At 72.0% G+C, this 55,441-nt stretch carries 51 protein-coding genes and 1 pseudogene (1 of these 52 running past the window's edge); 28 read left to right on the top strand and 24 right to left on the bottom strand.

Features of this window, described 5'->3' with window-relative positions:
• Nucleotides 1-29: 29 nt before the first annotated feature.
• Nucleotides 30-704, bottom strand: a complete 675-nt coding sequence (locus tag C4T42_RS08360; RefSeq protein ID WP_020092510.1) for a transglutaminase-like cysteine peptidase — start codon at nucleotides 702-704, stop codon at nucleotides 30-32.
• Between the two features lie 250 nt (nucleotides 705-954).
• Here C4T42_RS08360 and C4T42_RS08355 point away from each other — a divergent pair, with 250 nt between their 5' ends.
• From C4T42_RS08355 to C4T42_RS08335, 5 genes are all read left to right on the top strand, one after another.
• Nucleotides 955-1,524, top strand: a complete 570-nt coding sequence (locus C4T42_RS08355) for a c-type cytochrome, methanol metabolism-related (RefSeq protein ID WP_026604819.1) — start codon at nucleotides 955-957, stop codon at nucleotides 1,522-1,524.
• Between the two features lie 140 nt (nucleotides 1,525-1,664).
• Nucleotides 1,665-2,885, top strand: coding sequence for an FIST N-terminal domain-containing protein (locus tag C4T42_RS08350; protein WP_026604820.1), 1,221 nt, complete (start codon nucleotides 1,665-1,667; stop codon nucleotides 2,883-2,885).
• On the top strand, nucleotides 2,882-4,228 hold the full coding sequence (locus C4T42_RS08345) for a hybrid sensor histidine kinase/response regulator (RefSeq protein WP_042669683.1): 1,347 nt from the start codon (nucleotides 2,882-2,884) through the stop codon (nucleotides 4,226-4,228). The genes C4T42_RS08350 and C4T42_RS08345 overlap by 4 nt, the downstream gene beginning before the upstream one ends.
• 221 nt (nucleotides 4,229-4,449) lie before the next feature.
• Nucleotides 4,450-5,877, top strand: coding sequence for an MFS transporter (locus C4T42_RS08340; protein WP_083916050.1), 1,428 nt, complete (start codon nucleotides 4,450-4,452; stop codon nucleotides 5,875-5,877).
• 68 nt (nucleotides 5,878-5,945) lie between these two features.
• The gene (locus tag C4T42_RS08335; protein WP_103984979.1) at nucleotides 5,946-6,743 is read left to right on the top strand and encodes an SDR family NAD(P)-dependent oxidoreductase; all 798 of its coding nucleotides are present in this window, start codon (nucleotides 5,946-5,948) and stop codon (nucleotides 6,741-6,743) included.
• Between the two features lie 341 nt (nucleotides 6,744-7,084).
• Here the strand turns inward: C4T42_RS08335 and C4T42_RS08330 are convergent, their stop codons facing one another.
• Nucleotides 7,085-7,444, bottom strand: a complete 360-nt coding sequence (locus tag C4T42_RS08330) for an SWIB/MDM2 domain-containing protein (protein WP_012320460.1) — start codon at nucleotides 7,442-7,444, stop codon at nucleotides 7,085-7,087.
• Between the two features lie 243 nt (nucleotides 7,445-7,687).
• Here C4T42_RS08330 and C4T42_RS32715 point away from each other — a divergent pair, with 243 nt between their 5' ends.
• From C4T42_RS32715 to C4T42_RS08320, 3 genes and pseudogenes are all read left to right on the top strand, one after another.
• A complete protein-coding gene (locus tag C4T42_RS32715) occupies nucleotides 7,688-7,810 on the top strand; it encodes a hypothetical protein (RefSeq protein ID WP_020092516.1) in 123 nt (40 codons plus the stop codon).
• A gap of 49 nt (nucleotides 7,811-7,859) precedes the next feature.
• Nucleotides 7,860-8,345, top strand: a complete 486-nt coding sequence (locus C4T42_RS08325; RefSeq protein WP_042669689.1) for a DUF2721 domain-containing protein — start codon at nucleotides 7,860-7,862, stop codon at nucleotides 8,343-8,345.
• 118 nt (nucleotides 8,346-8,463) lie between these two features.
• Nucleotides 8,464-8,817 (top strand): annotated as a pseudogene (locus C4T42_RS08320) (PRC-barrel domain-containing protein); the annotation flags it as partial.
• Nucleotides 8,818-8,923: 106 nt separating this feature from the next.
• On the opposite strand, the gene C4T42_RS08315 reads toward C4T42_RS08320, so the two are convergent.
• The gene (locus tag C4T42_RS08315) at nucleotides 8,924-9,331 is read right to left on the bottom strand and encodes a hypothetical protein (RefSeq protein WP_026604823.1); all 408 of its coding nucleotides are present in this window, start codon (nucleotides 9,329-9,331) and stop codon (nucleotides 8,924-8,926) included.
• Nucleotides 9,332-9,670: 339 nt separating this feature from the next.
• On the opposite strand from C4T42_RS08315, the gene C4T42_RS08310 reads away from it, so the two are divergent.
• The 7 genes from C4T42_RS08310 to C4T42_RS08280 all read left to right on the top strand — a co-directional run bounded on the left by C4T42_RS08310 (nucleotide 9,671) and on the right by C4T42_RS08280 (nucleotide 18,252).
• Entirely contained in the window at nucleotides 9,671-10,462 is a 792-nt protein-coding gene (locus C4T42_RS08310; protein WP_042669686.1) for a PRC-barrel domain-containing protein, read from the top strand.
• On the top strand, nucleotides 10,459-11,835 hold the full coding sequence (locus tag C4T42_RS08305; RefSeq protein WP_042669687.1) for an MFS transporter: 1,377 nt from the start codon (nucleotides 10,459-10,461) through the stop codon (nucleotides 11,833-11,835). Before C4T42_RS08310 ends, C4T42_RS08305 begins: the two co-directional genes overlap by 4 nt.
• Nucleotides 11,836-12,039: 204 nt before the next feature.
• Nucleotides 12,040-13,809 carry an ABC transporter ATP-binding protein gene (locus tag C4T42_RS08300; protein WP_026604824.1) on the top strand — a complete coding sequence of 590 codons (1,770 nt, stop codon included), beginning with the start codon at nucleotides 12,040-12,042 and terminating at the stop codon, nucleotides 13,807-13,809.
• Nucleotides 13,810-14,117: 308 nt separating this feature from the next.
• Nucleotides 14,118-15,047 (top strand): glutaminase, encoded by a 930-nt coding sequence (locus C4T42_RS08295; RefSeq protein ID WP_020092523.1) that lies wholly within the window; start codon nucleotides 14,118-14,120, stop codon nucleotides 15,045-15,047.
• 101 nt (nucleotides 15,048-15,148) lie between these two features.
• Nucleotides 15,149-16,558, top strand: a complete 1,410-nt coding sequence (locus tag C4T42_RS08290; RefSeq protein WP_020092524.1) for an MFS transporter — start codon at nucleotides 15,149-15,151, stop codon at nucleotides 16,556-16,558.
• Nucleotides 16,559-16,610: 52 nt separating this feature from the next.
• Complete coding sequence (locus tag C4T42_RS08285) at nucleotides 16,611-17,186, top strand: Uma2 family endonuclease (protein ID WP_026604825.1); 576 nt, start codon at nucleotides 16,611-16,613, stop codon at nucleotides 17,184-17,186.
• Between the two features lie 52 nt (nucleotides 17,187-17,238).
• Entirely contained in the window at nucleotides 17,239-18,252 is a 1,014-nt protein-coding gene (locus tag C4T42_RS08280) for an adenosine kinase (RefSeq protein ID WP_020092526.1), read from the top strand.
• Between the two features lie 54 nt (nucleotides 18,253-18,306).
• Here C4T42_RS08280 and C4T42_RS08275 read toward each other — a convergent pair whose 3' ends face one another.
• Nucleotides 18,307-19,932 carry a methyl-accepting chemotaxis protein gene (locus C4T42_RS08275; protein ID WP_244603188.1) on the bottom strand — a complete coding sequence of 542 codons (1,626 nt, stop codon included), beginning with the start codon at nucleotides 19,930-19,932 and terminating at the stop codon, nucleotides 18,307-18,309.
• Here C4T42_RS08275 and C4T42_RS32350 point away from each other — a divergent pair.
• Nucleotides 19,841-20,107, top strand: a complete 267-nt coding sequence (locus C4T42_RS32350) for a hypothetical protein (RefSeq protein ID WP_244435138.1) — start codon at nucleotides 19,841-19,843, stop codon at nucleotides 20,105-20,107. The two genes, C4T42_RS08275 and C4T42_RS32350, sit on opposite strands and share 92 nt — an antisense overlap.
• Nucleotides 20,108-20,178: 71 nt before the next feature.
• Here the strand turns inward: C4T42_RS32350 and C4T42_RS08270 are convergent, their stop codons facing one another.
• The 8 genes from C4T42_RS08270 to C4T42_RS08235 form a co-directional block, all read right to left on the bottom strand.
• Complete coding sequence (locus tag C4T42_RS08270) at nucleotides 20,179-21,150, bottom strand: NADPH:quinone oxidoreductase family protein (protein WP_020092528.1); 972 nt, start codon at nucleotides 21,148-21,150, stop codon at nucleotides 20,179-20,181.
• Nucleotides 21,151-21,205: 55 nt separating this feature from the next.
• A complete protein-coding gene (locus tag C4T42_RS08265) occupies nucleotides 21,206-23,293 on the bottom strand; it encodes a PAS domain-containing sensor histidine kinase (protein WP_020092529.1) in 2,088 nt (695 codons plus the stop codon).
• 220 nt (nucleotides 23,294-23,513) lie between these two features.
• Nucleotides 23,514-26,672 (bottom strand): DNA polymerase I, encoded by a 3,159-nt coding sequence (gene polA / locus C4T42_RS08260; RefSeq protein ID WP_103984978.1) that lies wholly within the window; start codon nucleotides 26,670-26,672, stop codon nucleotides 23,514-23,516.
• Between the two features lie 22 nt (nucleotides 26,673-26,694).
• Nucleotides 26,695-27,054: a HepT-like ribonuclease domain-containing protein gene (locus C4T42_RS08255; RefSeq protein WP_026604827.1), complete on the bottom strand. Its 360-nt coding sequence runs from the start codon at nucleotides 27,052-27,054 to the stop codon at nucleotides 26,695-26,697.
• Nucleotides 27,035-27,331 (bottom strand): nucleotidyltransferase, encoded by a 297-nt coding sequence (locus C4T42_RS08250; protein ID WP_020092532.1) that lies wholly within the window; start codon nucleotides 27,329-27,331, stop codon nucleotides 27,035-27,037. Before C4T42_RS08250 ends, C4T42_RS08255 begins: the two co-directional genes overlap by 20 nt.
• A 60-nt stretch (nucleotides 27,332-27,391) precedes the next feature.
• On the bottom strand, nucleotides 27,392-28,873 hold the full coding sequence (locus C4T42_RS08245; protein WP_026604828.1) for a UdgX family uracil-DNA binding protein: 1,482 nt from the start codon (nucleotides 28,871-28,873) through the stop codon (nucleotides 27,392-27,394).
• Nucleotides 28,873-30,084, bottom strand: coding sequence for a putative DNA modification/repair radical SAM protein (locus C4T42_RS08240; RefSeq protein ID WP_020092534.1), 1,212 nt, complete (start codon nucleotides 30,082-30,084; stop codon nucleotides 28,873-28,875). Before C4T42_RS08240 ends, C4T42_RS08245 begins: the two co-directional genes overlap by 1 nt.
• Before the next feature lie 76 nt (nucleotides 30,085-30,160).
• The gene (locus C4T42_RS08235) at nucleotides 30,161-30,706 is read right to left on the bottom strand and encodes a RecX family transcriptional regulator (protein ID WP_020092535.1); all 546 of its coding nucleotides are present in this window, start codon (nucleotides 30,704-30,706) and stop codon (nucleotides 30,161-30,163) included.
• Between the two features lie 224 nt (nucleotides 30,707-30,930).
• Here C4T42_RS08235 and C4T42_RS08230 point away from each other — a divergent pair, with 224 nt between their 5' ends.
• The 3 genes from C4T42_RS08230 (at nucleotide 30,931) to grpE (ending at nucleotide 35,911) form a co-directional block, all read left to right on the top strand.
• Nucleotides 30,931-32,349 carry a TAXI family TRAP transporter solute-binding subunit gene (locus C4T42_RS08230; RefSeq protein ID WP_020092536.1) on the top strand — a complete coding sequence of 473 codons (1,419 nt, stop codon included), beginning with the start codon at nucleotides 30,931-30,933 and terminating at the stop codon, nucleotides 32,347-32,349.
• A 51-nt stretch (nucleotides 32,350-32,400) separates the two neighbouring features.
• A complete protein-coding gene (locus C4T42_RS08225; protein ID WP_020092537.1) occupies nucleotides 32,401-35,193 on the top strand; it encodes a [protein-PII] uridylyltransferase in 2,793 nt (930 codons plus the stop codon).
• A 103-nt stretch (nucleotides 35,194-35,296) separates the two neighbouring features.
• A complete protein-coding gene (gene grpE / locus C4T42_RS08220) occupies nucleotides 35,297-35,911 on the top strand; it encodes a nucleotide exchange factor GrpE (RefSeq protein WP_026604829.1) in 615 nt (204 codons plus the stop codon).
• A gap of 18 nt (nucleotides 35,912-35,929) precedes the next feature.
• Here grpE and C4T42_RS08215 read toward each other — a convergent pair whose 3' ends face one another.
• The 3 genes from C4T42_RS08215 to C4T42_RS32710 all read right to left on the bottom strand — a co-directional run bounded on the left by C4T42_RS08215 (nucleotide 35,930) and on the right by C4T42_RS32710 (nucleotide 37,388).
• Nucleotides 35,930-36,301, bottom strand: a complete 372-nt coding sequence (locus C4T42_RS08215; RefSeq protein ID WP_020092539.1) for a hypothetical protein — start codon at nucleotides 36,299-36,301, stop codon at nucleotides 35,930-35,932.
• 185 nt (nucleotides 36,302-36,486) lie between these two features.
• The gene (locus C4T42_RS08210; RefSeq protein ID WP_020092540.1) at nucleotides 36,487-37,224 is read right to left on the bottom strand and encodes an outer membrane beta-barrel protein; all 738 of its coding nucleotides are present in this window, start codon (nucleotides 37,222-37,224) and stop codon (nucleotides 36,487-36,489) included.
• Between the two features lie 35 nt (nucleotides 37,225-37,259).
• Nucleotides 37,260-37,388, bottom strand: a complete 129-nt coding sequence (locus tag C4T42_RS32710) for a hypothetical protein (RefSeq protein ID WP_020092541.1) — start codon at nucleotides 37,386-37,388, stop codon at nucleotides 37,260-37,262.
• 474 nt (nucleotides 37,389-37,862) lie between these two features.
• Here C4T42_RS32710 and C4T42_RS08200 point away from each other — a divergent pair, with 474 nt between their 5' ends.
• Both C4T42_RS08200 and C4T42_RS31905 read left to right on the top strand, forming a co-directional pair.
• Nucleotides 37,863-38,708, top strand: coding sequence for a DUF6502 family protein (locus C4T42_RS08200; RefSeq protein ID WP_020092542.1), 846 nt, complete (start codon nucleotides 37,863-37,865; stop codon nucleotides 38,706-38,708).
• Nucleotides 38,709-38,719: 11 nt separating this feature from the next.
• On the top strand, nucleotides 38,720-40,054 hold the full coding sequence (locus C4T42_RS31905) for a DUF5666 domain-containing protein (RefSeq protein ID WP_020092543.1): 1,335 nt from the start codon (nucleotides 38,720-38,722) through the stop codon (nucleotides 40,052-40,054).
• Nucleotides 40,055-40,249: 195 nt separating this feature from the next.
• Here the strand turns inward: C4T42_RS31905 and ada are convergent, their stop codons facing one another.
• The gene (ada, locus tag C4T42_RS08190) at nucleotides 40,250-41,314 is read right to left on the bottom strand and encodes a bifunctional DNA-binding transcriptional regulator/O6-methylguanine-DNA methyltransferase Ada (RefSeq protein ID WP_020092544.1); all 1,065 of its coding nucleotides are present in this window, start codon (nucleotides 41,312-41,314) and stop codon (nucleotides 40,250-40,252) included.
• Between the two features lie 178 nt (nucleotides 41,315-41,492).
• On the opposite strand from ada, the gene C4T42_RS08185 reads away from it, so the two are divergent.
• A complete protein-coding gene (locus tag C4T42_RS08185) occupies nucleotides 41,493-42,479 on the top strand; it encodes a hypothetical protein (RefSeq protein ID WP_020092545.1) in 987 nt (328 codons plus the stop codon).
• 147 nt (nucleotides 42,480-42,626) lie between these two features.
• Here C4T42_RS08185 and C4T42_RS08180 read toward each other — a convergent pair whose 3' ends face one another.
• Complete coding sequence (locus tag C4T42_RS08180) at nucleotides 42,627-43,373, bottom strand: YebC/PmpR family DNA-binding transcriptional regulator (RefSeq protein ID WP_020092546.1); 747 nt, start codon at nucleotides 43,371-43,373, stop codon at nucleotides 42,627-42,629.
• Nucleotides 43,374-43,602: 229 nt separating this feature from the next.
• Here C4T42_RS08180 and C4T42_RS08175 point away from each other — a divergent pair, with 229 nt between their 5' ends.
• Both C4T42_RS08175 and C4T42_RS08170 read left to right on the top strand, forming a co-directional pair.
• Entirely contained in the window at nucleotides 43,603-44,643 is a 1,041-nt protein-coding gene (locus C4T42_RS08175; protein ID WP_103984977.1) for an SDR family oxidoreductase, read from the top strand.
• 34 nt (nucleotides 44,644-44,677) lie between these two features.
• Entirely contained in the window at nucleotides 44,678-45,652 is a 975-nt protein-coding gene (locus C4T42_RS08170) for an MBL fold metallo-hydrolase (RefSeq protein ID WP_020092548.1), read from the top strand.
• On the opposite strand, the gene C4T42_RS08165 is transcribed toward C4T42_RS08170, so the two are convergent.
• From C4T42_RS08165 to C4T42_RS08150, 4 genes are read right to left on the bottom strand one after another with little or no spacing between them, the layout of a single operon-like run.
• Nucleotides 45,613-46,401 (bottom strand): HAD-IA family hydrolase, encoded by a 789-nt coding sequence (locus tag C4T42_RS08165; RefSeq protein WP_020092549.1) that lies wholly within the window; start codon nucleotides 46,399-46,401, stop codon nucleotides 45,613-45,615. The two genes, C4T42_RS08170 and C4T42_RS08165, sit on opposite strands and share 40 nt — an antisense overlap.
• Nucleotides 46,395-47,081 carry a ribulose-phosphate 3-epimerase gene (gene rpe / locus C4T42_RS08160; RefSeq protein WP_020092550.1) on the bottom strand — a complete coding sequence of 229 codons (687 nt, stop codon included), beginning with the start codon at nucleotides 47,079-47,081 and terminating at the stop codon, nucleotides 46,395-46,397. The genes C4T42_RS08165 and rpe overlap by 7 nt, the downstream gene beginning before the upstream one ends.
• A 20-nt stretch (nucleotides 47,082-47,101) precedes the next feature.
• Nucleotides 47,102-47,962, bottom strand: coding sequence for a phosphoribulokinase (locus C4T42_RS08155; protein ID WP_012320495.1), 861 nt, complete (start codon nucleotides 47,960-47,962; stop codon nucleotides 47,102-47,104).
• A gap of 23 nt (nucleotides 47,963-47,985) precedes the next feature.
• Nucleotides 47,986-49,041 carry a class 1 fructose-bisphosphatase gene (locus C4T42_RS08150; RefSeq protein WP_020092551.1) on the bottom strand — a complete coding sequence of 352 codons (1,056 nt, stop codon included), beginning with the start codon at nucleotides 49,039-49,041 and terminating at the stop codon, nucleotides 47,986-47,988.
• A gap of 182 nt (nucleotides 49,042-49,223) precedes the next feature.
• Between C4T42_RS08150 and C4T42_RS08145 the strand changes: the two genes are divergently transcribed.
• Both C4T42_RS08145 and C4T42_RS08140 read left to right on the top strand, forming a co-directional pair.
• A complete protein-coding gene (locus C4T42_RS08145; protein ID WP_026604832.1) occupies nucleotides 49,224-50,171 on the top strand; it encodes a LysR family transcriptional regulator in 948 nt (315 codons plus the stop codon).
• Entirely contained in the window at nucleotides 50,168-51,412 is a 1,245-nt protein-coding gene (locus tag C4T42_RS08140; protein ID WP_103984976.1) for an FAD-dependent oxidoreductase, read from the top strand. Before C4T42_RS08145 ends, C4T42_RS08140 begins: the two co-directional genes overlap by 4 nt.
• A 336-nt stretch (nucleotides 51,413-51,748) precedes the next feature.
• Here the strand turns inward: C4T42_RS08140 and C4T42_RS08135 are convergent, their stop codons facing one another.
• The 3 genes from C4T42_RS08135 to C4T42_RS08125 all read right to left on the bottom strand — a co-directional run bounded on the left by C4T42_RS08135 (nucleotide 51,749) and on the right by C4T42_RS08125 (nucleotide 54,736).
• Nucleotides 51,749-52,990, bottom strand: a complete 1,242-nt coding sequence (locus C4T42_RS08135; RefSeq protein WP_181049151.1) for an MFS transporter — start codon at nucleotides 52,988-52,990, stop codon at nucleotides 51,749-51,751.
• 81 nt (nucleotides 52,991-53,071) lie between these two features.
• Nucleotides 53,072-53,986, bottom strand: coding sequence for an amino acid ABC transporter substrate-binding protein (locus C4T42_RS08130; RefSeq protein WP_042669492.1), 915 nt, complete (start codon nucleotides 53,984-53,986; stop codon nucleotides 53,072-53,074).
• Nucleotides 53,987-54,103: 117 nt separating this feature from the next.
• Nucleotides 54,104-54,736, bottom strand: a complete 633-nt coding sequence (locus C4T42_RS08125) for a glutathione S-transferase family protein (RefSeq protein WP_103984975.1) — start codon at nucleotides 54,734-54,736, stop codon at nucleotides 54,104-54,106.
• A gap of 195 nt (nucleotides 54,737-54,931) precedes the next feature.
• Here C4T42_RS08125 and C4T42_RS08120 point away from each other — a divergent pair, with 195 nt between their 5' ends.
• Together C4T42_RS08120 and C4T42_RS08115 are read left to right on the top strand one after the other, a co-directional pair.
• On the top strand, nucleotides 54,932-55,312 hold the full coding sequence (locus C4T42_RS08120) for a response regulator (RefSeq protein WP_020092557.1): 381 nt from the start codon (nucleotides 54,932-54,934) through the stop codon (nucleotides 55,310-55,312).
• Nucleotides 55,313-55,399: 87 nt separating this feature from the next.
• On the top strand, nucleotides 55,400-55,441 hold the start of the coding sequence (locus C4T42_RS08115) for an AI-2E family transporter (protein WP_042674354.1). Its footprint extends 1,932 nt past the window's final position; 42 of the gene's 1,974 nt are visible here — the first part of the coding sequence; its start codon is at nucleotides 55,400-55,402; its stop codon lies beyond the right edge, outside the window.

Here is a 55,441-nt window from a genome sequence, read left to right as displayed (position 1 = left end):
GAGGTTCCACTGCTCGCCGCGTGGCTTGTTCACCGGTTTGCGGTGGTGACCGGGGAGGTGACGCCGCCGAGGGAGACCCAGGCGACGGCGTCCTGGCTCTCGCGCTTGATGAACACGTAGCCGGTCTTGTGCCAAGGCAGGATCGCGCTGGTCTTGTTGTCGAGCACCAGGTCGCCCCGGTCGGTGATCAGGGTCAGCACGGCGTGGCCCTCGCCCTTCTCGTCGATCACCACGGTCATGCGCATCGCCCGCCGCGGCAGGCCGGCCTCGGCCAGCATGTGGCGCTTGAGCAGCTGGAAGTCCTCGCAGTCGCCGATGCCGTCCTCGGCCAGGTCCCAGCGGTCGGCCACGTGCAGGTGGTCCTGGTCGGTCATCGGCTCGATCGCCTTGTTGACCCGCCGGTTCACCGACACGATCGTCGCCCAGGTCGCCGGCGTCAGGCTGATCCGGGCCGGCTCGCCCCGGTCCAGCGCGCACTCCGCCGCGTAGGTCTGGCAGAACGTCACCCACGCCGCGATCGGCTTGGCATCGCCCTGCACCCGGGCGCCGGCCTCGGTGGGCAGGCTCGCCAGCGTCTGCGCCTGGGCCGGGGCGGCGAGCCCCGCGACGGCGAGGACAGCCAGGGCCGCCCGGCGGCTCCGGGAGAGCCGACGCGAGGCGGGTCCCTTGACCAGGCCCTGCATCATGGAAACCGCGAACCGCATCGCCGGGACCCAACCGTTAAGCTCTCGTTAACGAAAGCTCTCACGCCGGCGGGCCGGCGGCAATCCGCCGATTAACAAAAGGTTAATGCTGTGCGCAACGCGGATAAGCGCACTCTCGGCCGGTCATCGTGACGCTCACCGGCCGTGCGCGAAAACGTGAAGGCGCCTCAAGGTGTTCTCCGACGAGATCCGCCGTTATCCCGGCACCGCGCCACCAAGAAGAAGCCTGTGGGCGGCAGGAGGAAGACGTATGCGTTGCGTTGCAGACAGAGTGGCCGGCCTCGTCCTGGCCGGGCTCGCAGCGGGAACCCTGGGGATGCTGCCGGCCTCCGCCGCGGCTCCGACCACCGCCCCGCCCGCGACCGACCTGAAGAGCGAGGGGCCGACGCAGCCGGCCAAGGTCCAGGACGGTCAGTACACCGACAAGAACGGTAACCCGACCTACCACGTCACGGACGGCGGCAAGATGGTCGACTGGTACACCATGTCCGGCTACGTCCGATACAGCGCGAACTGCATGGCCTGCCACGGCCCCGACGGGCTGGGATCGACCTACGCGCCGTCGCTGGTCGACGCCCTCAAGGGCATGGACTACGCGCAGTTCGCCGGCATCGTCGTGGGCGGCAAGAGGGACGTGAACGCCTCGCAGGAGTTGGTGATGCCCGCCTTCGGCGAGAACAAGAACGTCACCTGCTACCTGCCGGACATTTACACCTATCTCCGCGCCCGCTCCGACGGGGCGCTCGGCCGCAACCGGCCGTCCGAGCACGAACCCAAGCCCGCGGCCTTCGAGAAGGCCGAGGATGCCTGCATGAAGTGAGCCCTCCCGGTCCGGCTTCCCGCGCGAACCGGACCGGGTCGACACGCCCCGTTGCACCGCTCGATTGCGCACGACATACTCCGCCCAAGACGCTGAAGAGCGGGCGCCAAGCCTGCCGAGGGGGTCGCAGGGGGTGGAACGTGGCTCAAGGATCGGGAGTGCGCCGCCATCTGTGCGGCATCTGGACGGCCTGGACGGACGCGGCCGGGGCCGCCGACGCGGCCGCGGAGGTGGCGCTCGCGGTCGGTGACACCGCCCTGTCGCAGGTCGTCGCGTTCTTCTCCGCCGATTACGATGCCGAGATCCTGGCCCGTGCCCTGGAGACCCGGTTCCCCGGCGTGCCGGTGGCCGGCTGCTCGATGTCGGGCGGCATCGCCCCGGCCGGCGGCCTCGACCGCGGGCTCGTCGTCATCGCGTTCCCGGCCGAGCGGTTCCGGATCGTCTCGACCGTCCTCGACGCCATCGACCACCTCGACGTGGAGCGGACCGCCTCGGCGGTCCGGGCGCTGCGCCGGACCCTGGACCCGCTGGACCGGTGCCGCGATGTCGACGCGGCCGGCACGGGCCACCGCTTCGCCCTGTCGCTGATCGACGGGCTCGCCAACGCCGAGGAGACCGTGGTCTCGGCGATCGCCTGGGCGCTCGACGGCATCCCGATCGTCGGCGGCTCGGCCGGCGACGACCTGCGCTTCCGGGACGCCGTCATGCTCCACGGCGGGAAGATCCACCGCAAGGCGGCGGTCCTGGTGCTCGTCGAGACCGACTTCTCGGTGGAGATCTTCAAGAGCGACAATTTCGAGCCGACGCGGACCAAGTTCGTGGTCACCGCCTCGGACGGCGAGCGCCGCACCGTGCACGAGCTCAACGCCGAGCCGGCGGCCCGGGAATACGCGATGGCGATCGGCCTCGACCCCGAGGGCCTGTCGCCGATGAGCTTCGCCGCCTACCCGCTCGCCGTGAAGGTCGGCGGCGAGTATTTCTGCCGCTCGATCCGGCGGATGAACGAGGACGGCTCGCTCAGCTTCTTCTGCGCGGTGGATGAGGGCGTGGTGCTGACCCTCGCCGAGCCGCGCGACATCGTCGCCTCGACCCGGGCGGAGCTGGCGCGCCTCGACGCCGTGCTCGGCGGCGTCGACCTCATCATCGGCTTCGAGTGCGTGCTCCGCCGCCTCGACGCCGAGAGCCGGCAGGTCCGCCACGGGATCGCCGACCTCTACCGCCGCTACAACGTCGTCGGCTTCGAGACCTTCGGCGAGCAGTACCGGGCGATGCACCTGAACCAGACCTTCACGGGCATCGCCATCGGCAAGACCCTCGCCGCGGGCGCGCCGGCCGCGGCCCCCGCCCCGGCCGCGTCGTGACCCTGCACCCGAACGGCCTCGAGACCGACGCGTCCCTGCACCGGCGGATCGAGAAGCTCGAGCGGATCAACGCCGCGCTGATGTCCCATGTGGAGCGCTCCATGGACCAGCGGGGCAGCGCCTACTCGCTGTTCCAGACGGCGATCATGCTCGAGGGCCGGGTCCGCACCCGCACCGAGGAGCTGACCGGGCTGATGCACCGGCTGGAGCGCTCCAACGAGGCGCTGGCCGCGGCCAAGGAGGAGGCCGAGACCGCCAACCGCTCGAAGACGCGGTTCCTGGCGGCGGCGAGCCACGACCTGCTGCAGCCGGTCAACGCCGCCCGCCTCTCGATCTCGGCGCTCGCCGACCTCGACGTGCCGCCGGAGGCGCGCACCATCGCCGGACAGGTGGAGCGGGGCCTGCAGACCATCGAGGACCTGATCAAGACGCTGCTCGACATCTCGAAGCTCGATGCCGGGATTGTCCGGCCGCAGGTCCAGCCCGTCTTCCTGCCCGACCTGCTGGCGGGGATCGCGGAGAGCTTCGAACCCTTCGCGCAGCGCAAGGGCCTGCGCCTGTCGGTGCACTGCCCGGACCTGACCATCACCAGCGACGTGGTGCTCCTGCAGCGGATCCTCCAGAACCTCGTCTCCAACGCCGTCCGCTACACCCGCACCGGCGGGATCGTCCTGGCGGCCCGGCGCCGGTCCGGCGGCGTCCGGATCGAAGTGACCGACACGGGCTGCGGCATCGCCGCCGAGGAATGCGAGCTCGTCTTCGACGAGTTCTTCCGGGGCGGCGACCGGCCGAGCAGCGGCGAGGAGCCGGGCCTCGGCCTCGGCCTGTCGATTGTCCGCCGCATGGCCCTCGCCCTCGATCATCCCCTGCGGCTGCGCTCCCGGGTCGGCCACGGCACCCGGGTGTCGCTGACGCTGCCCCTGAGCGCGGTCCCGGCCGCCGCGGCGCCGCCCGCCCCGGTGGCGACCCGGCTCTCGGGAGCCCACGTCCTCGTCGTGGAGAACGACGCCTCCACGGCCGACGCCCTCGCGCGCCTGCTCCAGAACTGGGATGCAAGGGTCTCGACCTTCCGCGACCTCGCGGGGGTGAAGGCCGCCGTCGCGGCGGGCGCCGGGGCGCCGGACATCCTGGTGCTCGACTACCATCTCGACGACGGCGCCTGCGGCCTCGACGTGGCCGCCTATCTCCGGGCGCTGCGGACCGACCCGCTTCCGGTCATCGTCACCACCGCCGACCATACCGGCGCGGTCGAGGAGCGCGTCACCGCCGCCGGCGCGGAGCTCGTGCACAAGCCGATCAAGCCGGCCCAGCTCCGCTCCCTGCTCACCTACATGCTGGCCTGAACCCGATCGGGCGCCGCGACGCGCCGGCTCGCGCCCTGTCAGAGCCGCGGGCGTCCGCGGCGAACAGAGCCGTCCGCGCCGTGACATAGGACACACGGCCCCCCTCGACGGGCCTCCCCGCCTGCGCGACAGGGAGCAGCATCCGCGGCGCGTCCCGTGCCCGGATGTCCCCCCGCCATCGACGTCACGGACCCGCCGGGACGCCGCAGGAGCGCGCACCCATGGCGCAGGTCCCGCACGGTCCGACAGGCAGCCCGCCGGGTCATCCTCAGGGCACCGCGCAGGGGCCCGTCCAGGACGGCCTGCCGCCGCGCGAGCGCGTCCTCGCCATGGCGGCGATCGGGCTCGCCATGACCATGGCGGTCCTCGACGGGGCCATCGTCAACGTGGCGCTGCCCGTCATGGCCAAGGACCTCGCGGTCCGGCCGGCCGACGCGATCTTCGTGGTCAACGCCTACCAGGTCGCCGTCACGGCGAGCCTCCTGCCGTTCGCGGCCCTCGGCGACATCTTCGGCTTCCGGAAAGTCTACCTGCCGGGGCTCGCGCTGTTCGTCGCCGCGTCGCTCGCCTGCGCGGTCGCGCCGAACCTGCCGATGCTGATCGCGGCGCGCATCGTCCAGGGCCTCGGTGGCGCGGCGATCATGAGCGTGAATATCGGCTTCGTGCGCTTCATCTACCCGCACCGGATGATCGGCCAGGGGGTCGCCAACGTCGCGCTGGTGGTGGCGGTGGCCTCGGCCGCCGGCCCGACCGTGGCGGCGGCGATCCTGTCGGTGGCGACCTGGCCCTGGCTGTTCCTCGTGAACATCCCCGTGGGCCTGCTGGCCCTGGCGGTGGCGTCCCGGACCCTGCCGGTCACACCGGCGAGCGGCCGCCCCTTCGACCTCGCGAGCGCGGTGCTCAACGCGCTGACCTTCGGCCTGCTGATCATCGGGATCGACGGTCTCGGCGATCCGGAGGCGCGCAGCGTCGCGATCGTCGAGCTCGCCGCCGCCCTGGTCATCGGCGCGGTGTTCGTGCGGCGCCAGATCCGGCTGCCCGCCCCGCTCCTGCCGGTCGACCTGCTGCGGATCCCCGCCTTCGCCCTGTCGATGGCGACGTCCGTCGCCTCGTTCTGCGCCCAGATGGTCTCCTACGTGGCGCTGCCCTTCTACTTCCAGGACGTGCTCCACCTTTCCAGCACCCAGACCGGCTTCCTGCTCACCCCCTGGCCGATCGCGGTCGCCGCGATGGCGCCGATCTCCGGCCGCCTCGCGGACCGCTACCCGCCCGGCATCCTCGGCGGCGTCGGGCTGGCCATGATGGCCGCCGGGCTCGTCAGCGTGACGCTCCTGCCCGAGGCCCCCGCCACCCTCGACATCGTCTGGAGGCTCACCCTGTGCGGCCTCGGCTTCGGCCTGTTCCAGTCGCCCAACAACAAGGTCATCGTCACCTCGGCGCCGCGCGAGCGGGCCGGCGGGGCGAGCGGGATGCAGTCGACGGCGCGGCTCACCGGGCAGTCGCTCGGCGCGGCCCTGGTGGCGGTGATCTTCGGCCTGACGCACGGGCTCGGGGCCGAGCGGGCCGTCACCATCTCGCTCTCCTGCGCGGTGGCGCTCTCGGTGATCGGCGGCTGCGCCAGCGTCCTGCGGCGGAGTCGGAGCGGCTAGACCGACCCCGTATGCCACCGCGGGCGCGGGACCGCGTTGACGCGACGAGTCACGTGCAGGAGCGTCCCATGGATCTCGATCTCTCCGGCCGGAAGGCCCTGGTCACCGGCTCGACCGGCGGCATCGGCTACGCCATCGCCAAGGAACTCCTCGATCTCGGCGCCGAGGTCGGCATCAACGGCCGCACGCCCGAGCGCGTCGAGACCGCGCTGGCGAAGCTGCGGGGCGAAGCGCAAGCCGGCCGCGCCTTCGCGGCACCGGGGGATGTCGCGACCGCGGACGGCGTGTCCGCGCTCGTCCAGGGGCTGCCGGTCGTGGATATCCTGGTCAACAACACCGGGATCTTCGAGCCGAAGCCGTTCTTCGAGATCCCGGATGCCGACTGGCAGCGCTTCTTCGACGTCAACGTGATGAGCGGCGTGCGCCTGTCCCGGGCCTACACGCCCGGCATGGCGGAGCGCGGCTGGGGCCGGGTGATCTTCATCTCCAGCGAGTCCGGGATCAACACGCCGACCGAGATGGTCCATTACGGGATGACCAAGACCGCGCAGCTCGCGATTTCCCGCGGGCTCGCCCAGACGGTGGCCGGCAGCGGCGTGACGGTCAACAGCGTCCTGCCCGGCCCAACCCTGTCGGAGGGCGTCGCGGAGTTCATGACGCAGATGGCCGGCGGCGCGGCCGACGCCGACCTCGAGGCCATGGGCCGCCAGTTCGTCGCGGAGCACCGGCCTTCCTCGCTGATCCGGCGCCTCGCGCGGGTGGAGGAGGTGGCGAACCTCGTCGCCTATCTCTGCAGCCCGGCCGCGAGCGCCACCACCGGCGCAGCTCTGCGGGTCGACGGCGGTGTCCTGCAGGGCCTCGCCTAGGATCAGGCAGGGCCCGCCCCCGAGATCAGGACCGGTCCGGGCATCACCCGCCGGTCTCGGAAGCGGTGGCCCGGTCGACCAACCCGCGGGCGCGGGACCGCGATGCCCGGCGAGAGCGCGCGAGGAAGCCCGCGATCCAGACCCGTGGATCCGCACCTGTGGACGCGCCCCGCTCCGCGGATCGCCCGAGCCCGCCGGAGCGACCGGCGGCTCTGGATACCGGGCTTTCGCCCGCGGCGCGCCGCGCCATGTCGGCCGGTCGGCCGGCCCGACTGGAGCGTCGCGGAGGCACCTAGAGCCGTCGGCCCAGACGAGACGCCGGACTTGGCTCTAGGTCGTGATCAGGCCTTCAGGTGGGCGGCGAGATGCTTGTTCATCTCGAACATGGAGCACTTGTCCTTGCCGAAGACCTTCTTGAGCTTGTCGTCGGCAACGATCTCGCGCTTGTTCTGCGGGTTCTGAAGATTGTTCTTCTTGATGTAGTCCCAAACCTTGCTGACCACCTCGCCGCGGGGCAGCGGGCTGGTGCCGACGATGGCGCCGAGCTCGGCCGACGGCTTCAGCGGCTGCTGCAGAGCGTTGGGCTTGGTGCCGGCCGACTTGGCGGCAGCCGGCTTAGCAGCCTTCGCCGGGGCGGCCTTCTCCGCAGTCTTGGTGGTCTTGGCCGCCTTCGGCGCAGCCTTCTCGGTCTTTGTGGCCATAAACTTCCTCCGGTTCTCGGGCCGCAGGCCGGGGCATGATCGCCCCACGGCCGAGCCAGCATAGCAGCAACTAAGCGGTGCCGCCGCCGTTCCAAGGGGAAATTGCCTTTGCAGCCCCCTCATCCACAAGGCACGCACGAGAATCCCCTGTGGGATCGCCCGATCGACGCCGTGGTGAAGATTATTCGGTCCGATGCCGGGCGCGAAACCTGCTCTTAACAATCCTGCGCGCGAAGTACAGACATGTTCGCCCCGGCCCTCACGCTCGCGCTCCTGCTCGCCACCGGACTGGTCACCGGTCTCGGGTTGGTGATCCGCGCGGAGACGACGGCCTCCGGCACCGCGCCGGGGCGCGGACTGATCTGAGCGACCCGGGATTGCCGCGCGGGTCCGCCGGGTGCATCAGCCCGACCGCATGACCGACCCGATCACCCTCGCGAGCCTGGAAGGGACTGCCCACGTCGTCCAGGTGGCGCTCAGCCCCGTCTTCCTGCTGTCGGGCATCGCGACGCTCCTCAACGTCTTCGGGGCCCGCCTCGCGCGCGTGGCGGACCAGGCCGACCACGTCTCCGGATTGCTGGCGGGGGCCGGCGACGCCGAGCGCGTCCGCCTCGGTCAGCGCCTGGACCGCCTTCACCGGCGCTCCCTCGCGCTCGACGCCGCAGTGTTCCTGGCCGCGCTCGGCGGCGTGGCGACCTGCGGCTCGGTGCTGACGCTGTTCGTGGGCGCGCTGCGCGACAGCACGGTCGCGACCCTGCTGTTCGGCCTGTTCGGCGCGGCGATCCTGTGCACGCTGTGCGCCCTCGTGGCCTTCGGCTTCGAGATGCTGCTGGCGAACCGCTCGGTCCGCGACCGGATCAACCAGCGGCGGGCGAGCGCCGGCATGCCGCCCGACCGTTGAGCGCTCGGTGCGGGTCCGGACCCCGCGCCCCGCCGGCGGAACCGGTCCCGACCGGCGCGCTTAGTGAGCCGAGGGACCGCCGCGCGGGCACGACCCCGCGCGCGAACCGGGAGAGATCATGCCGACGGACCTGCCCAACGAGCGCACCCTGAGAAAGCCCGGCACGCTGGAGCTCGACCCCGCCGCCGGCGAAGGCGTCGCCATCGACGAGACGCCGCGTCTGATCGCGTCCAACAGGGTCGAGGGCACCGCCGTCTACGACCGCAGCGGCCGCCACCTCGGCGCTATCCACAATTTCATGGTGGACAAGATCTCCGGACAGGTCGCCTACGCGGTTCTGGCCTTCGGAGGCTTCCTCGGGCTCGGCGAGACCCACCACCCGCTGCCCTGGAAGGCGCTGAGCTACAGCACTGAACTCGGCGGCTACGTGGTCGATCTCGAGCCCGGCGTGCTCGCGGAGGCGCCGAGCCAGGCGGCCGGTTAGGCCTGGCTCGTCGACCCGGGCTGTCGGGCTCGGATCATCCCGCGTCGCGGCGCGCGGACGCTTCGCTGCGGAGCGGGCCCCGGGACGTGCCGGCTCAGAACTTCCCGCCGAGGCCGACGCTGCCACCCGGCGACAGCATCGGGCCCATCGAGCCGCTGCCGCCGCTGCCGCCGACGGCCGCGTTGCCGCCGTCGAGATCCTCGCGCCGGATGCGGCGCTCGCCGCTGTCGGCCGTCCGCGTGGCGCCGCCGGCGGTCTTGGGAATCGCGAGCTGCCTCGTCGGCGCCGTCTGGAGAGGCTGACCGTCGGCATCGACCGCGGCGTTGCGCGGCTCGCGGTTCGGCAGCGAACCGCGCAGCGACGGCGGCAGCCCGACCTCCGTCGCCGGCATCACGCCTCCGCCTCCGCCGAGCGCCTGACAGCCGGCCACGAGACCGGACAGGGCAGCACCGAGCGCGAGGCCGCGCGCTGCCGCGCATCGCGACGTGGTGAGGGTCGACATCGTGTAGTCCTCGACAGTGGCCACGGTGCCATCCGCGGCTCGCGTGGGTTTATGCGCGGCTGTCTACGCTGGGGATGCGGCGAAAACCAGACAGCGCCGCGGGACGCCGGGGGATGACGCCGCCCCCTCGGGCCGTGCGAGCGCCCCGCGCGGCCCGAGCCTTGCTGCGAGGCCGCCGCGGTCCATAACTTCGCCCAGGTCCTGCGGCACGACGCCATCCGCGGGCGGGATCCTGCCGGCGGCGGACCCGGAACCGGCCGAATGCGGTCGTGGACGCGCCGGCACGCCGGCGCGGCCCGGCCTTTCCTCAGAGGACGAAGCGTGTTCAGAACCAACCGGATGATCGCGGCCGTGACGCTCGCCCTCTGGGCGTCGGGGGCCGCGGCGCAGGCCCAGGTGAGCGGCAGCGAGGGTCCTGCCGGTCAGGCCGCGCCGCAGAGTCCGGCCGCGCCGCCATCCGCACCGCCGGCCCAGACGCCGGCCCAGACCCCGGCCCCGGTACCGGCCCCGACGCCACCGCCCGCGGCGACCCCGGCCGCCCCGCCCGCCAGCCCGCCGGCTGCCGCGGGCGCGCCGCCCTCCGCGGCCCAGGCCCAGCAGCAGGGGACACCCGCCACCGTCCTCGACACGCAGGATTACGAGAGCCTGCTCGGCCGCAGCGTGCGCAGCGCCGGCGGCGACGAGCTCGGGCGCGTCATCGACATCATCATCGACAAGGAGGGTCATCCCCGCGCCGCCATCATCGATTTCGGCGGCTTCCTCGGTGTGGGAACCCGCAAGATCGCCGTGGACTGGCGCGCCCTGCGCTTCACGCCGGACGGCGGGAAGGAGCGCAAGCTGTCGGTCGCGCTGACCCGCAATCAGGTCCGCGTCTCCCCGGAATACAAGGCCGGCGAGCCGATCGTGGTCCTGGGCCCCGCCAGCCCGGCCGCGCCCGCGGCCGAGGGCGAGCAGGCTGCCGCGCCGACGGCGGGCTCCGCGACGCCGCCGCAGTCGGCCCCAGCCGCGCCGGCGCCCGGCAACGCGGCCTCGGGCGCCGCGGCGCCGGCCGCCGCGACCCCGCCGACCCCCGCCGCGCCTGTGCCCGCGCCCGCGCCCGCCCCGCCCCCGGAGAAGGCACCGGATAAGTGACGGTGGCCCGGTTGAAGGTCAGAACCGCCGCCGCCCCCCGCGAGCGCGACGTGCCCCGGCAGGACATCCGCTCCCGTCCGACCCGCCTGAAGGATCAGGCGGCCGAGGCCGCGCGCGCACCGGCAGGCTCGGCGGTCCACGGCGAACGCGCGATCTCGTCGGCGAGCCGCTACGGCCTCGACGCCTTCGCGTTCTTCGTCGCGAACCTGCAGACCGGGTTCGGCCCGTTCCTGGCGGTCTACTTCTCGCAGGCCAAGTGGACCCAGTCCGACATCGGCTTCGCCCTGACGGTGGGCAGCCTCGTGGCGCTCCTCGGCCAGGTGCCGGGGGGCGCCTTCGTCGACGTCGTGCGCTCGAAGCGCTTCGCCGCCGCCGTGGCGGTCATCGGGATCGCCGGCAGCGCCTTCGCGCTGGCGGTCTGGCCGAGCTTCCTGATCGTGCTCCTGGCGATGGCGCTCCACTCGGCCGCGAGCTGCGTGCTGACGCCGGCCATCGCGGCGATCAGCATCGGCCTGGTCGGGCGCGCCCGGGCCGGCGAGCGCCTCGGCCGGAACGCGAGCTTCGCCGCCCTCGGCAACGCCCTCGGCGCGGCCGGCATGGGCGCCATCGGCTACTACCTGTCGAACGGCGCCGTCTTCTACCTCACCGCCGCCCTCGGGATCCCGACGGTGATCGCGCTGGCGCGCATCCGCGCCCAGGACATCGATCCGGGCGTGTTCAAGGAGCCGGCCCCGGCCCAGGCGGCGCCGGCCTCGACGGCGCCCGCGTCCGGCCAGGACGGAATCCGCGCGCTCCTGACCAACCGCGGCCTCCTGTGCTTCGCGGCCTGCATGGTGCTGTTCTTCCTCGCCAACGCCGCGATGCTGCCCCTCGTCGGCAGCGTCCTGACCCTGCGGGCGAGCGAGACCGCGACCGCGCTGGTGGCGGCCTGCATCATGGTCCCGCAGGCCGTCCTCGCGGTCAGCGCCCCGGCGGTCGGCCGGGCCGCCGAGCGTTTCGGCCGCTACCCGGTGCTGCTGTTCGGCTTCGGCGCCCTCCCGGTCCGCGGCCTGCTGCTCGCCTACACGACCAACCCCTACGGCCTCGTCGCCATCCAGGTGCTCGACGGGATCTCGGCCTCGGTGCTGGGCGTGATGGTGCCGCTGATCGTGTCGGACCTCACCCGCGGCACCGGCCGCTTCAACCTCGCCCTCGGTGCGGTCGGGACCGCCATGGGCATCGGCGCGGCCCTCTCGACCTCGCTCGCCGGCATCATGGCCGACCATCTCGGCAGCCACAGCGCCTTCCTGGGGCTCGCGGTCGTCGGCTTCGCGGCCTTCATGCTGGTGGCGCTGATCATGCCGGAGACGCGCCAGCCGGAGCGCGCGGCCTGACCCGGCGCGGCATCGGATTCGCTTGGGTGTTTCCAAGCCGCTCAAGCGGCGTTCAGGTTCTGCGGATAAAAGCGCGGCGAAGGTGCGAGCCGGTGAAACATATGGCAACGCTCTCGCGTTGCCGCTGCGGGTCAGACTGCGCCCGCGCTGCACTCCGCCTCAGCCCGTAAGCCAAAGCCGCGCGAATACGGAATGGTCACCGCGATGGAAGAGCTGCACCGATACGCCGACAGGCCCTTCGCCTTCGTCGGACGGTATCTCCGGCGCCGCTGGCTGCCGCACCTGGTCATCCTGATCTCGGTGCTCGGCGCCGTCGGCTTCTCGGTCTCCACCGACTACGCCCTGAAGGGCGTGGTCGACGCGCTGACGAAGGGTCCCGGCCCCGACAACACCGTGATCTGGGGCGCCCTGGCGGTCCTGATCGCCTTCATCGCCGCCGACAACATGCTCTGGCGCGTGGCCGCGCTGACCGGCGCCTTCACCTTCGTGGGCATCACGGGCGACATCCGGCGCGACCTGTTCCGGCACCTGACCGGCCACTCCCCGACCTTCTTCTCCGACCGCCAGCCGGGCACCCTGGCGTCGCGGATCACGGCGACCTCGAACGCGATCTTCACGGTCGAGAACATGTTCGTGTTCAACGTGATGCCGCCGACGGTCGCGGCCTTCGGGTCGATCGCCTACATCGCCACCGTCAACCTCACCATGGCGGGCATCCTGGCGGGCGTGTTCGCCGCCGTCGTCGTGCTGATGTTCAAGATGGCCGCGGCCGGCAAGCCGCTGCACCACGACTTCGCCGCCAAGGCCGCCTCCGTCGACGGCGAGATGGTCGACCTCGTCGGCAACATGTCGCTCGTGCGCGCCTTCTCGGCGTTCAAGCGCGAGGGCCAGCGCTTCGAGGGCACCGTCGCCACCGAGATGCGCGCCCGCCGCTCCTCGCTGCTCTACCTCGAGAAGCTGCGCATCGTGCACGCGGTGCTCACCGTGCTCGCCGTGTTCGGCCTGCTCTACTGGGCGATCCAGATGTGGGAGGCCGGCCAGGCGACGAACGGTCAGGTGGTCCTCGTCTGCACGCTCGGCATCCGCATCCTCGCCGCGACTCGCGACCTCGCGGTGGCGCTGGTCGACGCGACCCAGCACACCGCCCGCCTCTCCGAGGCGCTGCACACCCTGCTCCAGCCCCACGACCTCGTGGACCATCCGGAGGCGCAGCCGCTCAGCGGCCAGGGCGCCAAGATCGAGTTCGAGCACGTCGCGTTCAGCTATCCGGACGGGCGCCCCGTCTTCACCGACTTCGACCTCGTCATCGAGCCCGGCCAGCGCGTCGGCCTCGTGGGCAGGTCGGGCGGCGGCAAGTCGACCCTGTTCTCGCTGATCCAGCGCTTCTACGACGTGCAGAGCGGCGCGATCCGCATCAACGGGCAGAACATCGAGCGCGTCACGCAGGAATCCCTGCGCGAGGCCATCACGGTCGTGCCGCAGGACGTCTCGATGTTCCACCGCTCCCTGCGTGAGAACATCCGCTACGGCCGGCCCGAGGCGACCGACGAGGAGGTCTGGCAGGCGGCCGAGGCGGCGCACTGCACCGACTTCATCAAGGCCCTGCCGGAAGGCTTCGACACGATCGTGGGCGATCGCGGCGTGAAGCTCTCGGGCGGCCAGCGCCAGCGCATCGCCATCGCCCGGGCGATCCTGAAGAACTCGCCGATCCTGCTGCTCGACGAGGCGACCTCGGCGCTCGACGCCGAATCCGAGCAGGCGATCCGTCACGCCCTCGCCAACCTGATGAAGGGCCGGACCGTCATCGCGATCGCGCACCGTCTCTCGACGCTGCAGGATTTCGACCGGATTGTCGTGCTCGACGGCGGCCGCATCGCGCAGGACGGCTCGCCCGACAAGCTGACCCATCTCGACGGCTTCTTCCGGGAGCTGATGAAGAAGGAATCGATGGCGATGGCGCTCGCCGCCGCGTGATGATCCTTCTCGCCGAGCGGACGCACCGCAGCCGTCTTTGCGAGTGCAGCGAAGCAATCCAGTGAGGCACGCGATGCCCGAGCGTGGCGCATCCCTGGGTCGCTTCGCTGCGCTCGCGATGACGGTGCGGATCGAGTGACGGCCCGGCGGCCGGCGCTCGCCGGCTGATCATCGCGCGGGCACGGCCGCTCCGGTTCCCACGCCCGCCCGGCACTGCTAGATCACCCCGCGGCCGGACCGGACCTTGCATCGCCTGAGACGTCGCGAACCGGCCCGGTTCCGACGCAACGCGACGCCCGAGCCCGACCGTGCCCGACCTTGCCCACGTCATCCGGGAGATCTCCGAGGAGATGGCCCAGCGCCCCGACCGGGGCGCGGTCGCGGACTACATCCCGGAGCTGGCCCGGGTCGATCCCGGCCAGTTCGGCCTGGCGGTGATCGACGCCGAGGGGCAGGTCTTCACCGGCGGCGACAGCGAGACGCCGTTCTCGATCCAGAGCGTGTCGAAGGTGTTCACGCTCACCCTCGCCCTCGGCATGGTCGGCGACCGCCTCTGGAAGCGCGTCGGCCGCGAGCCCTCGGGCAACCCGTTCAATTCCATCGTGCAGCTGGAGCGGGAGCGCGGCGTGCCGCGCAATCCCTTCATCAACGCGGGCGCGATCGCGGTCACCGACGTGATCCTCTCGGGCCACGAGCCCCGCGAGGCGCTGGGCGAGATCCTGCGCTTCATGCAGTTCCTGGCCCAGGATTCCAGCATCACCATCGACGAGACGGTGGCGGCCTCGGAGAAGCGCACGGGCTTCCGCAACACCGCGCTGGCCAACTACATGAAGTCGTTCGGCGTCCTCGACAATCCGGTCGACTACACGCTCGGCGTCTACTTCCACCACTGCGCCATCGCGATGAACTGCCGCCAGCTCGCGCGGGCCGGACGGTTCCTAGCGCATAACGGCGTCAACCCGTCGACCGGCCACTCGGTGGTCTCGGCCGAGCGCGCGCGCCGCATCAACGCGATCATGCTGACCTGCGGCCACTACGACGGGTCGGGCGAGTTCGCCTATCGCGTGGGCCTGCCGGGCAAGAGCGGGGTCGGCGGCAGCATCCTGGCGATCGCGCCCGGCAAGGCGTCCATCGCCGTCTGGTCGCCCGGCCTCGACGCGGCGGGCAATTCCCATCTCGGCCGCATCGCCCTGGAGCGGCTGACGCAGCGCATGGGCTGGTCCGTCTTCGGCGCCTGACGGCTCCGCCGCGCGGCCCGCGTCGCGCCCCCTTGCGCGCTGCACGCTTCCGCGGCACTGCGCCGGCGGGGCGCCGCGGCGCCGAGACGAGGCTCACCTGCATGGCGACGCGTACGGCAGTCCAGGCTTCCGATGAGGGTCTCGATCCCGGCGCCATCCTGGCCCGTCTCGACCGGCTCCCGGCGACGCCGACGGTCTGGCGCCTCGTGATGCTGCTCGGGCTCGGCTTCTTCTTCGAACTCTACGACCTGCTGTTCACCGGCTACGTCGCGCCGGGCCTCGTCAAGGCCGGGATCCTGACGCCGACGACTCCGGGCCTGTTCGGTGCCAGCGGTGTCGCGAGCTTCGTCGCGGCCCTCTTCACCGGCCTGTTCATCGGCACCATCGCCTGCGGCTGGCTCGCCGACCGGTTCGGCCGGCGGGCGATCTTCACGTGGTCGCTGCTGTCCTACACCGCCGCCAACGTGGTGATGGCCTGCCAGAGCGACGCCTTCGGCCTCAATCTCTGGCGCCTGATCGCCGGGATCGGCCTCGGCCTGGAGATGGTGACGATCGGCAGCTACCTGTCCGAGCTGGTGCCGAAGGCGATCCGGGGCCGGGCCTTCGCCCTGTGCCAGGGCATCGGCTTCACCGCCGTGCCGGTCGTGGCGTTCCTGTCCTACCTGCTGATCCCGGCGGCGCCCCTCGGCATCGACGGGTGGCGCTGGGTGGTGCTGATCGGCGCCTCGGCGGCGATCGTGGTCTGGTGGATGCGAGCGGGCCTGCCGGAGAGCCCGCGCTGGCTCGTCGAGCACGGCCGTCTGGCGGAGGCCGAGGCGGTCCTGCGGCGGCTGGAGGCGCGGATCGCGGCCGAGCACGGCGGCGCGCTTCCCGCACCGGCCGCGCCGGAGCCGGTGCAGCCGCGCGGCGCGTTCCGCGACATGTGGGTCCAGCCCTACCGGCGCCGCGCCCTGATGATGGCGGGGTTCAACGTCTTCCAGACGGTCGGCTTCTACGGCTTCGCCAACTGGGTGCCGACCCTCCTGGTGGCCCAGGGCATCACGGTGACGTCGAGCCTCGCCTACACGGCGCTGATCGCGCTGGCCGCCCCGGTCGGGCCCCTGATCGGCCTCGCCATCGCCGACCGGTTCGAGCGCAAGCACGTCATCGTGGCCGCCGCCCTCCTCTACATCGCTTGCGGCCTGGCCTTCGCGCAGACGCGGGACGTCACCGTCATCGTGGCGCTCGGCATCGGCCTGACGCTGGCCTCGAACGTGATGTCGTACAGCTTCCACGCCTATCAGGCCGAGCTGTTCCCCACGGGCATCCGGGCCCGGGCGGTCGGCTTCGTCTATTCCTGGAGCCGCTTCTCGGCGATCTTCACCGGCTTCGTCATCGCGTTCGTGCTGCGGGAGGCCGGGACGCCGGGCGTGTTCCTGTTCATCTCGGCGGCGATGCTGGCCGCGGGCCTGCTCGTCGGGCTGCTGGGTCCCCGGACGCGGGACGTCGCGCTGGAGAAGATCGCGGGGTGAGGCCCGTGAGGAGCACAGCTCCCGGCAAGCCGAATCCGTGCTAACCTCGGGCATGGTCGCTCAGCCGAGATCCCGGATGACGGTCGACGAGTTTCTCGCCTGGGCCGAGGGGCAGCCGGGGCGATTCGAGCTGGTCGATGGCGAGGTGTTCGCGATGTCACCGGAGCGGGCCGGACATGCGTTGGTCAAGTTCGCAGCACAGACAGCCCTGAATCGCGCGATCAGAGCCTCCGGTGTCGTCTGCCACATGATGCCCGACGGCATGACGGTCCGCATCGACAGCACGACGACATTCGAACCGGATGCATTGGTCTATTGTGGGCCCCGGATGGATCTCGATGCCATCGAAGTGCCGGATCCCGTCATCGTCGTCGAGGTTCAGTCGCCGGGCACACGCGCGGTGGACTCGGGCCTGAAATTGACCCGCTACTTCGGTCTGGAGAGCGTCATCCACTATCTGATCGTGGATCCGGTGAAGCGTCTCGTCATCCATCACCGCCGCGCGCAGGGCGGCCTGATCGAGACCCGCATCGCGACCCGGGAGACGCTGGATTTGACGCCCCCCGGCCTGCGCCTGCCCGTGCCCGAGCTGTTCGCCGACCTCGCGCCCGCCGACGACGGCGCTTGATCCGATCCGAGGCGGATGCCACAGCGGCGCGAACGCGAATCAGGACGCCCGGATGACTGCACCCCTCGATCTCCTCGTGCTCGGCAACGCGATCGTCGACGTGATCGCCCGCACGGACGACGCCTTCCTGTCGGCGCAGGGCGTCACCAAGGGCGCGATGCAGCTCATCGACGAGCCGCGGGCCGAGGCGCTGTTCCAGGCGATGGGACCGGCGACGATCGTGTCGGGCGGCTCGGGCGCCAACACCGCGGTCGGCGCGGCGCTCCTCGGGGCCAAGACCGGCTTCGTCGGCAAGGTCCGGAACGACGAGCTCGGCGGCCTGTTCAGCCACGACCTCAAGGCGACCGGCGTCGACTTCGCCGTCCCGGCCGCCGCCGAGGGGCCGGCCACCGCCCGGTGCTTCGTGCTCGTGACGCCGGACGGCGAGCGCACGATGAACACGTATCTCGGCGCCTGCCAGGGCCTGTCGCCCGACGACGTCGACAAGGCGCTCGTGAGCTCGGCCCGCGTCGTCTATCTCGAGGGCTACCTGTGGGATCCGCCGGCCGCCAAGGATGCGTTCCGCAAGGCCGCTCAGCTCGCCCATCAGGCGGGCAACGCCGTCGCGCTGACCCTCTCGGACGCGTTCTGCGTGGGCCGCTACCGCGACGAGTTCCTCGGCCTCGTGCGGGACGGCAGCATCGACATCCTGTTCGCCAACATGGCCGAGCTGCAGAGCCTCTACGAGACCGACGATCCCGAGGCCGCCGTGGCGGCCCTGCGCGATGAGCGCAACGCCCGCGGCCGGCACCTGCTCGGCCTCGTCACGCGCTCGGCCGACGGCGCCCTGGTGGTTCAGGGCGGCGAGGTCCGGGCCGTCGAGGCGAGCCCGGTCCAGACTGTGGTCGACACGACCGGCGCGGGCGACCTGTTCGCGGCCGGCTTCCTGGCCGGGCACGCCCGCGGGCTCGACAACGTTGCCAGCGCCCGCCTGGGCACGCTCGCGGCCGCCGAGGTCATCCAGCATATCGGCGCCCGCCCGCAGGCGGACCTGGTCGGCCTGGCCAAGGCGCGCGGGCTCCTCTGAGCCGGCGCGCCGGGCGCGCGGCCGGAGGTCCGCGTTTGCGCCGATCCCGCGCGCTCAGGCCGCGCGGACGGTCGCGAGGAAGCGCGTCACCTCGTCCCTGAGGTGGCCGGACCGGTTCGACAGCTCCGAGGCTGCCGTGAGAACCTGATCGGCCGCCGCTCCGGTCCCCTTCGCCGCGTCGGCGACGCCCGTGATGGTGCTGGTGACGTCCGCTGCCCCCTGGGCGGCCTGGGAGACGTTGCGGACGATCTCCTGCGTCGCGGCGCCCTGCTGCTCCACGGCGCTGGCGATCCGCGTCGCCACCGCGCTGAGTTCCTGAACCCGACCGCCGATGCGTCCGATCGCCGTGACGGCGTCGCCGGTGGAAGACTGGATCCGGGCGACGTGGCCGCCGATCTCGTCGGTTGCCCGCGCGGTCTGACCGGCCAGTTCCTTGACCTCCGCGGCCACGACGGCGAAGCCGCGGCCCGCCGCGCCGGCCCGCGCCGCCTCGATCGTGGCGTTCAGCGCGAGGAGATTCGTCTGCTCGGCGATGGTCGAGATCAGGGTCACGACATGACCGATCTGGATCGCCGCCCCGTTCAGATCCTGAACCAAGTGAGCGGTCGCTGCGGCGTCCGCGACCGCCGACTGTGTCAGTTCCGTCGAACCCGCGACCTGGCGGCCGATCTCCTGGACGGAGGCGCCGAGTTCCTCGGCCGCCGCCGCCGCGACGCTGACGGTGCTGGCGGCGCGTTCGGCCGCGCTCGCCACCCGGATGGAGCGATCGGCGGTGTCGGCGGCCGCCTCGTTCATGGCCGAGGCCGTGTCCTGCAGCGCGGCGACGGCGGTCGAGACCGTGCCGATGATGCCGCCGACCGTGCCCTCGAAGGCGTCGGCGATCCGGTGCATGCCGCTCCGCCGCTCCGCCTCGGCCGTGGCGCGGGCCTGTGCGGCGTCGTGTTCGAGCGTGCGCGCCCGGATCAGGCCGTCCTTGAAGACCTGGACGGACGCCGCCATGACGCCGATCTCGTCCCCGCGCTCGGAACCGCCGACGGCCGCGTCGAGGTCGTCGGCCGCGAGCCGGCCCATGGTTCCGGCCAGGGACCGGATCGGGCGGGCGACCCGGTGCCAGACCCACCAGACCGCCGCGCCGGTCAGGAGCAACCCGATGACCGCGAGCGCGACGGTGACGGACCACGCCGTCCGGAACGCGTCCTCGGAGCGCTGGACCGAGACGTTCGTGCCCTCGGCGGTGACCTGGGCGAGATCCGCCAGGGCATCGAAGGCGGCCACGAGCGGCGGGCGGGCGGGCGCGATGGCGTCGCGGGCCGCGTTCCGGTCGCCGCGCCTGAGCGGCGCGAGGATCGCCTCCTGGGCGACGCGATAGACCTTCCACCGCCCCTCGAACGCGTCCCAGAGCGCGCGCTCCCGGGGCGTCGTCGCGCGCGCGCGGTAGCTCTGGAAGGCCTCGGGGATGGACCGATCCATCTCGACGAACTCGGCATCGAGGTCCCGGTTCTCACCGTCGTCGACGGCGACCACCTTGCGGATCGTCGTCGTGTGGTACCGCAGCATCAGGAATCGAATCGTATGGAGATCGTTGTCCTTGCGCACCCAGACGTCGCGGGTCTCCACGGCGGCGGCGTTGATGGCCTGTATCTGCATCAAGCCGACGGCCGAGCTTGCCAGGAAAAGCAGAAATCCGACGATCGAGGGCAGTATCAGCTTCGATACGATACTTCTTCGCAGTCTCATCTCGGGCACCACAGAGAACGACAACGTCGCGTCGGGATGCATGAAGATGAAAGACAGATTTTTCCGCAACCTCTACTGCGGCAGCGATCTGCGCCGCAGATCGGCGCGGAACGCATAGCGCGTCGCCCGCCGACGCCGCGCTGCGGGTCGCGCGCCGATCCGGGCTGAGGCGGGCGGCCGCGCCCCGGGTCAGGGCCGCAGCAGCACCTTGCCCACCGCCGCGCGGCGGGTCAGGAGGCCGAAGGCCTCCGGGTACTCCGCCAGCGGGTAGACGCCGTGGACCTGCGCGGTGAGCCTGCCCGCGGCGACCCAGTCGAGGAGCCGGCGCTGATCGGCCCGGTGCGCCTCCGGCTCTCGGTCCAGGAAGGCGCCCCAGTGGACGCCCTGCACGTCGAGTTCCTTGAGGAGCATCAGGTTCAGCGGCAGCCGCGGGATGGCGCCGGCGGCGAAGCCGATCACGAGGAAGCGCCCGCGCCAGCCGAGCGCCCGCAGGGCCGGCTCCGCGTAGGCGTCGCCGACCGCGTCGTAGACCACGTCGATCCCGCCGCCCGAGATCCGGCGCAGCTCGTCCTTGAGCGTCGCCGGGTCGTAGACCACGCCCGCCTCGGCGCCGTGGGCGCGGGCGACCGATAGCTTCTCCTCCGAGGAGGCGCAGGCGATCACCCGGGCGCCCATCAGCCGGCCGAGCTCGACGGCGGCGAGGCCGACGCCCCCGGAGGCGCCGAGGACCGCCAGCCACTCGCCGGGCCGCAGGCGCGCGCGGTTCGCCAGGGCGTGCAGCGAGGTGCCGTAGGTGATGGTCAGCCCGGCCGCCTGCTCGTCCGGCACGGCGTCCGGCACCGGCGTGAGCCGGGCGGCGTCGAGGGCGATCAGCTCCGCGCAGCAGCCGTGCCCGGCATGGACGATCACCCGCTCGCCCACGGACACGCCCGCGGCGCCCTCGCCCAGCGCCTCGACCACGCCGACCCCCTCGCCGCCCGGCGAGAACGGCAGGGTCGGCTTCACCTGGTAGCGCCCGGCGGTGATCAGCGTGTCGAAGAAGTTCAGGGCCGCCAGCCGCATCCGCACCAGCGCCTGCCCGGGGCCCGGCACCGGGTCGGGCCGCTCGACGATCTCCAGATGCTCCGGCCCGTCGAGCCTCGTGCACAGCAGCGCCCGCATGGCGTCCCTCCTCCCCGGCGTTTCCCGGCCGATCAGGCCCGAACCGACGGTGCGGTCAAGCCGTTCCGATCATCTCGCGGATGCGGGCGCCCAGCACCTCCACCACGAACGGCTTGGTGATGACCTGCATCCCGGCCTCGAGGGGCCCGTTGCCGAAGACCGCGCTCTCGGCGTAGCCGGTGACGAACAGGACCTTGAGGCCCGGCCGCGTGAGCCGCCCGGCCTCGGCCATCTGGCGCCCGTTCATGCCCCCCGGCAATCCGATGTCGGACACCAGCAGGTCGATGCGCACGTCGGATTGCAGCACTTTGAGGCCGGCCGCGCTGTCGGCGGCCTCGATCGCCGTGTAGCCGAGATCCTCCAGCACCTCGGTGACCAGCATGCGGACGGTCGGCTCGTCGTCGACCACCAGCACGGTCTCGCCCGGCGCGGCCCGCGGCGGCGCGCCGACGGCGGCGTGCGCGTCCTCCTCGGCGACCGCGCCGCGGTGGCGGGGCAGGTACAGGCAGACCGTCGTGCCCCTGCCGACCTCCGAGTGGATCCGCACCTGGCCGCCGGATTGCTGCGCGAAGCCGTAGATCATCGACAGGCCGAGGCCGGTGCCCTGCCCCAGGGGCTTCGTGGTGAAGAACGGCTCGAACACCTTGCCGACGATCTCCGGCGCCATACCGCTGCCGGTGTCGGTGACGCACAGCGACAGGTACTGGCCCGGCGGCATGTCGTGGCGCCGGGCGGCGCGCTCGTCGAGCCACGCATTGGCGGTCTCGATCGTGATGCGCCCGCCCTCCGGCATCGCGTCCCGGGCGTTGATGCACAGGTTGAGGAGCGCGTTCTCGAGCTGCGGCGGGTCGACCAGGGCCGGCCAGAGGCCGGGCGGCGCCACGACCTCGACCACCACGGCGGGGCCCACGGTGCGGCGGATCAGCTCCTCCATGCCGGCCACCAGCCGGTTCACGTCGGTGGGCTTCGGGTCGAGGGTCTGGCGACGCGAGAAGGCGAGCAGCCGGTGGGTCAGCGCCGCGGCCCGTTTCGAGGCCCCCTGCGCGGCGTTGATGTAGCGGTCGACGTCCATGACGCGGCCCTGGCCGAGCCGGGTCTGGATCAGCTCCAGCGAGCCGGAGATGCCGGCGAGCAGGTTGTTGAAGTCGTGGGCGATGCCGCCGGTCAGCTGGCCGACCGCCTCCATCTTCTGCGACTGGCGCAGGGCCTCCTCGGCGGCGGCCAGGGCGTCGGCGCGCTCGCGCTCCGCGGTGAAGTCGCGGCCGACGGCGTTGATGACGCCCTCCCCGGGCCGGGCCGCCCAGCTGATCCAGCGATAGCCGCCGTCCCGGTGGCGGTAGCGGTTGTCGAAGCGCGCGAGGCTCGACCCCGCGGAGAGCTGGCGCGCGCCCTCGACGGTGCGGTCGAGATCGTCCGGGTGGACGAAGGCGATGAGCTTCGTTCCGATCAGCTCGTCCGGGCGCCAGCCCAGCACCTCGGTCCACGCTGGGTTCACCGCGGTGATCGTCCCGTCGAACAGGCAGCGCAGCATCATGTCGGACGAGAGCGTCCACAGGGCGTTGCGGTCGGCCGTGCGCTCCTCGACCTGCTGCGCCAGCGTGGCGTTGAGTTGGCGCAACTCGGCCAGGGCGGCCTCCAGCCGGCCCTGGCTCTCCTTGAGGGCGGCGTCCGCCAGGACCCGGCCGGTGGTCTCGTTGGTGAGGATGAACAGGCCGGCGACCCGGCCCTCGGCGTCGAGAACCCGCGAGTACGAGAAGGTCCACCACGTCTCCCGGGCGCCGCGGTCGGTGTCGAGCTGCCACGGCAGATCGACGAAGCGCTCCGGACGGCCCGCCATGGCGGCGTCGATGATCGGTTTGGCCTGATCCCAGGCATCGGCCCAGACCACGTCGAACCGCTCGCCCATCGCCCAGGGCAGCCGCGGACCGAGCAGCGGGAAGTAGGTGTCGTTGAAGAAGAAGTGGAGGTCGGGCCCCCAGGCCAGGATCATCGATTCCGGCGAGTTGAGGACGAGCGACAGGGCCGCACGGAACTCCGCCGGCCACGTCTCCGGAAGCCCCAGGGGATGACCCGACCAGTCGCGCGCGCGGATCATCCGCGCGGCCTCGCCGCCGCCGGAGAGGAAGGGGAAGGGGTCGGTCACGGGCTCTGAGCAATGCAGGTCATGGGCGTACGGCGTATGACCGTCTTCGGCGGCATCTCCAAGCTGCCCGGTCGCGGTTCGACGACGTCGTCTCAGCGCGCCGCCGTCCTCGCGAGCGGAGCGAAGCGACCCAGGGCTACGGGACGTCGGCAAGCGCGGCGCCGACGGGATCGCCTCGCTCCGCTCGCGAAGACGGCCGGCTGAGCCTCGGTCCGACCCGTCAATGCGCCTCCTGCCAGTTGCCCGCCGCGTTGGCCTCGACCACCAGCGGCACCTTCAGGGTCAGGGCCGGCGCCGGCGCCTCCTCCATGACGCCGCGGATGATCGGGATCGTCCGCTCCACCTCGTCCTCGGCCGCCTCGAACACCAGCTCGTCGTGCACCTGCAGCAGCATGCGCGCCCTGAGCTTCTTCGCGGCGAGGGCCGCCTCCATCCGCGTCATGGCCCGCCGGATGATGTCGGCGGCCGAGCCCTGGATCGGCGCGTTGATCGCTTGCCGCTCGACGCTGGCGCGCTCGGAGGGGTTGTTGGAGCGGATCTGCGGGTAGTGGCACACGCGGCCGAACAGGGTGGTGACGTAGCCCTTGTCGCGGCAGCTCTTCTTGGTGGTCTCGATGTAGTCCCGGATGCCCGGGAACTGCTCGAAATACTGCTTGATGAACGCCGAGGCCTCCTCGCGGCCGATGCCGAGCCGGTCGGCGAGGCCGAAGGCCGAGATGCCGTAGATGATGCCGAAGTTGATGGTCTTCGCCCGGCGCCGCAGGTCGGGCGTCATCGCCTTGAGCGGCACGCCGAACATCGCCGAGGCGGTCGCCGCGTGGATGTCGATCCCGTCCTCGAACGCTTTCCGGAGCTCCGGGATGTCGGCCATGTGGGCCAGCAGCCGCAGCTCGATCTGCGAGTAGTCGGCCGAGATCAGCCGGTTGCCGGGCGCCGCCACGAAGGCGCGGCGGATCCGGCGACCCTCCTCGGTGCGGATCGGGATGTTCTGCAGGTTCGGCTCGGAGGAGGACAGCCGGCCCGTGGTGGTCGCCGCCAGCGAGAACGAGGTGTGGACCCGCGCCGTCTCGCGGTCGGCATGGGCCTGGAGCGCGTCCGTGTAGGTGGATTTCAGCTTCGAGAGCTGCCGCCACTCCAGGATCTTCTTGGGCAGCTCGTGGCCCGCCTGGGCCAGCTCCTCCAGCAGGGTCGCGGGCGTGGCCCACTGGCCCGACGGCGTCTTCTTGGCCCCCGGCAGACCCATCTTCCCGAACAGGATGTCGCCGATCTGCTTCGGCGAGCCGACCGAGAATTTCTCCCCGGCATCCTCCTGGATCTCCTCCTCCAGGCGGACGAGGATCTGCGAGAAATCCCCGGACAGGCGGCTCAGCATCTCCCGGTCGACGCGGATGCCGCGCTGCTCCATCCGGGCGATCACCGGCAGCAGGGGCCGCTCCAGGGTCTCGTAGACGGCGACCCGGTGCTCGGCCACGAGGCGCGGCTTCATCATCCGCCACAGGCGCAGGGTCACGTCGGCGTCCTCGGCCGCGTAGGCGGTGGCCTTGTCGATGGCGACGCGGTCGAACGTCACCTTGTTGCGGCCGGTGCCGGCCACGTCCGAGAAGGTGATCGGCTGGTGGCCGAGATGCCGGCGGGCCAGCTCGTCCATGCCGTGGCCGCCCTTGCCGGCGTCGAGCACGTACGAGATCAGCATCGTGTCGTCGAACGGCGCGACCTCGATGCCGTAGCGGGCGAGCACCACCCAGTCGTATTTGAGGTTCTGGCCGACCTTCAGGACGCCGGGGTGCTCGAGGAGCGGCTTCAGCCGGGCGACGGCCTCCTTCAGGGGGATCTGGCCCGGCACCGGCTCGACCACGTCGGAGGGCGCGGCGCCCTCGCCGAACAGGTCGGTGGCGTCCGCCTGCACCTTGGCGGCCTGGACGTGGGCCAGCGGGATGTAGCAGGCCCGGCCGGTGGCGACCGCCAGCGAGACGCCGACGAGGCCGGCCCTGTGGGCATCGAGCGAGTCGGTCTCGGTGTCGACCGCGATCACGCCGGCCTCCTCGGCCTCGGCGATCCAGGCGTCGAGCTGCTCCAGCGACGAGACCGTCTCGTAGGCGGCGGTGTCGAACGGCGCCACGGATTCCGCGGCCCGTGCCGCCACCACGTTGCCGGGTGTCGCCTCGACGGGCGCCCGGGGCTTGGCGGGCGCGTCCGGCAGGTCGAGGTCGGCGAAGGGATCGATCTCGCCGCCCTCCGGCGGGGCGGCGCCCGGCGGTCGCTCGGCCCCGGCGGCCGCGGTCTCGGGATCCGGCGGCACGGAATCGCCGAAGAACGGCACCGCGTCGCTGCCCCCGGCGGCGTTGCCGTAGCCGTGCGGCCGGGCGCCCGGCAGGAGGCGCGGATCGGGCTTCACCGCCTCGGGATCGACGTGCAGCATCTGGGCGATGCGGCGCGTCAGCGTGTTGAACTCCATCGCCTTCAGGAAGCCGACCAGCTTCTCGGGATTGGGCTGGGGCACGCAGAGGTCGTCCAGCGGCACCGGGACGGGCACGTCCTCCATCAGCGCCACGAGCCTGCGCGACAGCTTGGCCTGATCGACGTTGGCGAGCAGCGTCTCCCGCCGCTTGGGCTGCTTGATCTCGCCCGCCCGCTCCAGCAGGGCCTCGAGGCTGCCGAACTCCTTGATCAGCGCCGCGGCCGTCTTCAGGCCGATGCCGGGCACGCCCGGCACGTTGTCGGAGGTGTCGCCGATGAGCGCCAGCGCGTCGCCGATCTGGTTCGGCTGCAGGCCCTCCCACTTGGCGACGATCGCCTCGACGTCGAGGTTGCGCTCGGGCCGGTAGCCGGGCTTGCCCTTGGCACCCGACTCGAAATCGTAGAACCGCACCTGCGGCCCGACGAGCTGCATCAGGTCCTTGTCGGACGAGACGATGATGACGCCCGCGCCCCGCGCCTCGGCCTGGCGGGTGTAAGTGGCGATGAGATCGTCGGCCTCGTAGCGCTCCAGCTCCACCGCGTGCAGGCCGAAGGCGCGCACCGCGTCGCGCATCAGCGGCATCTGGCGCTTCAGGTCGTCGGGCGCGTCCGGGCGGTGGCCCTTGTAGTCGGGGAACATCTCCTTGCGGAACGAGCCCTCCGACTTGTCGAAGACGATCCCGAGATGGCTCGGCATGGTGCCGGCGGCGCCGTCCTGCAGGAACTGCGCGATCTTGGTGCAGAACAGCCGCACGGCGCCGGTGGGCAGCCCGTCGGAGGGGCGCGAATTGTACTTCTGGTCCTGGTTGATCGACTGGAAATAGGCCCGGAAGATGAAGGACGAGCCGTCGACCAGGATCACCTGATCGCCGGGTCCGACGGGCTTGGTCTCGGGGCTCGAGTCGGGCTTCGAGTCGGTCATGGGCTCAGGCGGCTCGGGGCGATCAGGAGTCGGGCGCGCGGTCCAGCTCGGCGCGGCAGGCCGCGACGAGGACGGGCAACTCGTGGTGGACGGTGAGCCAGACGATGTCCAGCGTCACCCGATGATAGCTGTGGCGATAAAAGTTCCCCGCATCCGCGATCTGACGCCACGGCACGGCGGGATATCGGGCTCTCGTCTCGGCGCTCAATCGGCGGCTCGCCTCCGAGATGATCTCCAGGCAGCGCACGACCGCGAAGTGGGTGCGTTCGTCTGCCTCGAACGTCTCGAGCGTGAATCCCGCCACGAAGCGGGCAACGCGCTCCGCGTTGGCGATCATGTCGGCGCAGGCGGCCCGCTCGCGTTCAGAAGGCGGAAATGGCATCGCGCTCCGCGTGCGTGCGAACCCGATCCTTCAGGGCCGCCCGATCCGCCACGTCGACCCGGATCGGAAAGAGATCATCGATGAAGTGGCACAGGCCGACATAGCCGAAGAGACCGCCCACGACGGACACATCGATCTCGATCATCACGTCGAGATCGCTGTCGGCCCGCGCCTCCCCCCGGGCGACCGAACCGAACAGAGCCGCGTGGAGAACGCCGCGGCGGCGCAGTTCCGCCTCGTTGGCGCGCAGGATATCGAGGGCGGCGAGCTTGTCCATGGCGGCGGGACCGGAGGGAATCGGCGGCCGCCAGCATAGCAGAAGCGCGGCAGAGGAGGATCAGGCCGCCAACTCGCGCCCGAGCGCCTCCACCCGGCGCAGGTCGTCCACGAAGGCCGCGTAGGCCTCCGCCTTCGCCTCGTCCGGCAACCGGAGCAGGTAGGACGGGTGGACCGTGATGAAGCCCTGGAATCGGTTGTCGTGCCGGTCGAAGCGGAACGGGCCGCGCGCCCGGGTGATCGGGATCGCCTTGCCGGTCAGCGCCAGCACGGCGGTCGCGCCGAGCGCCACGACGAGCTTCGGGCCGACGAATTCGAGCTCCCGGTCGAGCCACCACCGGTAATGGCTGACCTCGCCGGCTGTCGGCTTCTGGTGGATGCGGCGCTTGCCGCGCTCCTCGAACTTGAAGTGCTTGACCGCGTTCGTCAGGTAGCTCGCGCCCCGGTCGAGCCCGGCCTCCGCCATGGCGCGGGAGAGCAACTGGCCGGCGGGCCCGACGAAGGGCCGGCCTTGCCGGTCCTCCTGGTCGCCGGGCTGCTCGCCCACGAAGGCCACCGTCGCCCCGACCGACCCCTCGCCGAGCACGGCCTGGGTGGCCCCCGGAACCAGCGGCTCGGTCCGGCGGATGATCGCGTTCAGCTCGTCGAGGCTCTTGGGATCCTGGTCGGCCATGGCGGCGACGGCCCGGGCGGGTTCGCGGCGTGTGGGCAAGGTCGGCTCCCTCTCGATCATGGCTTCGGTTCGCCCGGCCGCCGCCCGGACCAGGGCCGGGATCGCAGCCGTCTCGGGCATGTTGTGCCAGTACTTCTTGGGCATCTCCGCCCGCATCGCCTTCAGGTTGGTGCGGGCCGGGTTGAACGTGCTCTCGTAATAGGTCTGCCAGCCGGCCTCGAAGCCGTCGCCCTCCGGAAGATGGGCGCGGTCGCCGGGCGGCCCCAAAGTCAGGGTCTCGGTGTCCCAGTGGGCCGAGCCCTCGGGCGTCAGGATCGACCAGCGCATCCCGCGGAAGCGGTCGACGAAGAACGGTGCCGCCGCCTCGAGGATGTGGTGGTCCGGCTCGAACCACGCGACGTAGCGCTCGCCGTCCGGTCCCTCCGCCCGGCGGAAACGCAGGAAGGCGTGCATCTTGTGGAGGTCGCGCCCGATCGCCTTCGCCATCCGGTGCAGGCGGTGGACCAGCGGGTCGCTGCCGATCTCCATCAGGTGCCGCTCGCCGCGGCAGACGCGCCAGATCAGCGCGTAGAGCAGGCCGTAGCGCTCCGGATCGCGGTGGGGAATGACCTGCGGAATCAAGGTGGCGACGGCCTTCGGCAGGACAAGCGGCGTCCCGGCGGCCTGCTCCGCGTCGCCGCCGAACAGGCCGGGCGCATCCGTCACCGACCACGTCACGGCCTCGGGGGCGACGCCCTGCGCGACGAGGCTCCGGGCGGCTTTGCGGAAACCGTCGAGATCGGCGCCGGGGCGCAGCGCGACGGCGCGCGGCGACCGCGCATCCCCTCTCTCCACGGAGGCAGACGGAAACGGCGCGTGCCCCGCCCCCATCAGAACAGGCTCAGCTGCGCCGCGGGCTCGACCAGCCGCGTCCGCAGGTCGAGCCGGTCGGTGAGCCCGACCGGCCGATGGTCGGCGGCCACTAGGAACGGCCGCGCCCGCTTCAATCCGGAGGTCAGCCGGGCGACGTCATCGAGGCGCAGGGTCGCGTGGCGGCGCGCCCTGACGATCTTGTCGACCGCCCGCGCCCCGAGCCCCGGCACCCGCAGCAGCCATTCCCGGTCGGCGCGGTTCACGTCCACGGGGAATTTGTCCCGGTGCTTCAGCGCCCAGGCGAGCTTCGGGTCGATGTCGAGGGCGAGCATCCCGCCCTCGGAGGCGTCGGCCACCTCGTCGGGGGTGAATTCGTAGTACCGGAGCAGCCAGTCGGCCTGGTACAGCCGGTGCTCGCGCTGGAGCGGCGGCGGCTTCGGCGGCAGGATCGCTGAGCCGTCCGGGATCGGACTGTAGGCAGAGTAGTAGACCCGCTTCAGGCCAACGCTGCCGTAGAGGAGCGCGCTCTTGCGGATCAGGGCCTCATCGGTGGTGGTGTCCGCCCCGACGATCACCTGCGTCGAGTGGCCGGCCGGCGAGAAGCGGCGCTTCTCGGCCTTGGCCTGCACGATGCGCTCGCCGATCTGCGCCATCGCCCCCTGGATCGCGGCGCCGTCCTTCTCGGGCGCGAGCCGCTCCAGGCTCGCCTCAGTCGGCAGCTCGACGTTGATCGAGAGCCGGTCGGCGTAGAGGCCCGCCTCCTCGATCAGCCAGGGGCTCGCCTCCGGGATCGACTTAAGGTGGATGTAGCCGGCGAAACCGTGGTCGCGCCGGAGCGACTTCGCCACGCGGGTCAGCAGCTCCATCGTGTGATCCGGCGACTTGATGATGCCGGAGGAGAGGAACAGCCCCTCGATGTAGTTGCGCCGGTAGAAGTTCAGGGTGAGGTTCACGACCTCCTCCACGGTGAACTTCGCCCGCCGCACGTTCGAGGAGCGCCGGTTCACGCAGTAGGCGCAGTCGAACAGGCACCAGTTCGTCAGCAGGATCTTGAGGAGCGAGACGCACCGCCCGTCGGGCGTGTAGGCGTGGCAGATCCCGGCGCCGGTGGTCGACCCGAGCCCGTCCTTGCCGGCCGCCCGCTTCGGCGCGGCCGAGGAGGCGCAGGAGGCGTCGTACTTGGCGGCGTCCGCGAGGATGCGCAGCTTCTTGGCCAGGGTCTCGTCCATCGAACAGACAATGAACAACGCGGCCGAAGGTGCAAGGCCGGCGCGGCGTTCACCCCGGGCCGCGATGCCGCACCCGTCACGCAGGCGCGTCGGGCTCGCCGGATTCGTCGGGCTCCCGGTCGACCACACGGCGGGCGAGGCCGTAGGCGAAGCCGGCCCGGGCCAGGGCGGCGAGGTCGCGGTCGCGGTGCGTCGCCCGCTGGTCCGGTCGGCGATACGGTCCCAGGCGTCGCCGCTTGGCGTAGGCCTGGGCGGCCTGCTCCTCGATCGCGTCCGCCTCCCCGTCCGGCAGGGCGTCGCGCTCAGCCAGCATGGCGGCCTCCACGACGTCGCGCGGGATCCCCTTGGCGGCGAGCTTGGCCGAGACGCCGCGGGTCGAGGTGCCGCGACGCCGCAGGGTGGCGAGGCGGGTATCGGCGAAGCGCGCGTCGTCCACGAGGCCGGCCGACACCGCCCGCGCGACGGTCGCCGTCACGAGGTCGGCGAAGCGTTCGGGATCCTCGCCCCGGGCCCGCGCGCGCTTCTGGACGCGGCGCGCGAGCGTCCGGCGCAGCATATCGGTCGAGGCGCTGTAGCGCTCCAGATAGTGGAGCGCCGCACGCTCCAGCCAGGCCGGGCTCACGGGGCCGGGCGGCTTGATCTCGCGGTCGCGACCTTCTGGCGCGGATCCTGCAACGAATGGAGATTTCACCGGTTCTTCACGATCTCGACAGGTTTGCGTTCCATGACTCAGGTATGGAACGCGCGCAACGCGACAGGCTCGGCCATGGCCCGAACCACCGTTCTTCGCCCGGCACTCCGCAGGGCCGATGGCGCCTGCGGCTGCACGGCGCGGCGGCCGTACTGATGCGGCGCGAGTGGCTCCTGGTCCTCGTGGCCCTGGGGCTCGCCGCGGCCGCGGCCGCGATCGTCTACCTGTCGCGCCCGAACACCCTGACGGTGGCGGTCGGCCCCCAGGACGGGCCCGAGGCCGCGCTGATCGAGGCCTATGCCGGCGCCCTCGACCGGGCCCGGGAGGACGTCCGTCTCAAGGTGGTGCGCTACGGCGACGTGCGCGACAGCGCCCTGGCACTCCAGCGCAACAAGGCTGACCTCGCGGTGGTGCGGCCGGACGTGTTCCTGCCCGAGAACGGGCTGACCCTGGCGATCCTGCACGACGAGGCCCTGGTCATCGCGGCGCCGGAGGCGGCCGATCTCGACGACGTGCCGGCCCTGGCGCGCAAGCGGCTCGGCATCGTGGTCCGTCACAGCGCTGACCTGTCGTTCCTCACGAACCTCCTGTCCTTCTACGACCTCGTGCCGGACATCGTGGGCGAGGACGCGCCGGAGGCCGGCCACGCCGCCGAGGCGGAGCCCGGCCACGTGGTCGTGGTGCCGCTGAAGGTCGGTGACGTCACGGCCGCACTCACCGAGAAGCGGGTCGACGCGGTGGCGGTGATCGCGAGCCCGGCCTCCAAGCCGGCGGCCGCGGTCGTCCGCGCCGTCGAGCTGGGCGCGCCGGACCGCAAGATCGGCTTCGTCTCGATCCCGGACGGCGACGCGATCCTGCAGCGCTTCCCCGAGCTGCAGTCGGTGACGATCCCGGCCGGCACCTTCGGCGGCCGCCCGAAGCGGCCCGACGAGGAGGTCAAGACCGTCGGCGCCTCCTATCGCCTGATGGCCCGCGGCACGGTGAGCCGCGTCGCGGTCGCCTCTGCGACGCAGCACCTGTTCGAGTGGCGCTCGCGGCTCGCCTCGACCGCGCCGGTGGCCAAGCTGATGAAGGCGCCGGACTTCGACACGACGGTGGCGGCGACCTCGGCGCGCCTGCCGAACCACCCCGGCGCCGTCGACTATTTCGAGCGCGAGCAGCAGACCTTCCTCGACCGCTACGAGGACTACATCTACCTGTTCGCCTTCTTCGGCGGCACGATCGGCTCCGGCTTCGCGTGGCTCGGCCAGCGCCTCGCCCGCAAGCGCCGGGAGCGGGTCGACTTCGTCCTCGACCGGCTCCTCGACATCATGCGCGAGGTGCGCGCGGCGACCAGCGCCGCCGAACTCGACGCGATCGCGATCGAGACCGACGGGCTGGTGGCGGACGTGGTCTGCTACGCCCGCGAGCGCAGCATCGACGCGCGGACGGTCAGCGCGCTGATCCTGGCGGTCGACGGCGTCCACGCGGCCATCGCCGACGCGCGGCGGCAGACGAGCGAGACCGAGCCCCGGGCGGCGACCCGCAACCGCACGGCCCGGCTGCTCGCCCTCGATCTGCCGGCCGCGGAGTAGCGGCGGGCGCCGCATGGCTGGCGGCTTAGGGATATCATGCTAACGGGAACCATGTTCGATCCCGTCGCCGCCCTCGATACGGTTCTCGAGAACCTCGACCGCGAGGCCCGCGAGCCCACGAAGCTCCGGGCCGCGCTGGTGCCGCAGCTGCGCCGGGTGATCGAGGAGGGCCACCGGGCCGCCGAGGCGCAGCTCCTCGAGGACCGCAACGGGCTGCTGTGCGCGCAGACCCTGTCGAATCTTACCGACGCGGTGGTCCGGGCGATCCACGACGCCGTGGTCTGGCGGCTCTATCCCAACGACAACCCGTCGACCGGCGAGCAGCTCGCGGTGGTCGCCACCGGCGGCTACGGCCGGGGCACGATGGCGCCGGGATCGGACATCGATCTGCTGTTCCTGCTGCCCTACAAGCAGACCGCGTGGTCCGAGAGCGTCGTCGAGGGGATGCTCTACGTCCTGTGGGACCTGAAACTGAAGGTCGGCCACGCCACCCGCTCGGTCGAGGAGTGCCTGCGCGAGGCGCGGGCCGACATGACGATCCGGACGGCCCTGCTGGAGGCGCGGTACCTGTTCGGCACCCGGGTGCTCTACGAGGAGCTCGTGACGCGCTTCGACGCCGAGCTGGTGGTCGGATCCGCCGCCGAGTTCGTCGAGGCGAAGCTGCGCGAGCGCGACCTGCGCGTCTCCAAGGCCGGCACCTCGCGCTACCTCGTCGAGCCCAACGTCAAGGACGGCAAGGGCGGCCTGCGCGACCTCAACACGCTGTTCTGGATCGCCAAGTACACCTACCGGGTCCGCGACCAGATCGAGCTCGTCAGCGCCGGCCTGTTCACCCCGGAAGAGTACGCGCTGTTCGAGCGCTGCGAGGAGTTCCTGTGGCGGGTGCGCTGCCACATGCACTTCGCCACGAAGCGCGCCGAGGAGCGCCTGTCCTTCGGTCTGCAGCCGCGGATCGCCGAGCGCTTCGGCTACGAGGCCCGGGGCGGCCTCTCCGGCGTCGAGCGCTTCATGAAGGCCTATTTCCGCATCGCCAAGGATGTGGGCGATCTCACCGCCATCGTCTGCGCCGAGCTGGAGGCGCGCCACGCCAAGCGCACGCCGGTTCTCGACCGCTGGATCGGCCGGTTCCGCGACCGGTTCCGGGCGACCGCCATGGAGGCGGAGGATTTCTGGATCGACCACGGCCGGGTGAACCTGCGCGCGGAGGACGCCTTCGAGCGCGACCCGGTCAACCTCATCCGGCTGTTCTGGCTCGCCGACCGGCACAACCTCGCGATCCATCCGGACGCCAAGCGGCTGGCCAACCGGTCCCTGCGCCTCGTCAACCCGTCGCTGCGCGTGGACCCCGAGGCGAACCGACTGTTCGTCGAGATCCTGACCTCGCGGAACGCGCCGGAGGAGGCGCTGCGCGAGATGAACGAGGCGGGCGTGCTCGGCCGCTTCATCCCGGATTTCGGCCGCATCGTCGCGATGATGCAGTTCAACATGTACCACCACTTCACGGTGGACGAGCACCTGCTGCGCACGGTCGGCGTGCTGGCGGACATCGAATCGGGCCGGGCCCAGGAGACCTACCCGCTGGTCTCGCGCCTCGTGCACTCGATCCACAACCGCACCGCGCTCTACGTGGCGATCCTGCTGCACGACATCGCCAAGGGCCGCCCGGAGGACCACTCGATCGCCGGCGCCGCCATCGCCGAGAAGCTCTGCCCGCGCTTCGGCCTGAACCAGGCCGAGACCGAGACGGTGCGCTGGCTCGTGGAGCACCACCTGCTGATGTCGATGACCGCGCAGAGCCGCGACCTCTCGGATGCCAAGACGATCGAGCGCTTCGCCGCGAGCGTGCAGAGCCTGGAGCGGCTGAAGCTCCTGACCATCCTGACGGTGGCCGACATCACCGCCGTCGGCCCCGGCGTCTGGACCGCCTGGAAGGGCACCTTGGTCCGCACCCTGTACGACGAGACCGAGGTCTACCTCTCGGGCGGCCATTCCGAGATCGCCCGCACCGACCGGGTGCGCCTCGTGCAGATGGGCCTGCGGGAACAGCTGCCCGGCTGGGGCTCGGAGGAGTTCGACGCCTACGCGGCCCGCCACAGCCAGGCCTACTGGCTCAAGGTCGACGGCACGCGCCAGCTCAAGAACGCGATCTTCCTGCGCGACGTCGTGCGCGACGGGCGGACCAGCGCGACCGACGTCGCCCTCGATCCCGTCCGGGGCGTGACCGAGATCACGGTCTACTCGCCGGACCATCCCCGCCTGCTCGCCATCGTCACCGGCGCCTGCGCCGCGGCCGGCAGCAACATCGTCGACGCGCAGATCTTCACCACCACGGACGGGTTCGCCCTCGACACGATCTTCATCTCGCGCGCCTTCGAGCGGGACGACGACGAGCTGCGTCGGACCAAGCGCATCACCGCGGCGATCGAGCGGGCGCTGAAGGGCGAGATCAAGATCGCCGACCTCGTGGCCGACAAGCACCCGCCGACCAGCACCCGCGCCAAGACCTTCCCGGTGCCGCCGGACGTCATCATCGACAACGCCCTGTCGAGCCGGGAGACCGTGGTGGAGATCACCGGCCTCGACCGGCCGGGCCTGCTCTACGAGCTCACCACGGCCTTCAGCCGGCTGTCGCTCAACATCACGTCGGCGCATGTGGCGACGTTCGGCGAGCGCGCCGTGGACGTCTTCTACGTCACCGACCTCACCGGCACGCGGGTGACGCAGCCCGACCGGCAGGCCGCGATCCGGGCCGCCGTGATGGACGTGTTCGCCCACGACGTCGCGACGCTGAAGGCCGAGGGTCTGGAGGCGCTGGTGGCGGCGCCGCCGCCGCGCGAGGCGTGAGCGTACGGGTTGATTTCGCGGCCCCGTGGCCAGATATCAGCGCCGATTCCACCATCCCTCACCGATTCCCGCCCACGACTGAAACGTGATGACGAGCAACGACATGCCTCAGGATGACCAGCGCCAGACCACGGTCGAAGCCGGTGCCGGCGCGGCCCAGGATCCCGCGCCCGCGGGTCAGGGCAGCGAGTCGGCCACCGTCGATCCGGTCGCGGAGGCCCTGGCCTTGCTGACCGCCGAGCGCGACGAGCTCAAGGACCGGACGCTGCGCACCCTCGCCGAGATGGAGAACCTGCGCCGCCGGACGGAGCGCGAGGTCGCCGACGCGCGCGCCTACGCGGTGACCAACTTCGCCCGGGACGTGCTCAACGTCGCCGACAACATCCGCCGCGCCCTCGACAGCGTTCCGGCCGACGCGAAGGCCACGGCCGACGGCGCCCTGAAGGGGCTGATCGACGGGATCGAGCTCACCGAGCGCGACCTCGGCAAGACCCTCGAGCGCCACGGCGTGAAGATCGTCGAGCCGCAGGGCCAGAAGTTCGACCCGAACCGCCATCAGGCGATGTTCGAGGTGCCGAACGCGGAGGTTCCGGCCGGCACCGTCGTGCAGGTCGTGCAGGCGGGCTACGTCATCGGCGAGCGCGTGCTGCGCCCGGCCCTGGTGGGCGTCGCCAAGGGCGGCCCGAAGGCAGCCGCCAACCCGGCCGACGCCGCCTGAGCGGCCCCGTGGTGCGCCCTACTGGCAGGGCAGCGCCGCGGCGAAATCCGAGATGAACTGCGCGGTCTGGCGGGTCCGGGCCGGCGCCGCCGGATCGCGGGCGACGAGCCCCGCCTCGACGCGGAGGCGGCCGTTGCAGGCGCAGGTCGGCAGCGTTCCCGCGGCCGGCTCAGGCGAGCACGCGTCGTGGTGCGCGCAGGCGAGATCCAGCGCGTCGATCGGCGGGTAGCCGGGCCCGCGGCTGCCGGGGCCGCAGAAATTCCCGTAGATCAGGATGGCGCCGCGCCCGTCGGGCCCGGGTGGCACGATCTCCTGCGCCCGCGCCGGGACGGTGCAGGCCGCGAGCGCGACGGCGAGCAGCATTGTCGTGAGGGAGGTCGAGCTGGGCATGCTCACGGCCGATCCTGTCGGAGAGAATCCGCGGTCCCGCGGGGCTGCACCCGCGCGGTATCCGGCCTCACCGACATCCCTCGGCCATGGACAGGCTCGCGCGGCCGACAGATTCGCGAAGCCGAATGCAGGGCATTGCGACCCAGCTTGACCGCTCCGTCAAGCTATCGCCCAACGAATATTGCTCAGAATCGGTAATTCACACCGGCCCGAACCACCGCAAACCCGGAGTCCTGTTTGCCGGCACCATAAAACGCCGGAACACTGGCGTTGTAGTACGTGGCGGCGTTCGTTCCGCGGCCGAGATGGAGGTAGAGCGCCTCCACCTTGGCGGAGAGCTTCTCGGTGAAGGCGTACTCGATGCCGCCGCCGGCCGCGTATCCGGTCCGGTCGGTCGACGGCAGGGTGTAGGGGTAGGCGCCCGCGTCGGTCGCGCGCGCCCCGCCGCCGTAAGCGAAACCGCCGGTCCCGTAGACGAGGACCCGGTCGAACGCGTAGCCGAGCCGGGCGCGGACCGTGCCGAAATAGTCGAGGCTCGGTCGGACACTGTAATACGGCGTGGTGCCGAGATAGGCGGCGTCCGCCTTGGCGAAGGCCGCGCCCTGGATGTCGGCCTCGACGCCGACGACGGCGCCGGAGCCCGGCGTGAATTGGTAATTGTAGCCTATCTGGCCGCCGCCGGCGAAGCCGCCTGACCGCCCGCCGCCCGTGACGGTGCCGTAGGTCGGGTCGGTGAAGCCGCCGCTCCCGGTCGGGAATGCGTATCCCGCATTCACGCCGGCATAGATGCCCGTCCAGGTGAAGACCGGGAGCGACGGCAGTGGCGGCGGCGGCGCGCGGCGGGGCAGGTCGGCCGCCTGGGCGGCGAGGGCCAGGCAGCCGCATGCGGCGCCCGCGAGGGCTGCGGAGGTTCGTGCGTTCATGGAAATCTCGTTCGGCGCGCGGCGGAGCCGCGGGATCAGAGGGCCAGGAGGAGCAGCCCGACGACGGTCACGGACAGGATCAGGCAGAGGGCGAGATCGAGAATGGCCGCTCCACCGCAGGTCGGCGCGGTTCGTGCGCGGTCGATACCGGACAGGGCGATCAAGAGCGGACCTCGCGGTTCTCTTCCGTGCGTGCCGCGACCCTCACGGTTCTCGCGGCGCGTCGGGGCCCGACGGCGCCCGAGGGTGCCGCCGCCCCGCCTGAGGGGGTGGCGGGAGCGGCGGCCTGCGGCGCCCTCGGTGAACCGGCGCGGTGGACCGTTTCCGCGACGGCGACCCCGAGGACGGGCAGTGTGAGCGCGGCGACGACGCAGACGAGGCGTCGGAGCCGCGGAAGGGGATCACCCAGGCTTGCCCGTCGCGCCTGGGCGGTGGGAAGCGTGAGCGGCGGCAGGGGCATCGCCACGAGCGTTCGCGTATCAATCGTCATCGGCCGGCCCCGCATTTCGTGGGAAATTTGACCACGAAATGGTTTTACGTGTGCAAAAATCCCACGTCAACGCGAAATCGAGGGACCAGCGTGCGCCTTCGCACGCGGTGGGATTGTGTCCCACAGCGTGAGCCGTCACGATGCGGCCATGTCTGATACTGCCGATACACCGCGGGAGGGCGCCAGCCTGCACGCGCCGCTGGCGCGGCTGCTGCGCCCCCTCGTGCGCCTGCTCGTCGCCCGCGGCATCACCTTCCCAGCACTCACCGACCTGCTGCGCGAGCTGTACGTGAACGTCGCCGAGTACGACTTCGCCCTCACCGGAAAGGAGCAGACCGACAGCCGCGTCTCCCTGCTCACCGGCATCCACCGCAAGGAGGTCCGGCGCCTGCGAGGCGCCGGTGCTCCGGTCAGCGCCGTCCCGGCGGTCGTCTCCCGCACCAGCCGGATCATCGCCCGCTGGATCGCCGACCCGGCCTTCACCGACGCGCAGGGCCAGCCCCTGAAACTTCCGCGCACGGCCGAGGGCGGCGCACCCTCGTTCGAGTCGCTGGTCGCGGGCGTGACGCGGGACCTGCGGCCGCGCGCCGTCCTCGACGAGTGGCTCGATCGCGGGCTGGCCTTCACGGATCCGCAGGACCGGATCGTGCTGGCCGAGGCCGCCTACGTACCGAGGGGCGACGGCGCCGAGGGGCCCCAGCTCTACTATTTCGGCCGCAACCTGCACGACCATATCGCCGCCGCCGTCGCCAACATCTTCGGAGACGCGCCGCGCTTCCTCGAGCGGGCGGTCCACTACGACGGGCTGTCCGAGGACCTCGCGACCCGGCTCGAGGCGCGCGCCCGCGAGATCGCCATGGAGGCGCTGCAGCAGGCCAACCGGGAAGCGCACGCGGCCTGCCAGACCGATCCCGGCGGCACGCATCGCTGGAACTTCGGCCTGTACGTCTACACCGAAGCGGCGCCGCCGGCGCGGCGAGCGGACGAGCGGTGAGAGGCCGGCCGGTGCGCGCCACGCTCAACCGCCGGTTCGTCCTGCGCCTGCTCGCGGGCGCCGCGACCGTTCTGCCCGGCACCGTCCGGTCGCAGGAATCCCCGCGCGATCAGGGCATCGGCGGGACCGGCATGATGCGGACCGACGCGCCGAAGAGCGGGCCCCTCGGCGAGGGCGACCGCGGCATCGGCGGCACCGGCGTGATCGGCACGATCCGACGCTTCGGCTCGATCGTCGTCAACGACCTGCGCATCGCCTATCCGCCCGAGGTGGAGGTGCATATCGACGGCACGGCCGCGAAGGCCGCCCACCTGAAGATCGGTCAGGTCGTCCACGTGGTGGCGCGGCCCGAGGGCGGCGGACTCGCCACGGGACGGATCGACGTCACGAGCGAAGTGGTCGGGACGGTGGAATCGGTCGCGCCTGGGCGGCTCGTAGTGCTCGGCCAGCGGGTCTCGACCACGGGTCTCGGCGGCGCGTGGCAGCCGGGCGCGCGAGTCGCGGTGAGCGGGCTGCGCCGGCCCGACGGCGTGATCGTGGCGAGCCTGATCGAGCCGCGGGACACCGGGCCCGACCGCGTCGCCGGCCCGGTGCGGCGGGTCGCGGGCGGCCTCGGGATCGGCGGCCTCCGCCTCGCGGGCGCCGACGCCCTGCCGCCGGGCCGGCGCGCCCTGGTGACGGGCCGTGCGGCGAACGGCGTGCTCACCGTGACCAACGCCGCGCAGGTCGGTCTGCCCTTCCCGCCGGGTCTGAAACAGGTCTCGATCGAGGCCTATATCGGCCGGGATAGCGGCAGGCTCGACGTCGGCGCGGGCTACGCCGTCGCGGGCCGCCCCGGCGCGCAGGTTCCGCGCACCGGGAGCGTGCGGGCGGTGCTGACCGCGGCGATCGCGCGGGACGGGGACCTGACGGTGGAGCGGCTGCGGATCGAGGACCGCATCGCGCCCGAGCCGCAGCGGCCGGACGCCCCCCGGTTCGAGCGGGAGCGCGACCGGCTCGACCTCCGCAACCTCCCCGACGAGGCGCCCGGCCGCTTCGGCGCCGAGCCCGGAGGCCGCCAGGGCGGCCTGGGCGGCATCGGCGAACCGCGCGGCCCCGCGATCGACACCCGGCCGGGGGGCGCGGTCGTCCCCGGATCGGAGGGTACCGGCGGATTCGGAGCGCCGCGCGGCGGCTTCGGCGGCACGCCGCCGGCAGGCCCCGGGGCGTTCCCGGGCGGCCCCGGGGGCTTCGGCGGCTCGCCCGGGGGCCCCGGCCCGGGCCCGGGCGGGGGCGGCTTCGGCGGCGGTGGTTTCGGCGGCGGTGGTTTCGGCGGGCCTGGCGGTCCGGGCGGCGGCCGGCGCTAGAGCCGCGCCCGGTCGGGACGACAATGTAGCCGGGCCCGTGCCGAGCGAGGCGTGGGTCCTCTCTCCCCTGCGGGAGAGGGGTGTGGGGCGGCTGTCTCGACCGGATCGGCCTTCGTCCCGCACCGTCGCAACGCAATCGGAGGCGGCTCTAGAACAGACCGCGCGGAGCGCGGACGCGCGCGGGACGGAGGGACTTCAGGCCTCCGCCTCCCGGTCGAGCAGCGCGCGCTTGCGCGCGACGCCCCAGCGATAGCCCGACAGGGCACCGTCCGAGCGCACGACGCGGTGGCAGGGGATGGCCACCGCGACCGGGTTCGCCCCGCAGGCCTGCGCGACCGCGCGCGTCGCCGTCGGCAGGCCGATCGCCCGGGCGATCTCCGCGTAGGTCGCGGTGGATCCCACCGGGATCTTGCGCAGCGCCGTCCAGACCCGCTGCTGGAACGCCGTCCCGCGGATGTCGAGGGGCAGGTCGAGGCCGCTGCCCGGCGCCTCCACGAGCCCGATGACCCGCGCCATCCAGCCCTCGAAGGCCGGGTCGCCGCCCTCGATCTCCGCGGCGGGGAAGCGGTCCTGGAGATCGTGCAGGAGCGGCTCGGGCGCGTCCCCGAGGAGGATCGCGCAGACGCCCGCCTCGGTGGCGGCGACGAGGATCGCGCCGAGGCTGCAGGCGCCGATGCCGAACCGGATGCGCAGGCCCGCGCCGCCCGTCCGGTAGGCGGCGGGCGCCATGCCGAGGCGCGGCGCGCCCGCCGCGTAGAACCGGCTCGCGGCGGCGTAGCCGGCCTCGTACAGCGCCTCCGTCACCGAGGCGGCCCCGGGCAGCCGCCGCGCCACGGCGGCGGCGCGGTGGGCGGCCGCGTAGGCTCTGGGGGTCACGCCGGTGGCGTCCTTGAACACCCGGTGGAAGTGGTAGGCGCTCAGGCCGGCGGCGCTGGCGAGCGCGGCGAGGGACGGAACCGTCTCCGCCGTCTCGATCAGGCGGCAGGCGCGGGCGACCGCCTCGGCCCGGCGCTCGGCGAGGGCGGGCTCGTCCGGGCGGCAGCGGCGGCACGGCCGGAAGCCGGCAGCCTCGGCCTCAGCGCAGGTCCGGTGGAAGCTGACATTCTCGGGCCGCGCCGCGCGCGCGGCGCAGCTCGGGCGGCAGTACACGCCCGTGGTGCGGACCGCGTACACGAAGGTGCCGTCGGCCCGCGGGTCGCGGGCGGCGAGGGCGGCCCAGCGCTCGGCATCGCCAGGGTCTGTCGCGGGAACGGGGCTCATGGCAGCCGTACTATGCGGCTTGGCGCGGGCCTTGAGGAGGGGCATGACGGGGCCTGCCGGGTGGTGGATGACGCGTGCGGCACTCTGCCGGTCCGCCGCCGCACCGGCATCCCGCGCCTTGCGGCCGAATTCGACATCGGCGGCCGCCGGAACGGGCGACCCGCCTCACGAGTGCGCCATGGCTTCGAGCACGCCCGATCACATCCATGTCGGCCAGGACGGCTGGCTGTTCCTGAAGACGGGCACGAACGACGTGCTCGGCCAGTACGAGCGGCCGGAGGAGACGACCGAGCTGATCTGGCAGTGGCGCAGCCTCGTGACGACGCGGGAGCGGCGCCTGCGCGCCCAGGGGATCCTGTACCGCCACGTCGTCGCCCCGGAGAAGCTGATGATCTACGATCACCGGCTCGACGGGCTCACCATCCGGCCGAGCGCGTCGCCGGCCTACCGCCTCCTCCACAGCGAGCCCCCGGCGGGCCGCTTCCCGGGTCCGGTCGGGCTGTACGCGGCCTGGCGCCGGCGGAAGCGCTGGCGGCAGACCTGCATCGATCTGGTGACGCCGATGCGGGCGCAGCGCGACGCGGCCGACCTCTACTGCCGGACCGACACCCACTGGTCCGCCGACGGCTGCTATCTCGCCTACGCGGAGATCTGCCGGGCGCTGGGCGCCGAGCCGCGGCAGGACCTGCGAGAGCGGCCGTCCTTCGAGACCGACCACGACGGCGATCTGGGGAGCGCCTTCGATCCACCCCGGCAGGCGCGCTCGCGCACCGTCCTGATGCAGCAGAACGCGGTCCGGACCTACGGCAGCCCGATCGTCGAGGCCCGGGAGAAGGCCGGCCTGCTGCACACGCTGCATGTCGGTGCGCACGTGATCTACGGGAACGCCAAGGCCACCGACCCGCGCCGGCTGGTCTTGTTCGGCGATTCCTTCTCGCACGTCATGCCGTACATGCTGACGATCATGCTGGCCGAGACGTTCCGCGAGGTGCACTTCGTCTGGAGCACCTCGCTGGACTGGCCGTATATCGAGCGCGTCCGGCCCGACATCGTGCTGACCGAGGTGGCCGAGCGCTTCATGGTGCAGCTGCCCGACGACACCTTCTCGGTGGAGCGCTACGCGCAGGACCGCTTCGGGGCCGAACTCGCGGCCGCGGGCGCCTGACGGGCGAGCCCGGAACTCGGGAGGGCGAACACGTCGCCACCCCCGACTTCGCCAGTCCGGGATTGCCGAGCGGGATCCGGAGCGCGAGCGGGCGCCCGGCATGGCTGCGACCGGGACTGTCCGTTCCCGGCTCGCCGGCCGTGCCCCTCACGCCTGCAGCTTGGCCACCAGCGCGTCCGACAGGGCGAAGTTCACGTAGACGTTCTGGACGTCGTCCTGGTCCTCGATCACCTCGACGAGGCGGATGAGCTTCTCGCCGGTCTCGTCGTCGACGTTGATGGTGTTCTGCGCCTTCCAGATCAGGCCCGTGCGCGCGGGCTCGCCGAAGCGCGCCTCGAGGGCCTTGGTGACCTCGCCGTAGGAATCCTGGGCGCAGATGACCTCGTGTCCGTCCTCGCCGGAGCTGACGTCGTCGGCGCCGGCCTCGATCGCCGCCTCCAGCATCGTGTCGGCGTCGGCCACGGAGGCCGGGTAGACGATCACGCCAACGCGGTCGAACATGAAGGCGACGGCCCCGGTCTCGGCGAGGCTGCCGCCGGACTTGGTGAAGGCCGAGCGCACGTCCGAGGCGGTGCGGTTGCGGTTGTCGGTCTGTGCCTCGACGATCAGCGCGGCGCCGCCGGGCCCGTAGCCCTCGTAGCGGATGTCCTCGTAGTTCTCGCCGTCGGCGCCGGCGGCCTTCTTGATGGCGCGCTCGATATTGTCCTTGGGCATGTTCTCGGCGCGGGCCGCCAGGATCGCGGCGCGCAGGCGCGGGTTCATCGCCGGGTCGGGCGTGCCGAGCTTGGCCGCCACCGTGATCTCGCGGGCGAGCTTGCCGAACACCTTCGAGCGGACCGCGTCCACCCGGCCCTTCCGGTGCATGATGTTCTTGAACTGCGAATGGCCTGCCATGACGGTTCGGACTTTTGTTCGTTGGCGCGGGCGGGCGTGCGGAACCCCGCCGTCGCGGCTGTGAGGTCGCGCCGTATATAGGCCGCCGCCTTCGGACGAAGCAACGCGGCCGCTGCCGGTCGGCGCGACACGGGCCGATACGGCCCCGCGGGCTTCGCAATCCCGTGACCGCGGAAAAAGTCGCCGTCTCGGGCGTTGGCGCTGGACTTCACGCGCAGCTGGGAACCCGATGTCGAGCCGGAACGGACGCAGCACGGTCATGGTCACGGGCGCGAGCGCCGGCGTCGGCCGGGCTGTCGCCCACGAATTCGCCCGGCACGGCTGGAACGTGGGGCTGATCGCGCGCGGCCCGGCGGGGCTGAGGGGCACGATCCGCGATGTCGAGCGGGCCGGCGGCCGGGCCCTGGCCTTTGCGGCCGACGTCGCCGACGCGGAGGCCGTCGCCCAGGCCGCCGACGCGCTGGCCGAGGCGTTCGGCGGCATCGACGTCTGGGTCAACAACGCGATGGTGACGGTCTACGCGCCCGTTCAAGAGACGAGCCCGGACGAGTTCCACCGCGCCACCGCGGTGACCTATCTGGGGCAGGTGCACGGCACGCTGGCGGCCCTCCGCCACATGGTCCCGCGCGACCGGGGCACGATCGTGCATGTCGGCTCGGCGCTCGCCTACCGGTCGATCCCGCTCCAGGCAAGCTACTGCGCCGCCAAGGCCGCCGTGCGGGGCTTCGTCGATTCCCTGCGCAGCGAGCTGCTCCACGACCGCAGCCGAGTCCGCCTGACGATGGTACAGCTTCCGGCCGTGAACACGCCGCAATTCGACTGGGCGCGCTCGCGGCTGCCACGCAAGCTCGAGCCGGTGCCGCCGATCTACCAGCCGGGGGCCATCGCCCGGCACGTCTTCCGGGCGGCGCACGACGCGCCCCGGGAAGTGTGGATCGGGGCCTCGGCCTGGAAGGCGATCATCGGAAACATGCTGATCCCGGGCTGGATCGACGGCTACCTCGCCCGGCACGGCTATCGCGGGGAGATGACCGGCGTGCAGGCGCAGAAGAACCGACCCGACAACCTCTACGACCCGGTGGACACCGATCCCGGCGCCCACGGCCGCTTCGACTCCCGCGCGACCAGCGACGTCGCCGCGGCCGACCCGCGCTGGCTCAAGTTCGGGATCGCGGCCGCGCTCGGCCTCGTGGCCGGGACGATGCTGTTCGCCACCGAGGCGCACGGGCGGGCGGACGCCCGCGCCGATCGCCGGCCGGGCAGACGCTAGGACACGGGCCAACGCGGGTTTCAAGGAGGATCCGATGCCGGGCACGAACCGTCGCGATCTGGTGCGGGCCGCGCTCGCCGGAGGGGCCGTCCTGGGTCTCGGCGGCCGCGCCCGCGCCACCGCACCCTTCGGCGGAGCGCAGGCGCCGGGCTTCTACCGGACGCGTGTCGGCAGCTGCGAGGTCACGATCCTCAACGACGGGGCGCGCAGCTTCCCGATGCCGGACCGCTTCGTGCGCAACGTTCCCCGGGACGAGGCGCTCGGCGCCGCGCGGGCGGCCTACATGCCCCCCGGCCAGGTGACGGTGCCGTTCAACCCGACGCTGATCAACACGGGCGCGCAGCTCGTCCTGATCGATACCGGCAACGGCCCGGTGCCGGGCGCGCCCGTCGGCCGCCTCGCGGCGAACCTCGCGGCGGCCGGGATCAGGCCCGAGGACATCGACCTCGTCCTGCTCTCGCACCTCCATCCCGACCACACGAACGGCCTCAAGCGGGCGGACGGGTCCCTCGCCTTCGCGAACGCCGAGATCCGGGCCGCCGCACCCGACTGGGCGTTCTGGATGAGCGACGCCAACATGGCCCGCGCCGCCGACCCGGTGACGCAGGGCTACTTCGCCAACACCCGCCGGGTGCTCGGCGACCTGAAGGACCGGATCGGCACCTTCGCGTGGGACGAGGAGATCGTGCCCGGGATCACCGCCCTCGCCGCCCCCGGCCACACGCCGGGCCACACGGCCTTCGCGGTCGCCTCGGGTGCGGACCGTCTGCTGATCCAGTCCGACGTGACCAACATCCCGGCCCTCTTCCTGCAGCACCCGGACTGGCACGTGATGTACGATCACGACGCCGATCAGGCGCAGGCGACGCGCCACCGCTTCTACGACACGGCCGCGTCCGAGAGGGCCCTCGTGGTCGGCTACCACTTCCCCTTCCCGTCGCTCGGCCACGTGGAACGGGACGGACGGGGCTACCGGCTCGTGCCCATCGCCTGGACCGGCGTGCTCTGACCGCCCCGGGATTCGTGCCACCGGATCAGGGAGGCCAGATCCACGACCCCGCCCGGCCATTCGACGCCCGCGAGGTGCCGGTGCGGCCGGTCCGGCTCGCCGAGATCCGAGACGGCCGAGAAGGCGCCGTCGAGCCGGTGGCTCTCGGTGTAGCGGCTCCGGGTTGCCAGGACCGGCAGCCCGGCGGCTCGGGCCGAGCTGATGCCGGCGGCCGAATCCTCGAAGGCCACCGCCTCGGAGGCCGGGATCTCCAGGCCGGCGAGCGCCAGCAGGAACACGTCGGGGGCGGGCTTCTTGCGGCTCGCCTCGTCGCCGGCCGCGATCACGTCGAAGGGCGCTGCGTCCGGCGGGAAATTGGCGGCGAGGAGCCGGTCGACGTTCGGGCGGCTCGTCGTGGTGGCCACCGCGAGCCGGACTCCCGCGGCCCGGGCCTCGGCGATCAGCCGGGCGATCCCGGGGCGCAGCGGCAGGCCGTTCCGCGCGACGAGGTCGCCGTAGGCGCGCGTCTTGATGGCGTGGATCTCCGGCGCGCGGGCGTGGAGCGCGGCGGCTTCCGCCGGGTGCTCGGTGTCGATGTAGTGGGCGAGCCGCTCCTTGCCGCCCATGACGGCCAGCAGGTCGGCGTAGAGCGCCTCGTCCCACCGCCAGGGCAGGCCGAGCTCCGCGAAGGCGCGGTTGAACGCCTGCCGGTGCAGGTCCTCGGTCTCGGCGAGGGTCCCGTCGACGTCGAAGATCAGCGCCTTCAGCACGACAGGTCGCGACCGGAGGCGCCCTCCGCGCCCTCGCGGATCGCCGCGATGCGCTCGGCGTAGGCGTCCGGGCCGCCGCTGAACACCGCGTTGCCGGCCACGAACGTGTCGGCGCCGGCGCGGCTCGCGACCTTGACCGTCTCGGGGTCGATCCCGCCGTCGACCTGGATGCGGATGTCCCGGCCCGCCACCATGGCGCGCACCCGCGCCACCGATTCCATGGCGCCCTTGATGAAGCTCTGGCCGCCGAAGCCGGGATTGACGGTCATCACCAGCACGAGATCCACGAGGTCGAGCACCGGCTCGACCATGGCGGCCGGCGTGCCCGGGTTGATCGCCACGCCGGCGCGCTTGCCGAGGTCGCGGATGGTCTGGAGCGAGCGGTGGATGTGCGGCCCGGCCTCAGCGTGGACCGTGATGCCGTCGGCCCCCGCCTGCGCGAAGGCCGCGAGGTACGGATCGGCCGGCGCGATCATCAGATGCACGTCGAAGTACTTCTGCGTGTGCGGCCGGAGCGCTTTCACCACCGGCGGCCCGAAGGTGATGTTGGGCACGAAATGCCCGTCCATCACGTCGAGATGGATCCAGTCGGCCCCGGCCGCGTCCACGGCGCGGGTCTCCTCGGCCAGCTTCGAGAAGTCGGCGGATAGGATCGACGGGGCGATGACGGGTGCGAGCATGGGAGGCTTTCGGGGTCGGCTCAGGCCAGCCGGCGGCGGCGCTCGACGAGCTGCATGATCATCGGCGTCAGGATCAGCTGCATCGCCAAGTCGAGCTTGCCGCCGGGGATCACGATGGAGTTGGCCCGGCTCATGAAACTGTCGTGAATCATGGAGACGAGATACGAGAAGTCGATCCCCTTCGGGTCCTTGAAGCGGATCACGACCATCGATTCGTCGGCGGTGGGGATCCAGCGGGCGATGAACGGGTTCGACGTGTCGACCGTCGGCACCCGCTGGAAGTTGATGTCGGTGAACGAGAATTGCGGGCAGATAGTCTGCACGTAGTCGGGCATGCGCCGCAGGATCACGTCGGTCACCGCCTCGGTGGAGTAGCCGCGGAACGAGCGGTCCCGGTGCAGCTTCTGGATCCATTCGAGGTTGATCACCGGCACGACGCCGATCTTCAGGTCGGCGTAGCGGGCGATGTCGACGTCCTGGTCGGCCACGCAGCCGTGCAGGCCCTCGTAGAACAGGAGGTCGGAATCGGGCGGGAACGTCTCCCAGTCCGAGAAGCTGCCCTCCGGGATGCCGTAGGCCTGCGCGTCGTGCTGGTCGTGGGCGTAGTGACGGGTCCGGCCGGTGCCGGACTCGGCGTAGCTGCGGAACACCGCCTCCAGCTCCGGCAGGAGGTTGGCCCGCGGCGCGAAGTGGGACAGCGTCGGCTCGTTCGCCATCATCGCCCGCATCGTGTCGCGGTCGAAGGCGTGGAAGCCGTCACCCTCGATGAAGACCGCCCGCACGTCCTCGCGGCGGAAGATCTGCTCGAAGGTGTTGCGCACCGAGGTGGTCCCGGCCCCGGAGGAGCCGGTCACCGAGATGATGGGGTGCCGCGCCGACATGCCTTTACGACTTCACGGTGCGGCTATGACCGCATCAGGCCGCGCTGGCCGAAGAGCGGCGAGCGGCCGGCATCGGGCTTGCCTCCGGCATAGTAGGTGGCGACGCACGCCACTTCCTCGGTCGAGCCGCAGACCAGCGGCGCCCGCTCGTGGATGCCGGTGGCCACGAGGTCGAGGATCCGCGTCTGGCCGTCGGTCGCCGCGCCGCCGGCCTGCTCGACCAGCATGGCCACGGGCGCGACCTCGTAGAGCAGCCGCAGGCGGCCACGGGCGTAGTTCTTCCGGGCGTCGCCCGGGTAGAGGAACACACCGCCGCGGGTCAGCACGCGCTGGATGTCGGCCACCAGCGAGGCGAGCCAGCGCATGTTGTAGTCCTTGTCGCGCGGCCCCTCGGTGCCGCGCTGGCAATCCTCGATATAGGCCTTCACCGGCGCGTCCCAGTGCCGAGCGTTGGAGGCGTTGATGGCGAATTCCTTGGTGGAGGCCGGCACCGACATCGCCGGGCTCGTCAGCTTGAACCGGCCCTCGGCGCGGTCGAGCACGTAGGACTGGGTGCCGTCGCCGAGCGTCAGGATCAGCGCCGTGGCCGGGCCGTAGGTGACGAAGCCCGCGGCGATCTGCGTCGAGCCGGGGGTGGTGAACGAGGCCAGCGGGTTCGCCGGATCCTTGATCGACGGCCGGATGCCGAAGATCATGCCGACGGCCATGTTCACGCCGATGTTGGAGGAGCCGTCGAGGGGGTCGATGGCGACGGCGAGCGGGGCGTCCGGGTTCAGACGCATCACCTCCTCGGCCTCCTCGGAGGCGACCTCGGCGACCGGCGCGCCCCGCAGCGCCGCGGTCACGCTCTCGTGAGCGATGACGTCGAGGGCCTTCTGGACGTCGCCGTCGCTGTTGTGATCGCCGGCCGCCGCGAGGTCGCCGCTGAGCGCGCCGCGCCCGATCCGCTCGCTGATCTCCACCGCCGACCGCGCCACGGCCGCGATCACCGCGGCGGCGTCCTTCAGCGCCGGATTGGCGTCCACGGCCTGCGCCAGGCAGGTCTCGAGGGGCGTCCCGATCGCCGCTGAAATTGCCATCGGCCTACTCCTCCTGCTCGGATCCCGTCCGCGGGGATCGCGCGTTCCGCGCCGGCTCTGTAGCGGCCGCTTGGCTGCCAAGATAGCGGTCTCTGTCTCCGGATCGACAGGAACCCGCGGCGGGGCCTTCAAGATTTCTGTGCGATCTTGTGCCATAGGACGAAAAAAACGAGATGTCCGCCATGCGCAACCTCTCCCTCAAGCAGCTTCAGGCGGTCGCTGCCGTGGCCCGCCTCGGCACCATGACCCGGGCTGCGCAGGAGCTGAACGTCACCTCCGCCGCCCTCTACGCGCGCATCCGCCAGCTGGAGGAGGAGGCCGGGCTGCTGCTGTTCGACCGGACGCCGGGGGGCCTCAAGCCGACGGATGCCGGCCGCGAGATGCTCTGGGCGATCGACAGCATCAACACGGTGCTGGAGACCTGCACGGACCGCCTGCGCACCCTGCGCGGCGCGGAGGGCGGCCGCGTGGCGCTCGGCGTCGTCTCCACCGCCAAGTACTTCGCCCCGCAGGTGATCGCGGGCTTCGTCAAGAAGCATCCCGGCGTCGAGATCAGCCTGTCGGTGCGCAACCGCGGCCAGACCGTGGAGGCGCTGCGCGGCTACGAGATCGACTTCGCCCTGATGGGCCGCCCGCCCCGGGACTTCCCGATCGAGGCCGCCACCTTCGGGCCGCACCCGATCGTGCTGATCGCGCCGCCCGGCCACCCCCTGGCGGGCCGGACCGACCTGAACCGCGAGGACCTCGCGGACCAGCCGTTCTTCCTCCGCGAAGAGGGCTCGGGCACCCGCATGGTCTTCGAGGAGTTCATGAGCGGCGTCCTGGTCAAGCGGGCGCCGCTGGACATCGACACCGGGTCGAACGAGACGATCAAGCAGGCGGTGATGGCCGGGCTCGGGATCGCGCTGCTCTCGGTGCACTCCGTGGCGGCCGAGCTGGAGAGCGGGCGCCTCGTCCTCCTCAACGTCAGGGGCCTGCCGATCCGGCGCGACTGGTACGCGGTCCGGCGCGCCGACAAGGTGCTGGGCCCGGCCGCCTCCGCGGTCTGGTCCTACCTGATGTCGGAGGGCGCGCGCTGCCTGCCGGGCGTCGCCCAGAGCGGTCTGGTGCTGGCGGGAGCCAAGGCGTGAGCGCCGCTGCCGGCGTCGTCGTGGCCGGGGCCGGGCAGGCCGGCTTCCAGCTCGCCGCGTCCCTGCGGGAGGGCGGGTTCCGCGACCCGATCACCCTGGTGGGCGACGAGACCGCCCTGCCCTACCAGCGGCCGCCCCTCTCGAAGGCCTACCTCGCCGGCAAGACCGACCGAGAGGGCCTGTTCCTGCGCCCGCCCGGCTTCTTCGCCGAGCACGCCATCGCGCACCGCCCGGGGCTCCGCGCCGTCGCGATCGACCGGGACGCGCGCCGCCTGCAGCTCTCGGACGGCACCGACCTCCCCTACGACCACCTCGTGCTCGCCACCGGCGCGCGCAACCGCCCCCTGCCGGTCCCGGGCGCCGAACTCGCGGGCGTGCGCCAGCTGCGCGGTCTCGCGGATGCCGACGCCCTGAAGGCGGCAGTCGCCGAGGCCCGGGCGGTCGTCATCATCGGGGCCGGCTTCATCGGGCTCGAATTCGCCGCCGTCGCGGCCGCGCGCGGCCTCCCGGTGACGGTGGTCGAGGCGGCCGAGCGGCCCATGGCCCGGGCGGTCTCGTCCGAGATGGGCGAATTCTTCCGCCGCGCCCACGCCGCGATGGGCGTGCGCTTCGCCTTCGGGGCGGGCGTGACTGCGATCGTCGGGCGGGACGGCCGCGCCGCCGGCGTCGCCCTGGCGGACGGCAGCGAACGCGCGGCCGACCTGGTCCTCGTGGGGATCGGCGTCCTGCCGAACCGGGAACTCGCCGCGGAGGCCGGCCTCCCGGCCGAGGACGGCGTGCGCGTCGACGCGTTCCTGGCGACGCTCGACCCGGCCATCTCGGCGATCGGCGACTGCGCCCGCTTCCCCATCCCCTTCGCCCACGGGCTGACGCCGGACGGGACGGTGCGGATCGAGTCCGTGCAGAACGCCATCGACCAGGGCCGCTGCCTCGCGGCCCGCCTCACCGGCAAGCCCGCCGCCTACGGCGCGCTGCCGTGGTTCTGGAGCGACCAGGGTCCGCACAAGCTGCAGATCGCGGGCCTGTCGGGACCCGGCGATGCCGGCGTCGTCCGCGGGACCGGCGACGCCTTCTCGGTCTTCCGCTTCCGCGAGGGGCAGCTGAGCGCGGTGGAATCCGTCGACCGCGCGGGCGACCACATGATCGCGCGGCGCCTGCTCGCGGCCGGGACGCCGCTGACGCCCGACCAGGCGGCCGATCCGGACTTCGACCTGAAGGGGCTGGCGATGGGGCGGGTCTGAGAGCTGCTCCGCGTCATCGCGAGCGTAGCGAAGCGACCCAGAGCAGCGCGACATCGGGAGGCGTGGCGCGACACTGGATTGCTTCGCTGCGCTCGCAAGGACGACCTCGCGCGGTTCAGACTAGCTCTCGGAAAACCATGGAACGGCTGGACGCCGCTCTGAATCGTCCGAGCACCATGCCCTTTCCCGGGCGCATGGAGCACCAGCGGAATGCGACCCGGGATCCAGCGCGAAACGTCGCGAAGCGTCGATATGCGGTGCCGCTTTCGCGGCGCTTCGTGTGCTGGTTCCCGGATCGCCTTCCACTGCGTTGCGGGCGTCCGGGAAAAGGCGCGCTCAGCCGGTAAACGGGACTGGTCCCGGCTTCTGCCGCAGGGCGATGGCGGTGGCGATCCCGAGCGCCAGGATGGTGACGGCGCATCCGAGCAGCGCCCCGAGCTGGCCGAACCGGAGCAGCGCCTGCCCGATCACCGCGACGCCGAGCGCCTGACCGCAGAAGAACGAGAAGGCGTGCAGCGCCACCGCGGAGGCGCGGGCCTTGGGCGCGACCTCGGTGACCTGCGTCTGGTAGGTGTTGTGCAGCATGTAGAAGCCGAGGCCCATGGCGGTGAGCGCGGCGCAGTCGACCTGCCAGGAGCCCGCCAGCCCGACCACGGTGAGCGACGCGCCGCAGATCAGGCCGCCGCCGATCAGCATCCGCGGCAGGCCGAGCAGCCGGACGAGCAGCCCGACCAGGGCCGAGTAGAGCAGGCCGCCGACCGCGAACCCCGCCAGAACCAGCCCGGCCTCGCGCGGGCCGCCCTCCCCCCGCGCCTCGATCAGCGGGGCGAGGTGCGGGAACACGCCGAAGATCGCGATGGCCTCGATGAACACCGCCGCGAACAGCACCCGCGCCCGGGGATTGCCCAGGATCGTGCGGTAGCGCGTCACCGCCTCGCCGAAGGCGGGGCGGCGGGCCGGGGCCCGGCCGGCCCGGTCGAAACCGAAGACGGTCGCCGCGCAGGCCAGGGCCGCCACCGCGGCGGTGACCGCGAAGACGCCGCGCCAGCCGATCGCCGCCTCGATCAGGCCCGCGAAGGTCGAGCCCGAGAGCTGGCCGAGGATCACCGCCACGAGGAAGCGCCCGATCGCCACCTGGCGACCCTCCATCGGCACGCGGTCGCCCAGGAGCGCGAGCGAGAGCGGGATGCAGCCGCCCGCGGCAGCCCCCGCGAGCATGCGGAGGCCGAACAGGCTGCCGATATCCGGCGCGACGCTGCACAGGGTCAGCGCGACGGCGAGCACCGCGAGGCAGGTGCTCATCACCCGCTCCTTGCCGAGCGCGTCGCCGATCGGGCCGAGCACCGGCTGGATGAACGCGTAGGGCAGTGCGAAGGCGGTGGAGAGGAGCGCCACCGTGTGGGCGTCGCTCGCGAGATCCCGGGCGAGCACGCCGACGAGGGGCTCGACCGAGCGGAGCGCGAAGGTGCTGCCGAACCCCGCGCAGGCCAGCACGACGATCAGGCGCGGGATCGACGTGGCCGGCGCCGCGGCGACGGCCGCGCTGGACGGGAGAGCCGGCTCTGTGCTGTCGGTCATGGCACGCTTCGCGACGCGGGCGGGATCAGACCCGCGGCATCGCATCTCCCTCGCCGGAGCGGAACCCCGCCGCGCGACAGATCAGTGCGCGTAGAATGCGGGATCCGGATTGTCGGTCGGGTGCGCGAAGGCCCAGCGCAGGGCCGACGACAGCGGCACGTTGTAGGTCAGGCCGCGCGGCGGCACGGGCTTCAGGAACCAGCGGTCGTAGAACACCGTGATCTCGGGGCTCCGGTAGAGATCGGCCGTCGCCCGGTCGACCACCGCCTTGAAGGCCGGGTCGTCCTTGCGCAGCATGATCCCGTAGGGCTCCGGATTGGACAGGGTCTCCTCGCTGACCACGTAGGCGGCGGGCTCCTTGGACTGGGCCGCGACCACGCTGAGCTGGACGTCGTCCATGACGAAGGCCGAGGCCCGGCCGGTCTCGACCATGAGGAAGCCTTCCGGGACGTCCTTGGCGGCGATCACCGTGATGCCGAGCTTGCGCTCGTTGTTGGCCTTGATCAGCATCAGGATGTTGGTCGAGCCGGCGACCGACGAGACCGTCCTGCCGCGCAGGTCGTCCAAGCTGGCGATGTGCTGGTCCTTCCGGGAGACGAAGCGGGTCGCCGTCAGGAAGTGCGTGTTGGTGAAGTCCACCTGCTTCTTGCGCTCGGCGTTGTTGGTGGTCGTCCCGCACTCCAGATCGATCGTGCCGTTGGTCATCAGCGGGATGCGGGACGAGGAGTTGACGAACTCCATCCCGACCTCGAGGCCCGGCATCTTCAATTCGCGCTTCACCGCGTCGGCGATCCTCAGGCAGATGTCGACCGCGAAGCCGACGACCTTCTGGTCCTGGTCCAGGTAGCTGAACGGGGTCGCGGTATCGCGCACGCCGAGGACCAGCCTGTTGCTGTCGTGGATCTTCCTGAGCGTGCCGGTGAGATCGGCGGCCCGCGCGGCCCCGGCGGGGGCGCCGAGGAGGAGCGCGGCGATGAGGGGAGCGAGCAGACGCATGGGCCGACGGGTTCCGGTCGCGCGAGGGGCCGCCCGCGGGGTGAACCGGCGGCGGGAGACCGGACCGCGCGCCGGGGCCGGCCCCCGGCGCGAGCCCCAGCAAGAGTCCGGCCGCGGTCAGGTCGACGCCGCCTGGTGCGCCTCGGCGAGCTGCGCGTCCGCGGCCGCGACCTTCCGCGAGGCCGGGCGGGACCGGATGCGCTCCACGTAGGCCGCCAGCACCGGGTCGGGCGCGACGAGGCCGAAGCCCGTCGTCCAGCCGAGGGCGCCGCCCCACAGCACGTCGGCGGCGCTGAAGCGCGCGCCGAGGAGGTACGGGCCGGGCGTCAGGGCCTCCTTCACCCGGGCGATGACGCTGTCGTAATCGGCGTAGGCCGACAGGGCGCGCGGGCCCGGCTCCCGCTTCAGGTACCGGTCGATCACCGCGGGCTCGAAGCAGGAGCCGTAGAACACCATCCAGCGCAGGTAGGTGGCCCGGTCGGGCTCGGTCGGCGCCGGGGCGAGCCCCGCCTCGGGGAACAGGTCGGCCAGGTAGAGGTAGACGGCCGCCTGCTCGGTCACCAGGGCGTCGCCGTGGCGGATCGCCGGCACCTTCGCCATCGGGTTCACGGCGCGATAGGCGTCCTGGAGGTGCTCGCCGGCGCGCATGTTGAGCGCGTGCAGCCGGTACGGGACCCCGAGTTCCTCGAGCAGCACGCGGACGCCCGACGAGCGGGTATTGGGCGAATGATAGAACTCGATGTCAGGCATACTGGCCATTCCGCCCCGTTCGAGGATTGTCGATTCGTTGGCGTCCACGCTCTTACCCGCGGACCGACGGGTCAACCGCGGACCGGAGGCCACTTCTCCAGGGACCGGAATCGCGGCAGGAACGTTGGGCGATTGTGCGTTGCCGCGCGTTGGGCCTCCGACCGGCACGACGCGAGCCGGGGGTTACGAGTTCTGATGGCGAAGATTCTGCTGGTCGAGGACCACGAAGAGATCTGGGACTTCCTCTCGCGCCGCCTCAAGCGGCGCGGCTACGAGGTGATGCTCGCGCATGACGGCGAGGCCGGCGTCCGGCAGGCGCGCTCGGGCCAGCCCGACGTGATCCTCCTCGACATGAACCTGCCGGTCCTCGACGGCTGGTCGGTCGCCCGGACGCTGAAATCCGGCACCGACACCCGGGCGATCCCGATCATCGCGCTCACGGCCCACGCCATGTCGGGCGATCGCGACAAGGCCATCCAGGCGGGCTGCGACGACTATCACCCGAAGCCCGTCGATTTCTCGAAGCTGCTCAGCCAGATCAGCGCCGCCCTGGGCGAGACCGCGCAGGCGAGCTGACCCGGCAGCGGACGCGCGACCTGCGGCCCCGAGATGTGGGGCCCCAAGATCTGCGGCCCCGAGACCTGATGTGAGTGGAGCGTGTCCGTGAGCGAGGATCCCGTCACTGCCCAGCGCCTGCGGCAGGGC

Origin of the sequence: Methylobacterium sp. 190mf (assembly GCF_900107945.1) — a bacterium.
Classification (GTDB): Bacteria; Pseudomonadota; Alphaproteobacteria; order Rhizobiales; family Beijerinckiaceae; genus Methylobacterium.
This window is presented reverse-complemented; position numbering and strand designations above follow the sequence as displayed.

Excerpts from the sequence above, each read along its gene's own strand:
- C4T42_RS08360 (WP_020092510.1), bottom strand. The coding sequence starts at position 704 with ATGCGGTTCGCGGTTTCCATGATGCAGGGCCTGGTCAAGGGACCCGCC.
- C4T42_RS08355 (WP_026604819.1), top strand. The coding sequence starts at position 955 with ATGCGTTGCGTTGCAGACAGAGTGGCCGGCCTCGTCCTGGCCGGGCTC.
- C4T42_RS08340 (WP_083916050.1), top strand. The coding sequence starts at position 4,450 with ATGGCGCAGGTCCCGCACGGTCCGACAGGCAGCCCGCCGGGTCATCCT.
- C4T42_RS08335 (WP_103984979.1), top strand. The coding sequence starts at position 5,946 with ATGGATCTCGATCTCTCCGGCCGGAAGGCCCTGGTCACCGGCTCGACC.
- C4T42_RS08330 (WP_012320460.1), bottom strand. The coding sequence starts at position 7,444 with ATGGCCACAAAGACCGAGAAGGCTGCGCCGAAGGCGGCCAAGACCACC.
- C4T42_RS32715 (WP_020092516.1), top strand. The coding sequence starts at position 7,688 with ATGTTCGCCCCGGCCCTCACGCTCGCGCTCCTGCTCGCCACCGGACTG.
- C4T42_RS08325 (WP_042669689.1), top strand. The coding sequence starts at position 7,860 with ATGACCGACCCGATCACCCTCGCGAGCCTGGAAGGGACTGCCCACGTC.
- C4T42_RS08315 (WP_026604823.1), bottom strand. The coding sequence starts at position 9,331 with ATGTCGACCCTCACCACGTCGCGATGCGCGGCAGCGCGCGGCCTCGCG.
- C4T42_RS08310 (WP_042669686.1), top strand. The coding sequence starts at position 9,671 with ATGATCGCGGCCGTGACGCTCGCCCTCTGGGCGTCGGGGGCCGCGGCG.
- C4T42_RS08300 (WP_026604824.1), top strand. The coding sequence starts at position 12,040 with ATGGAAGAGCTGCACCGATACGCCGACAGGCCCTTCGCCTTCGTCGGA.
- C4T42_RS08290 (WP_020092524.1), top strand. The coding sequence starts at position 15,149 with ATGGCGACGCGTACGGCAGTCCAGGCTTCCGATGAGGGTCTCGATCCC.
- C4T42_RS08285 (WP_026604825.1), top strand. The coding sequence starts at position 16,611 with ATGGTCGCTCAGCCGAGATCCCGGATGACGGTCGACGAGTTTCTCGCC.
- C4T42_RS08280 (WP_020092526.1), top strand. The coding sequence starts at position 17,239 with ATGACTGCACCCCTCGATCTCCTCGTGCTCGGCAACGCGATCGTCGAC.
- C4T42_RS08270 (WP_020092528.1), bottom strand. The coding sequence starts at position 21,150 with ATGCGGGCGCTGCTGTGCACGAGGCTCGACGGGCCGGAGCATCTGGAG.
- polA (WP_103984978.1), bottom strand. The coding sequence starts at position 26,672 with ATGACCGACTCGAAGCCCGACTCGAGCCCCGAGACCAAGCCCGTCGGA.
- C4T42_RS08255 (WP_026604827.1), bottom strand. The coding sequence starts at position 27,054 with ATGCCATTTCCGCCTTCTGAACGCGAGCGGGCCGCCTGCGCCGACATG.
- C4T42_RS08250 (WP_020092532.1), bottom strand. The coding sequence starts at position 27,331 with ATGGACAAGCTCGCCGCCCTCGATATCCTGCGCGCCAACGAGGCGGAA.
- C4T42_RS08245 (WP_026604828.1), bottom strand. The coding sequence starts at position 28,873 with ATGGGGGCGGGGCACGCGCCGTTTCCGTCTGCCTCCGTGGAGAGAGGG.
- C4T42_RS08240 (WP_020092534.1), bottom strand. The coding sequence starts at position 30,084 with ATGGACGAGACCCTGGCCAAGAAGCTGCGCATCCTCGCGGACGCCGCC.
- C4T42_RS08230 (WP_020092536.1), top strand. The coding sequence starts at position 30,931 with ATGCGGCGCGAGTGGCTCCTGGTCCTCGTGGCCCTGGGGCTCGCCGCG.
- C4T42_RS08225 (WP_020092537.1), top strand. The coding sequence starts at position 32,401 with ATGTTCGATCCCGTCGCCGCCCTCGATACGGTTCTCGAGAACCTCGAC.
- grpE (WP_026604829.1), top strand. The coding sequence starts at position 35,297 with ATGCCTCAGGATGACCAGCGCCAGACCACGGTCGAAGCCGGTGCCGGC.
- C4T42_RS08215 (WP_020092539.1), bottom strand. The coding sequence starts at position 36,301 with ATGCCCAGCTCGACCTCCCTCACGACAATGCTGCTCGCCGTCGCGCTC.
- C4T42_RS08210 (WP_020092540.1), bottom strand. The coding sequence starts at position 37,224 with ATGAACGCACGAACCTCCGCAGCCCTCGCGGGCGCCGCATGCGGCTGC.
- C4T42_RS08200 (WP_020092542.1), top strand. The coding sequence starts at position 37,863 with ATGTCTGATACTGCCGATACACCGCGGGAGGGCGCCAGCCTGCACGCG.
- ada (WP_020092544.1), bottom strand. The coding sequence starts at position 41,314 with ATGAGCCCCGTTCCCGCGACAGACCCTGGCGATGCCGAGCGCTGGGCC.
- C4T42_RS08185 (WP_020092545.1), top strand. The coding sequence starts at position 41,493 with ATGGCTTCGAGCACGCCCGATCACATCCATGTCGGCCAGGACGGCTGG.
- C4T42_RS08180 (WP_020092546.1), bottom strand. The coding sequence starts at position 43,373 with ATGGCAGGCCATTCGCAGTTCAAGAACATCATGCACCGGAAGGGCCGG.
- C4T42_RS08175 (WP_103984977.1), top strand. The coding sequence starts at position 43,603 with ATGTCGAGCCGGAACGGACGCAGCACGGTCATGGTCACGGGCGCGAGC.
- C4T42_RS08170 (WP_020092548.1), top strand. The coding sequence starts at position 44,678 with ATGCCGGGCACGAACCGTCGCGATCTGGTGCGGGCCGCGCTCGCCGGA.
- rpe (WP_020092550.1), bottom strand. The coding sequence starts at position 47,081 with ATGCTCGCACCCGTCATCGCCCCGTCGATCCTATCCGCCGACTTCTCG.
- C4T42_RS08155 (WP_012320495.1), bottom strand. The coding sequence starts at position 47,962 with ATGTCGGCGCGGCACCCCATCATCTCGGTGACCGGCTCCTCCGGGGCC.
- C4T42_RS08150 (WP_020092551.1), bottom strand. The coding sequence starts at position 49,041 with ATGGCAATTTCAGCGGCGATCGGGACGCCCCTCGAGACCTGCCTGGCG.
- C4T42_RS08145 (WP_026604832.1), top strand. The coding sequence starts at position 49,224 with ATGCGCAACCTCTCCCTCAAGCAGCTTCAGGCGGTCGCTGCCGTGGCC.
- C4T42_RS08135 (WP_181049151.1), bottom strand. The coding sequence starts at position 52,990 with ATGACCGACAGCACAGAGCCGGCTCTCCCGTCCAGCGCGGCCGTCGCC.
- C4T42_RS08130 (WP_042669492.1), bottom strand. The coding sequence starts at position 53,986 with ATGCGTCTGCTCGCTCCCCTCATCGCCGCGCTCCTCCTCGGCGCCCCC.
- C4T42_RS08125 (WP_103984975.1), bottom strand. The coding sequence starts at position 54,736 with ATGCCTGACATCGAGTTCTATCATTCGCCCAATACCCGCTCGTCGGGC.
- C4T42_RS08120 (WP_020092557.1), top strand. The coding sequence starts at position 54,932 with ATGGCGAAGATTCTGCTGGTCGAGGACCACGAAGAGATCTGGGACTTC.